Origin of the sequence: Afifella sp. IM 167 (genome assembly GCF_020144925.1) — a bacterium.
Taxonomy (GTDB): domain Bacteria; phylum Pseudomonadota; class Alphaproteobacteria; order Rhizobiales; family Afifellaceae; genus Afifella.
Map to the genome: position 1 here is coordinate 336,301 of NZ_NSLC01000003.1, position 54,800 is coordinate 391,100.

The window sequence follows — 54,800 nt, forward strand, 5'->3', positions numbered from 1 at the left end:
GCGTAATTCCCGGTATCCACACCGTGCGAAAGGTCGCGACACGCCCAGCCGGACGTTGCGTCCCGCGCCACCTTCCCCTGAGTCCGGTTGCCCCAAGCTGTCAGAAATTTGGCCATATTAACAATTCGTTAGGAACAAGACGCGGCATCGGACCCGGATTCGCGCCGGCATCGGCGAGTCAAGCCCGCCGCGCCGCGAAGGTTTTTGAAGCCACCTAATTTGCTGAGCAAAAGACGCACATTTTGCCCAACTTCCTGCGACTCCAAGGGCTTGTGCGCCGGCCTTGGCAAGAGGTGCCGAAACGGCATTCCGGCGGCGTTGGCGCTCCGTTCTCGCCCGGCGAAATTGGGATGTTGCCCACCCCGGCCAGCTATGGTTTCTAGACCTCACGACGGGGCGACCCGAAGCCTCCGAAAAAGGTGACATCGGCCACGCCGGGACTCCGTTCCCGGCGGGTGGAAGCTTTTGCCTTCGCCCAGCCGAAACGGGTCGCAACGTCGTGGCGTGGGCTTTTCAGGCCGCGTCTCATTCAAGGCTGGGATCTCGTATTCTGGACATTCATCGACCGGGCCTTTGCCCGGCGAGCGGGGGAGTTTGTGTGCACGCAGGGGCCTATCAAGGGGATGTTCTACCAGAGGATGCATGGCGCGCCCTCCAGGAGAATGCCGTCATGATAGACGTGCGCACGCGGGCGGAATGGACCTTCGTCGGTCTACCCGACCTTTCCAGCCTCGGCGGGCGTCTTGTGCTCGCCGAATGGCTGAGCTTCCCGGACAACCAGACCGACCCGGCCTTTGTCGACAAGCTCTCCGGGGCACTCGACGAGGCGAAGGTGGACAAGGGCACGCCGCTCTACTTCCTCTGCCGCTCGGGCGTGCGTAGCGCGTTCGCGGCGGCAGCGATGAGCGCGGCGGGCTTTGCCCCCTGCTTCAACGTTGCGGGAGGGTTCGAGGGGGAACGGGACGCACTCGGCCATCGCGGCCACCTGAACGGGTGGAAAGCGGCCGGGCTGCCCTGGTCTCAATCTTAGATTGTGAAAATGGCGTGCGCCGGATCCGGAGCGCGCCCTGGCGGACAAGGAGATGCGGCGGATGTCTGCAGAAGCGGCAAAAGTTGTGAAGGAGCAGATAGTGGCGGACGGAGAGAGCGCGGAACGTGACTTTCAGGAGGGCTGGTCGCGCGTGAAGAAGCGCCTCAACGTGGAACTCGGCGACGATGTGTTCTCGTCCTGGTTCAGCCGGATCGAATGCGACGGCGTTGCGGCCGGCGTCGTCACTCTCTCGGCGCCCACGCAGTTCCTCAAGAGCTGGATCAAGAGCCATTATACCGACCGTCTGGTCGAACTGTGGAACGCCGAATACGGCGAGGTCCGCCGCGTCGAGGTCGTGCGGCGGAGCGCGCTGAAGATTCCGGCGCAGATGAAGCTGGTTCAGTCCCAGCCCGTGGAGACCGTGCCGTCCGCGCAGGTGGAAGCCGCCGACGAGCGCTTCGCCGGCTCGCCTCTCGATGCCCGCCTCACCTTCGGGAGCTTCTGCGAAGGCGCCTCCAACGATGTCGCCTTTCGCGCGGCCCGTGCCGTCGCCTCGGCGCCGGAGGGCTCCACGCCCCTCTACAATCCGCTCTACATCCATGCCGGCGTCGGTATCGGCAAGACGCATCTCCTGCAGGCGATCGCGCATGAATCGCGCAACCTCAATCCACGCCGCCGCGTCGTCTACCTGACCACGGAGCGCTTCACCTCGCAGTTCGTGACGGCGCTGCGCGACCGCACGGCGCTCGACTTCAAGGAAGTGCTGCGCTCCACCGACCTCCTGCTTATCGACGACATGCAGTTCCTGACCGGGCGCTCCACGCAGCAGGAATTCTGCCACATGCTGAATTCGCTGCTGGATTCCTCGCGGCAGGTGGTGGTGGCTGCCGACCGCGCCCCGGGCGAGCTGGAAGGCCTCGACGAGCGGGTCCGCTCGCGCCTCAAGGGCGGCGTCGTCGTCGGCATGGGCCGTCCGGACGCGGGGATGCGGCGCAAGATCCTGGAGATGCGCTATGCGGCCGCGCGCGAGCGCGATCCGCGGCTGTCCATTCCCGAGCAGGTGCTCGATTATGTGGCGCGGATGGTGGTCAGCAATGGCCGCGATCTCGACGGTGCGCTCAACCGGCTGGTCTGCCGGGCGCAGTTTTCCGATGCCCCGATCACGGTCGAGGCGTGCGAACTGGCCGTCGCTGACCTCGTCGGCGATCGGGAGCCGAAGCGCATCCGCATCGAGGACATCCAGAAGATCGTGGCCCGCCACTACAATGTCAGCCGCCAGGACCTCGTCTCGGCACGGCGCACGCGGACGGTCGTCAAGCCGAGGCAGATCGCCATGTATCTGGCCAAGACCATGACGCCACGCTCCTTCCCGGAGATCGGCAAGCGCTTCGGCGGAAGGGACCACACCACGGTCCTGCACGCCGTGCGCAAGATCGAGGGCCTTGTCGGCGCGGACCAGAAACTGTCCGACGAGATCGAGCTCCTGAGGCGGCTTTTGCAGGACTGAGAGGATCAGGTGGGGACCGGCCGGCGGAAAGCGCCGGCCGGTCTTGTGTTTTGTCGTGAGGCGCGCCAATTTGGCCGCCCGCTGCGCCGGCGCCTTACTTCGCCGGCCGGACGGATCCCCGCCTGAAGCGTCTGGAATGCCGCTATGAGAGTTGCGATCGAAAGGGCTGCCTTCCTGAAAGCCCTTGCCCCCGTGCATCGCGTCGTGGAACGGCGCAACACCATCCCGATCCTGTCGAACGTGCTGTTGCGCGCGGGCGAGGACGGCATGGTGCTGAAGGCGACCGATCTCGACCTGGAAGTCTCCAACAAGGTGCCGGCCATGGCCGAGCAGGCCGGCTCGGCGACCGTGCCGGCGCACATGCTCTACGACATCGTGCGCAAGGCGCCGGAGGGCTCGGAAATCGAGCTGGCGACCGGCGATGGCGGCACGATGAAGCTGAAGGCCGGGCGCGCCCGCTTCGACCTGCAGATGCTGCCGGACGCGGATTTCCCGGATCTCGATCCGGGCACGCTGCCGGTCTCCTTCACGCTGGCGGCCGGCGAGCTGCGCCGGCTCATCGAGCGCACGCAGTTTGCGATCTCCACCGAGGAGACGCGCTACTATCTCAACGGCATCTTCTTCCACGTGGCCGGCGAAGGGCCCGGGCAGATGCTGCGCGCCGTCGCCACGGACGGCCACCGTCTCGCCAAGGCCGAGATCGCCGCGCCTTCGGGCAGCGCCGAGATGCCGGGCATCATCGTGCCGCGCAAGACGATCGGCGAGATGCAGCGGCTTCTGGAGGATAGCGACACCGATGTCGCGGTGGAGCTTTCCGACACGAAGATCCGCCTGACGGCCGGGCCGATCGTGCTCACTTCCAAGCTGATCGACGGCACCTTCCCCGATTACGAGCGCGTCATCCCCTCCGGCAACGACAAGGAGATGACCGTCACCAAGGACATCTTCAAGAACGCCGTCGACCGGGTCTCGACCATCTCTTCCGATCGGGGCCGAGCGGTGAAGCTGTCGCTTTCGGACGGCAAGCTCGTGCTCACCGTCAACAACCCGGATTCCGGCAGTGCCACGGACGAGATCGACGTCGAGTATGCGGGCGAGCCGCTCGAGATCGGCTTCAATTCCCGCTATCTGCTCGATATCGCCGACCAGTTGACGACCGAGGAGGCGCGCTTCGAGCTCGCCGATCCCGGCTCGCCGACGCTGATTCGCGAGAAGAACGGCGGCGAGGCGCTCTACGTCCTGATGCCCATGCGCGTGTGAGCGCATGACGCCGCCGCCTGCGACACCGCAGGAGGTCGCGCTCGCCTCGCTGAGGCTCACCGATTTCCGCAACTACGCATCGGCGGGCCTTGCCATCAATGCCGGTCTCGTCGTGCTGACCGGGCCGAACGGGTCGGGCAAAACCAATCTCCTGGAAGCGGTCTCCTTCCTGTCGCCTGGGCGGGGGCTGAGGCGCGCGCGGCTCGCCGCGGTCTGCCGCACGGACGGGGCCGGCGGCTGGGCCGTGGCCGCCGAAATCGACCGGGGCGGGGAGCGCACGCGCCTCGGCACCGGCCTTCGCGCCGGCGGTCCGGAAACGAGCCGGGAGGTGCGGATCGACGGCGCCGGCGCGCCAAGTTCCGAGGCGCTTCTGGAATATTGCCGTATCCTGTGGCTGACGCCGGCGATGGACGGGCTCTTCACCGGCACGCCCGGAGACCGGCGCCGCTTCCTCGACCGGCTGACGCTCGCCGTCGATCCGGGGCACGGGACGAGGGTGCGGGCCTTCGACAAGCTTCTTTCCAGCCGCAACCGGCTCTTGGAAGAGGATGCCTCGGCGCGTTGGCTCTCGGCGGTGGAGGCGGAGCTCTCGGCCGCCGCGCTCGCCGTCTCCTTTGCCCGGCGCGAAACGGTCTCGCTCCTGGCCGGTCTCATCGCCGGCTACGAGGAAGGCCCGTTCCCGGTGCCGGGGCTGGCGCTCGAGGGCGAATTCGAGGAGGAGCTGGTGGCGGGCAGCTCGGCCGCCGGGGCGGAGGATGCCTACCGCGAGAAGCTGGAAAGCGGACGTTTCCGCGACCGGGCGGCCAGGCGCACGCTTTTCGGGCCGCACCGTTCCGACCTGTCCGTCAGCTTTGCTCTGAAGGGTACGCCGGCGGCGCTCTCATCCACCGGCGAGCAGAAGGCGCTGCTTCTTTCCATCATCCTCGCCGAGGCCGAGCTGGTGGCGCGCGTGGCGGGCATGAACCCGATCCTCCTCCTCGACGAGGTCGCCGCCCATCTGGATGCCGGCCGCAGGGCCGCGCTTCTGGCGCGATTGCGCGATCTTGGCTGCCAGAGTTTTTTGACCGGGACCGATCGCGCGCTATTTGAATCGGCAGGACAAGAGGGCCAGTTCGTGGAGGTCGCGGACGGCCGTCTCGGCTCGGCCTGATGGTGTGGCCAAAATCGGCGGAAAGCCTTCATTTGCGCTGCCGCAATCCCCATCTATAAGTGTCCAGAACCTCCAACAGCGATTCGAAATCCTTCATGACGGACACATCCGGGACCCCGCGCATCCGCATCCCCTCCGATTACGGCGCCGGCTCGATCAAGGTGCTCAAGGGGCTCGACGCAGTGCGCAAGCGGCCGGGCATGTATATCGGCGATACCGACGACGGCTCGGGCCTGCATCACATGGTCTACGAGGTGGTCGACAACGCCATCGACGAGGCGCTTGCCGGCTACGCCTCGGAGGTCTCGGTCACGCTGAACGCCGACGGCTCCGTCACCGTCATGGACAACGGCCGCGGCATCCCGACCGACCTTCACCCGGAGGAGGGCGTCTCCGCCGCCGAGGTGATCATGACGCAGCTGCATGCGGGCGGAAAATTCGACCAGAATTCCTACAAGGTCTCCGGCGGCCTGCACGGCGTCGGCGTCTCGGTCGTCAACGCGCTCTCCGCCTGGCTGAAGCTGCGGATCTGGCGCGACGGGCAGGTGCACGAGATGCGCTTCTCGGATGGCGTCGCCGACAGCCCGCTCGTGGTGGTCGGCGAGGCGGGCGATGAGAGCGGCACGGAAGTCACCTTCATGCCCTCGACCGCCACCTTCACCATGACGGAGTTCGACTACGACACGCTGGAGCACCGGCTGCGCGAGCTCGCCTTCCTGAATTCGGGCGTGAAGATCCGCCTGACCGACAAGCGGCATGCGGATGTGCGCGAAGAGCTGATGGAATACGAGGGCGGGCTGGAAGAGTTCGTGCGCTATGTCGACCGCTCCAAGAAGCCGCTCATGCCGACGCCGATCGCCGTCTACCACGAGCGCGACGGCATCACCGTCGAGGCGGCGCTGTGGTGGAACGACAGTTACCACGAGACGGTGCTGTGCTTCACCAACAACATCCCCCAGCGCGACGGCGGTACGCATCTGGCCGGCTTCCGCGGGGCGCTGACCCGGCAGGTTTCCGCCTATGCGGAGAATTCCGGCATCGCCAAGCGCGAGAAGGTCTCGCTGACCGGCGACGATTGCCGCGAAGGGCTTTCCTGCGTCCTCTCGGTGAAGGTGCCGGACCCGAAATTCTCCTCCCAGACGAAAGACAAGCTCGTCTCCTCGGAAGTGCGGCCGGTCGTCGAAAGCGTCCTCAACGAGGCGCTTTCCACCTGGTTCGAGGAGCATCCGGGCGAAGCCAAGATCGTCGTCAGCAAGGTGGTGGAGGCAGCCGCCGCGCGCGAGGCGGCGCGCAAGGCCCGCGATCTGACGCGCCGCAAGGGGGCGCTCGACATCTCCTCGCTGCCCGGCAAGCTCAAGGATTGCTCCGAACGCGATCCGGCCAAGTCCGAGCTCTTTATCGTGGAGGGCGATTCGGCCGGTGGCTCGGCGCAGATGGGCCGCGACCGCGGCTATCAGGCGATCCTTCCGCTGAGGGGAAAGATCCTCAACGTGGAGCGCGCGCGCTTCGACAAGATGCTCTCCTCCGACCAGATCGGCACGCTGATCACGGCGCTCGGCACCGGCATCGGCAAGGAAGAGTTCAACCCCGACAAGCTGCGCTATCACACCGTCATCATCATGACGGATGCCGATGTCGACGGCGCCCATATCCGCACGCTGCTCTTGACGTTCTTCTACCGGCAGATGCGCGAGATCATCGAGCGCGGACACCTCTTCATCGCCCAGCCGCCGCTCTACAAGGTGACGCGCAACCGCTCCGAGCAGTATCTCAAGGACGAGCGGGCGCTGGAGGACTACCTCATCCGCGGCGGCCTCGACGAGACGGTGCTGACGCTCGCGAGCGGCGAGGAGCGGGCCGGCGAGGATCTGCGGGCCGTCATCGACGAGGCGCGCCTCCTGCGTTCGGCGCTGGAAAGGCTGCATTCGCGCTATAACCGCGGCGTGGTCGAGCAGGCGGCCCTTGCCGGCGCGCTCAATGCCGAGCGTATGGCCACACCGGCCGAGGCCCTGAAGATCGCCGCGCTGGCGGCCGAAAGGCTCGACCGGATGGCCGACGACACCGAGAAGGGCTGGACGGGCGAGGTCCGCGACGGCGGCATTCTCTTCCAGCGCACGCTTCGCGGCGTCACGGAAGTGGTGCGGCTCGATTCCGGCCTCATCGGCTCGGCCGACGCCAAGGCGATCGACCTGCATGCGGCCAAGCTCGCCGCCGTCTTCGAGGAGCCGGCGCGGCTGCGGCGCAAGGAGGTCGACAGTGTCATCTATGGGCCGATCGAACTCCTGGAAGGCGTCTTCAGCGTCGGGCGCAAGGGGATCGCGCTGCAGCGCTACAAGGGTCTCGGCGAGATGAACCCGGGTCAGCTCTGGGAGACGACGCTCGATCCGGACAGCCGCTCGCTCCTGCAGGTCTCCGTCAAGGACGCCGATGCGGCGGAGATCATCTTCTCCGGCCTGATGGGCGACGATGTGGAGCCGCGCCGCGAGTTCATCCAGACGAACGCGCTCAACGTCGCCAATCTGGACGTCTGACCGGGAAATCGTCGCAGGCCTTTTTCGGGCCGAGCCGGGCGCCTATCTCCGCCTCGAGGTGACGATCATCGACGAGGCGTAGACGTGTCATTCGGTCCCATCCAACGTCCCGGACGCGATCCGGAGCGCGAGGCAGAGCGGCTTCGCGCCCGCTTTGCCGCCGTCTCGCGCAGCGTGGCGCGCGAAAGGCGGCGACCGATGCGGCTCAGCTGGATGGCTTTGTGGGGCATCGCCGCGGCGCTCGGCTTTCTGACCGTGTTCCTGTTCGACCGGATCGGTTCCTAGAAGCCGGCGGCGGCAGGCTCACGAAGAGGGACCCGTGCCCGCCGCCGCCTCGCCGGCGCGATGCACGGGCGCGCCGGTTTTCCGCGAATGTGGATCAAGGCCGCTTGCTAAAGGCCGAAGAAGCTCCTCACGCCCGACAAGAAGCCCTTCTCCTCCCGCACCAGACGCATGCCGAGATTCGTCGGCGGCCTTCCGACCGAGCAGGCGCCGCTTTTCGGATCGCGGATGAAGCTCGTCAGATAGGCCCGGTGGGCGCCCTCGGCGATGCGCACGCCGCAATTGTCGTGGCGCGCGATCTGGCCGGTCGCCGGGTCGATGCGGCTGCGCGCATAGCAGGTCGAGGTCCATTCCCAGACATTGCCGGAAAGGTCGAGAAGGCCGTGCTCGTTCTCGCCGAACGTGCCGACCGGCTGCGCCCTTGCCTCCTCGGGCTCCCTGCGCCTTGCCTCCTCGTCGTAGCGGGAGAGCCAGCGCTCGGCCGGATTGTCGGGGCTGCCCTCCTGGAAGGCGTCGTCGACGGCGCGCGTGCCGGCGAACAGACGCCATTCGCGGTCGCTCGGCAGGCGCCAGACCTCGCCGGTACGCCTTGAAAGCCAGGCCGCGTAGGTGTTCGCATCCTCGAAGCTGATGCCGGTCGCCGGCAGGTCCGGCTCGCCCGCCGTGTCGAGGGCGCGGCAGGCGCCCGCCGAGACGCAGGCGCCGTATTCGCCGCGGGTCACCTGCCGCCGCATGACGAAGAAGGGCACTTCCGGGCTGAAGGTCACGACGGGCGCGTTGACCGGCATGTTGCCTGAGAGAAACTCTCCGGCCTCGCGGTAATCGGTGCTGAGGCCATCGATCCGCTGCTGGGGCACGTCGGATATCTGTGCGGCGGCGACAGGTGGGAGCGCGACGATCGCGAAGCCGGCAAGGGCTAAGATGGCGGCAGGGGCGTATAAGAAGCGCATCATCGTGCTCTGAAAGAGAAAGCGGCCCGCCGGGGGGCGTTGGCGGACCGCTCGCGTCGGCCTCAGCCGACGATGGGACCGGGGGCGCTCACCTGGGTCATCAGGTCGTCGTTCCAGTCGCCTTCGACTTTCACATGACCCGTGGCTCCGAGTTCGGCCGCTTCGATCAGGTTGTGGTTCACATAGGCGTAGATGCCGGGCTGGCGGAAAGTGTAGATGGCCGCCGCCGCGCTGCCACCGCGCACGAACCAGGTCTCCTGGTCCTTCTGCGGGGCGTTGGCGAACTTGCCGGTCTCCCAGACCCAGTCGCCATGGCCGCCGATGAGGTGCGGACGGCTGTCGCGGTTGGCGCAGGAATGGATGAAGAGCACCGTCTCGCCGACCTTCGCCGGCATGGCGCTTTCGCCGGTGAGGGCGCCGACCTTGCCGTTGAAGACGACATGCGTCGGGATGAGGCCGCGCATGACATCCAGCGTGTCGGAATAGGACTCGCCCGGGCTGTCGTAGGTCATGTAGTTCCCGTCGGCGTCCTTCGGGATGTAAAGGTCGAACTCGCCGATCGTGTAGACGCGATCGTAGTGCAACGGCTTTCCCTCGCCGTCCTTCAGACCGTCGCGCGGCAGGACCATGACCGTTCCGCTCATGCCGGAGACGACGTGCCAGGGCACCATGCCGGTCGGGGCGCAATGGTAGATGAAGACGCCCGGACGGAAGGCCTTGAAGCGCAGCACCGTCTGTTCGCCGGGGTTGATCAGCGTCAGCGCACCGCCGCCGAGGGCGCCAGTGGAGGCGTGGAAGTCGATGTTGTGGGGCATGGTGTTGGTCTCGGGATTGACCAGCGTCAGCTCCAGATAGTCGCCCTCGTGCACGACCATGGTCGGGCCGGGCATGGAGCCGTTGTAGGTCATGGCCTGGAACTCGGTGCCCTGGTCGTCGACCACCACCTTCTTTTCCTCCACAACCATCTTGAACTCGACGATCCTCGGCCCGCCCTTGGCGACCTGGTCGTGGGCCATGACATGCGGCGGGGTGACGAGTTCGCCCTTGATGCGCGGCAGATCGCCGGCCGGCGATGCGGCGGCGAGGCCGGAGGTCGCGCTGCCGGCGGCGCGCGCCGGACCGCTCACCATCAGCGCCGCGGTGGCGGCGGAAGCTGCGCCGAGCAGGGCGTTGCGACGGGTGATCATGGTCTTGTTCCTCTTCGTGCGGGTCATCATCGATGGGCGCACTCAACACCCGATGGCCTTCATGCTCGTTGCGAAAAGGCAAATAACGCGGAGAACCTCGGGCAATTCCGATCGGGCTCCGGCGAATAGGAGAGGCGCCGGCGCTTCTTCTTTGCGCCCCGACAACGAAGCGCCCGCGCCCGCCGCGTAAGGCTTGTCCATGTCACCAGAGGGGTGGCGGGGAGCGAGCCCGTGAAAGTAGCCAATGCCACCGGCGGCAACGCCGTTCTCGACCTGCGCCAGACGCCTTGCCGGCAGCGGCCTCTTTCCGTCTTCCAGGTCTTCGACCGGCTCGCGCCGGGCGAGGCCTTCGAGGTCGTCAATGACCACGATCCGATGGGGCTCTTCCACTATCTGCAGACGGCGATCCCGGGCGATTTCACCTGGGATTACCTCGTTCGTGGGCCGCAGGAATGGCGCGTGCGGATCGGGCGGGCATGAAGCCCGTGCCCGGTGCGGGGGAGGCGGGCGGATTTTTCGGCGCTCCCTTCCGTCCCTTCTTTCTCGCCGCGTTGATCCTCGCCGCGTGCGCCATTCCCGTCTGGACCAGAATGTATCTTTCCGGTTTCGGCGAGGTCGCCGGCATGCCCGCGCTCGCCTGGCACGCGCACGAAATGGTCTTCGGCTACCTGCCGGCGGCGATGGCGGGTTATCTTCTCTCGCCGGCGCCGGGAAGTGGGGCGAAGCCGGCCATTTCCGGCTTGCCGCTGGCGCTTCTCCTTGTGCTCTGGTTCGCCGGACGGCTCCTGCCGCTCGTCCTGCCCGCAGCAGGAGCGGTTCTCGACGCGGCCTTCCCGCTCGCGGTCACGGCTTTCCTCCTGCGCGCCATGCGGGCTGGCGAAAGCCGGCTGACCCGCCACGGCCTGGCGCTCTTTCCCTTGATCGCAATCGCCTCGCTCACGCACCGGCTTGTTTGCTTCGATCCGCAGATGGCCGCGACGCTCGCTCGGCTCGGCGTTGCCATCGGGGCTCTCCTGATTGCGGCCGTCGGCGGGCGGATCATCCCGGAGGCTACGCGGGCGGCGTTGCCGGCGAGGGAGCGGGCGAAGGTGGCGGAGCCTTACCGGCGCTTCGACATCCTCGTGCTCCTCGCTGCCGCGCCGGCGCTCGGCGCATGGGTCCTGGCGCCCCAATCGCTGGCGGAGGCGATTCTCTTGCTCGCGGCGGGTGCTCTCCATCTCGCCCGCCTTGTGCGCTGGCGCGGCTGGCGGGTGCGCGAGGCGAAGGTGCTTGCCCTTCATGCCGGCTATGTTTGGCTCGCCGCCGCGACGCTGCTTGCCGGGCTTTCGGCCGAACCCTTCGCGCTCGTGCCGGCCGATTTGGCGCTGCACGCCTTCGCGGCGGGGGCGATCGGCACGATGACGATGGCGGTGATGGCGCGGCTGGCGGTGCCGGCGGCCCTGGGTGCGCCTGCCCGGCTGGCGCTGATTTTCGTCCATCTTGGCGCGGTGCTGCGCGTCTCGGCAGTGCTGCTGAGCGGCGCCTACCTGCCGCTGCTCGTCGCCGGGGCCTTTTTCTGGTCGCTGGGCTTTGCGATCTTCGTCCTCGTGCTGTTGCCGCCACGCCGCAGGCGAAGATCCGCCCCGGATGCGGCCGGCGCTCACGCGATTGTGGGCGCTCGTGAGCACTGGCGGCGGCCAATCAAGGTCCCACACGGTAGTCGCGGGCGCGTCGCGGACTATCCTTCCGGGCAAAGCTTCAGACTTTGACCTTTAGGGAGGAGATGATGCATCTCAATCGGCGCACACTCATGCTCGCCTCCGCCGCCGGAGCGGCGCTGGCGGGATCGACATTCGCACGGAGCGGCGGCGCCCTGGCGCAGGACGGCGTGGCAAAGAAGGAGGACATGGCGCGCATGGCTGCGGCCGGACCCGACGAACAGCTTCCCGGCGCCTATCGCTACAGGATCGGCGATTTCACCGTCACGGAGATCACCGACGGCATGGCGGCGCGCCCGCTCGACGACAGTTTCGTCGTCAATGCCGGCCTATCCGACGTGCAGGCGGCGTTGCGGCAGGCTTTCCTGCCCGAGGACAAGCTCTTCATCCCCTTCACGCCACTGACACTGCGCACGGGCGAAGACCTCATTCTCTTCGACACCGGCTTCGGCGAGAAGGGTCCGCCGACCGCTGGGCAGCTGAAACGCGGCATGGCGGCGGCCGGCATGGATCCGGCCGATGTGACCAAGGTGGTGATCAGCCATTTCCACGGCGACCACATCATGGGCCTCACCACCAAGGACGGGCAGCCCGTTTATCCGAACGCCGAGGTGTTCGTGCCCGAGCCGGAATACGCCTTCTGGATGAGCGACGAGAACAAGGCGAACCCCCCGGACGGGCGAAAGGGCAATTTCGACCTCGCGCAGTCGATCTTCGGCGGGCTCGACGACCGTCTCACGCAGTTCAAATGGGACGAGGAGTTCCTGCCGGGCATCACGGCTGTCGATGCGCGCGGCCATACGCCGGGACACACGGTCTTTGCTATTGAATCCGGCAACGAGCGGATGATGTTCCTCGCCGACACGACAAACCATCCGGCGCTCTTCGTGCGCCATCCGGACTGGTCGGCCGTCTTCGACCAGGATGCCGACCAGGCCCGCAAGACCCGCCACCGCCTTCTCGACATGGTGTCGGAGGAGCGGATGCGGATCGCCAGCTACCACTTCCCGTTCCCCGCGACCGGCCACATCGCCAAGGAGGGCGAGGGTTATCGCTTCGTGCCGGCGCAGTGGATGCCGGTGCTCCAGGGCCAGAGTTAAGCGGGACGCAACAAGGCCTTTCCCACACCGGGAAAGGCCCATTCCTGCGGGCTCTACAGCAGAAAATACTCCGCCATCTCGTTGATAAGACCGCGCTGGAAGGCACGCTGGCGCTGATTCGGCTGCTGGCCGCCTATGCGCTCCTCGAGCGGGTCGGGGGCATGAATCGCCGAATGGGTCATCTCCTCGAGCACCTGGTGGCCGCAGAAGGGGACGTGCACTTCGGAATAGCCTCCTTCGTGCATCAGGACGAGCCGGCCGCCGCAGAGCTCGCGGGCGGACTGCATCAGCATGCGCGTCATGCGCCGGAACGTGGCGGCCGAGGCCATCATCCGCCCGAGCGGATCGACGCCGGAGGCATCGAAGCCGCAGGCGACCACGATCGCGTCCGGGCGATAGCGCGCCAGCGCCGGCCGCACGATGCGCTCGAAGGCGTAGAGATAGGCGTCGTGTCCGCCGCCCGGCAGCAGCGGCACGTTGATGTTGTAGCCCTCGCCTTCGCCCTCGCCGCGCATCTCCACGCCGCCGGAAGGCCGGGGATAGTTGTTCTCCTGGTGGAGCGAGACGGTGAGCACGTCCTTGCGGCGCCAGAAGATCGCCTCGGTGCCGTTGCCGTGATGTACATCCCAGTCGACGACCGCGATGCGTTCCGCGCGCCGTTCGGCAAAGGCCGTCTCGACCGCGACGGCGATGTTGGCGAGCAGGCAGAAGCCCATCGGACGCGCCGGCAGGCAGTGATGGCCCGGCGGGCGGCAGAGCGCGTAGGCATTGCCGGTCTCGCCGCCCAGGACGGAGCGTAGCGCCTCCACGGCGAGGCCGGCGGAGAGCGCCGCGATCTCGAAGCCGCCGGGGCCGAAGGGCGTGCGCTCGCCGAGCTCGCCGCCGCCCGCGTCGCTCAGGCGCTTGAATTCGCCGAGGTAGGCGAGGTCGTGCACCCGGCGCAGCATCTCGTCGGTCGCCGGCAGCGCGGAGCGCACGGCCAGTTCGTCCTTAAGCCCGGTGCGTTCCAGGAGGTTGACGAGCCGGCGCTTCGATTCCGGGCTTTCCGGCAGGCCGCCGATCATCGGCTGTACGAGGCCGCCGACCGGAACCAGAAAGGCGTAGTCGCCGCCGCCGTGCCAGAAGCACTGCTCGTCTGTGAAAAAGGCGGTCCGGGCAGCGGTCATCGACATGACTTACGGCTAGCGCGCCGAAAAATGTCAGACAAGCAAAGAGAAGATGAAGTCCGAGGGCCGATGTGAGGCGCAGGTGCTTAGCCCGCTCAGAGGCTGCCGTCTCCGCCGCGCTCCCGCTTCAATGCGCCGCGGGCCTTCTTTGCCTTCAGTCGCCTTTCCTTGGAGGCACGCGTCGGGCGGGTCGGCCTTCGCGGCTTCGGCTTCGGGGCGGCCTGGCGGATGAGGGCGACGAGACGCGCCAGCGCATCGGCGCGGTTGCGCTCCTGCGAGCGCTGGGTCTCGGCCCGCAGGACCAGCACGCCCTCCTTGGTGAGGCGCCGACCGGCGAGGCGAACGAGCCGCTGCTTCACGTCCGGCGGCAGGCTCTGCGAGGCGGATACGTCGAAGCGCAGCTCCACGGCGCTCGCCACCTTGTTGACGTTCTGCCCGCCCGGGCCGGAGGCCTGCACGAAGCGCTCCTCGATCTCGCTCTCGGCGAGATAAATCTGCTGCGTCACACGGATCATGGAGAAGCGTTGTCTTCCGCCGGCTCGAAGTTGGAGGATCCCGCCATAGATGCAATCGGTGTCATCCAATTGCCAGAGTGCCTTGCGGGAGAGAATGCCAGCCTTCGACCCGATCCGTAAGATGTTGCTGTCTGCCCTCCTTCTGGCTCTCCTGGTGCCGGCTGCGGCGCCGCCGGGCCATGCGCAGATCGGCCCGGATGCCCCCGCGGCCGAGACGAGCGGCGCGGCGCAGGGCGAGGTGCTGGTCGAGCCGCGCGCCGGCGACAGCGCCATCGAGGCGCGGCTGCGCCGCATCCTCCAGGCGAGCGAATGGTTCCGCGATCCGGCCGTGCGGGTGAGCGAAGGCATCGTCTTCCTCGACGGCGTCACCCAGACGGAAGAGCGGCGCGAATGGGCCGGCAGGGTCGCCAGGACGACGCAGGACGTCGTCGCGGTCGTCAACCGCATCGAGGTGCGGCCGGCCGCCGAATGGGACTTCACCCCGGCCTGGGAAGAGGTTCGCCTGCTCGCGCTGAAGGGCCAGAGGGCGCTGCCTCTGCTGGTCCTCGCCCTCCTCGTTCTGGCCGTGACCTGGCTGGCGGGACGCCTCGTGGCCGGGGCGGCCCGCTGGGCGTTCGGCCAGCGCATCACCACGCCTCTCCTCCTGACGATCGTGGCCAGGGCTTTCGCCATCCCCGTCGTGCTGATCGGCCTCTATCTGGTCCTGCAATTTGCCGGACTGACCCGGCTCGCGGTGACGCTCCTCGGCGGTACCGGCCTTGTCGGGCTGGTGATCGGCTTTGCCTTTCGCGACATCGCCGAGAATTTTCTGGCGAGCCTGCTTCTGAGCGTGCGCAATCCCTTCAAGATGGGCGATCTCGTCAAGATCGGCGGCGAGACTGGCATCGTGCGCAATCTCAACATGCGCATGACGCTTCTCTTCACGCTGGACGGCAACCATGTGCAGATCCCCAACGCCACCGTCTACAAGAGCGTCATCACCAACTTCACCAGCAGCGCGAGCCGGCGCACGGATTTCGTCATCGGCATCGGCTACGACGCGCAGACGAGCGAGGCGCAGTCGATCATCAGCGGCGTGCTTGCCGCGCATCCGGCGGTGAAGGCGGAGCCGATGCCGCTCGTCCTCGTCGACGAGCTCGGCTCGGCCACGGTCAATCTGAGGGTCTATTTCTGGTTCGACGGAAAGACCTATTCGCCGATCAAGCTGCGCTCCGCCGTGATGCGGCAGATCAAGGAGGCCCTGTTAATGCGCGGCATTTCGATGCCGGACGAGTCGCGCGAGGTCATCTTCCCGCAGGGCCTGCCGGTCTACCGCATGGACCGGCCGGAAACGGCAGGGGCGACCCGCCCGCATGCCCCCGCCCGCGAGGCGAGGCCGACGCCGGCGGTGGCGGTCGAAGGCGAGCATTCCGCCGCGGAGGGCGGGCTTGCGAACGAGGATATCCTCCGCGAGGAGGAGGCCAGCACCGAGCCGGAAGCCGAGGAAAATCTCCTGGCGCGCGAGTGAGGCTGCGCCCCCGCCTATCGGCCTGCGTCTAAGCCTGAGCCTTCACAAAGGCGTCGAAGGCCTTCAGCGCAGCTCCGCCGTAGACGACGGAAGGTCCGCCGCCCATATGGATGGCGACGCCGATCGCCTCGGCGACTTCGTCGCGGGTGGCTCCGCATTCCAGCACAGACTTGGCGTGATAGGCGACGCAGCCATCGCAGCGCACGGCAACCGCGATGGCGAGCGAGATGAGCTCCTTCGTCTTCGGCGACAGTGCCCTGTCCTCCGATGCCGCCTCGCCGAGGGCGCCAAAGGCCGCCATCACGCCCGGCACGGCTTCCTGCAGAAGCTCGATGCCGTCCATCACCTCGCGGGTGATCTCGGGAAAGTTCTTGCCCATCCTGCCGCTCCTTTCCGCAACCGGTGCGCACGAATGTGCGCTCCGACCATGATCGGCCGGCCGGCGGCAGGCGCGTTGACAGAGGTCAATGGCAGGGGGTTGGGGCGGCGTTTGGTGGCAGGGCCAGCGGCAAAAGGGCGGGGTTCAATTGCCGCCGCGACAGGCAAAGCCGGCGCGGCCGGCAGAAGATCGCGCCGGCCGCAAAGGCCTATGCGGCGGCCAGCAGGCAGAGCCGGCAGCTATAGCCTTCCTTGCGATGGTAGGGCGCCTCGACTAGGCCGTTAATGCGCAGCGTTCCGGCTGCCTCCATCGCCTGCAGATGCGCGGCATAGCCGTCTTTGTCCCACACATCCTCGTGCACCGTGAGGACGATGGGTGCCTGCGGCTTCACCACCCGTGCAAGATCGGCGATGGCCTCGGGGCCGACATGGCCGCTGGTGAAGACCCCGACGCTGATCGCCGCGTCGTAACTGTCCGGCGCGATGTCGAGCGGCTGCGTCATATCGGCGACGGAAAGGCTACTGTAGACCTCCTTGCCGGCGGCGACGTCCAGCATGCCCTCTGAAAGGTCGATCCCATCGATCCTGGAGACGCCCCGGCGCTTCAGTTCCTCGCCGACGAGGCCGGTGCCGCAGCCGGCGTCGAGGATGTGCGCCTGTGGCCCGACGCGGTCGGCGAGCGCGGCCGCGGCGATCGCCGGGGCGACGTAGCCCATGCCCTGCGTCGTGTCCTCGTCGTAGCTCTTCGCCCAGTCGGCATAGACGCTGCGGGTCTCTTCCAGATCGCCGCCCAGCGCATAGACGCGGCGCAGCAGTGGATTGTCGGCCATCGGGCCCTCCTCTTCGTGCCTCGTTCGCCATGAGGAATAGGGGGCAGGGCCCGCGATGGCAAATCCGGCAGGGTTCGGCGGAGCGCCTCAAGCAGAAGGCGCGCCGCGCGCCTTTCTGCGGGCGCATGAGGATCACATCACCCTCCACAAGCTGCGGCACGGCAAACCGCTGACGGCTAGCGACTTTGCCGAGCTGGAGGCGATGCTCCTCGACGCCGGTATAGGGAATGCGGGCGCGGTCGCAATGGCGAAAGAGACGAGCGACGGTTTCGGCACGCTTCGTGCGCTCGCTCGTCGGCCTCGATCGCGGCGCGGTGAACGCCGCCTTCTCTGACTTTGTTGCCACGGGCACGGCAGACGTGAACCAGATAGAGTTCATCGACATGGTGATCGAGCATCTCACCCGGCAGAGTGTGATGTCGCCGGAGCTTCTCTACGAAAGCCCCTTCACCGACGTCGCGCCGAGCGGCCCGGAGGAGGTGTTCGACATAAAGCGCACAGATCGGCTTCTTGAGGTGATCAAGGAGCTTAATGCGACCGCGGTGGCGTAACAACGAACAGTGTCAACTGCGCCTTTAGATGAAGCAGGGACAAGGCGCCATCAGCAGCGGGATTGAACGAACGCCCTCAATTCGTGCGAGGCCGTGAGACCGAGTGGATCTGCCACCAGTCTCCGTCAGCATTGCTCTCGCCGTTCTTGTCGCACCGCAGGGGCTGCAGGAATGTTTTGGGAGCATGCGCGAAGTCCAGTTGCATGAAAAAGGGAGCATCGTTTTGATCGAGATGAAGGAAACGAGGCCAGGAGCCTGCTTCAAGGCCTTTGGATTCTTTTGGCGACGTGAGCACCAGGAAGATGCTTGCCTGTGCGTTCGGTCCAGTCTCTTTTCCCGACAGCTTGGGCCAAGCCTGTCCGAATTCCCGCAGACGTTGCCGCTTGCTGTCGATCTGCGAGTTCGACCACGCTCCTTCGAACTTGGCCTCGATCAAGATTGCGACGTTGTCGAAGGCGACGATCATGTCGAAGTCTTCCTGTGAACCGCGGATCAGCCGACTGCGCTTACCCTCATTGGTCACATGCATAGTCGGGTTTTCGTGTGGCGCTTCCGTGGTTCTATCTGCGCCGAGGTAGAAGTAAACGAGGGCGGCGAAGAACCAGTCGATGTGGTAGTCCATTGCCCACCACGCATCACACGGCACGTCTCGACCGATTTTCGCCGACAGCTTTGCCTGGAAATCCTGAGACAGCGGAACTTCCGCGCCAGCACTCCCGAGCGCATCGCGAAGGAGCCAGTAGCGCTCTTTTCGATTGAATGCTTTCAGGACTTCGGCCAAGGTCGTACTCAATCGCCCCTCCCGAGCAATTTTGGTTGCTTTCTTGCTAGCATTGCTCCGCCTCAAGCTGAAGTGGCTGCTTCCGCACGCGGAATGCGGACAGCGCTCTGCCGTGACGGAAGCAATAGCCAGCGTTGCTTCAGCGTGGGAGCATATAACGCACGGTGAATGAGGCAGATTGGCCGCTATCGGTCTCAAACACGATCTCTGCGTTCCCCTTGCGAAACTCCTCGCGCATGACGTTGCAACAGCTAGGCATGCTGTGCTGCTTTCCCGATTCTGGGGGATAGCCCCCGATCTTCCGGTGAAGCTCCCCTGCATTCACCTCCATATGAGGCCGCCCCTGCTCGGTCGCGCGTTTGACTTGCGCGGAGAGCTCGTCACGAAACTCGCCGGGTGAAGGCATGCTGGTCTCTCCCTTTCTTCCCCGAGAGAGTATGTATCGGCGCGCGCACGTTGTCGCCCGGCGACACATTTGCGGTGCACCTGGCGGATTCGAACCTGTGGCACACGCCGATGGAGCTTTCGTGCAGCATCGCTTCTTCCCATGCAGGCACGGTCCTGCTGCGACGTTGCAGCAGCCTCTCTCATCCGCTACATGGGCGGAGCGCGGCACCCGTAGCTCAGCTGGATAGAGCGCTGCCCTCCGAAGGCAGAGGTCACAGGTTCGAATCCTGTCGGGTGCGCCATTTCATAGGACGAGATTCGAACTGAGCTTGCCTTGCCTCTCCAACGCCGGCACGTTGGGCAATGTGCCGTTGCTCGCGTTGGTTCGGTCAGGTCGGTTTGATCTGAGCTTGATCCTGGCGAAAGCCTTTCCTCTGGACGATCCTAGAACCGTAACTAACGCTGGCGGGTTCGGGATGGTGGTCGTCTCGTCCTTACGGCGAGCGATCAGGCGCGGGGGCCTCAACTGCCGGCCAGCAACCCCGACCGGATCAGGCTTTCAGCGGTGGCGACGATGGCCTCTTCGCGTGGGCGCGGCGTCCAGCCAAGCAAGCGCATGGCCTTTTCGCTGGTTCCGTTCAGATTGAGGCCCAACAGGGGCACCGCTCCTCGCAACGCCGGGTCCTTGAGCGCGCCCCGGCGCACCTCCGCATCGGGCAGGACGCGGGTGGATACCTTGTCGGCAGCCGGTCCCATACTTTGCTTCAGCACCTTTGCCACGTCGGCCAGCCACATGCTTTCACCGGCGATCGCGAGAAAGCGTTCACCCTTGGCGGCCTCCTGGGTCATGGCGCGCATATGCAGGTCAGCCACATCCCGCACGTCGACAAAGCCGGAATTGATCTTCGGGTTTCCCGGCTGTCCATCCATGATGTTCCTGATCAGGCGGATGGAGTGCGAATAGTCGGCGCCGAGTACCGGCCCCAGCACCGCGACCGGATTGACGACGGACAGCTCCAGGCCCTGTCCTTCACGGGCAATGAAGTCCCATGCGGCCCGCTCCGACAATGTCTTGGATTTCTGATAGGGCCAGACATTCGTGGCTGTCAGGTCGCTCCAGTCTGTCTCGTTGAAGGGTCGATTCATCGGCCCGTGCCCGGCGCAGATCGCGCCGAAGGCCGAGGTCAGCACCACGCGTTTGACGCCGGTATCCCGTGCCGCGCGAAGCACCCGCAGATTTCCGTCCACCGCCGGCCTGATCCACTCGTCTTCGGTCGTCTGATCGCCCGTCGGCGTCGGCGAAGCCCCGTGCATCACATAGGCGCATCCGGCGGTCGCTTCCGCCCAGCCCGCGTCGGCGGTGAGATCGGCGACGACGAACGTCAGCCGATCGCCCGGCTCCGCGCCGCCCAACCTGAGATGGTCACGCACTTCCGCTTCCCGCCCCAGCGAACGCACGGTGGTCCGTACGCGATAGCCGGCCTCCAGCAGCGCCAGGATGCAGTACTGGGCTATGAAGCCGGTCCCGCCTGTTACCAATACCGACCGGGTCATTTCGCGCTCCGTTGCGATAAAAGTCTACAGGCGTATACTCAAGCTAAGCAGGAAAGTCTACAGCCGTAGAGTTATAGGATGACAGGCGAGACCCGACCACGAAAACGCGATGCCACCGCCACGCGAGCGGCAATCCTGGCCTCGGCGCGCGAGGTCTTCGCCCGTTCGGGATATGATGGGGCCGGCCTGCGCGAGATTGCCGCCGGAGCCGGCGTAACCGCCATGCTGGTGCGCCGCTATTTTGGCGACAAGGAACGGCTCTTTGCCGAGGCCATAGCGGCCGCCAATTCCGCACCCATCATTGCCACGCAAAGCGTATTGAAGGGCGAGCATCCAGGCGCAGCCATAGCGGAGGCGCTCGTTCAGCTTACCGCGCCCGGAGCCAAACCGCTCGACGGCTTTCTGATTTTGTTGAACTCGGCATCGAGCGTCCGCGCCGCACAGATCGGCCGCAAGGTCATTGAGAGCGCCCCTCAGAAGACCGTTGCGGCCCTGCTGGAAGGCGAGAACGTCGAGCAGCGGGCCGCGCTGATCCTTTCCCTTGTCGCCGGATTTCAGATGATGCGGCAGGCGATCGGTCTCGGCGCCTTGGCCGATTCCGATCCAAGGGTTCTGGAGGACCTGCTCACCCCGTTGTTCGAGCGCCTGGTGAAGGAAAGTTGATCGGACGTGGACTGCGCGCGGCGCCCGCGGGTGGCGCGGGTGCTTTAAATGCCGCCCAGTTCCGGCTGGCATACGCTTGGGCCGGATGGGCTCCGAGATTACCCGCGCCTCTCGCGGGTCCTCGTTGCCTAAAGCGCCCCTTCCCGCGCCGCCTGATAAACGGTCGCCACGACCGGCCGGAAGCCAAGTCTGCGCGCGAGCGAAGCGTCGACATGAAGGTGCCAGGGGTTCTCCATGGCTTCGGCCGATGGATCCATCTCCGCGCCAACGAGCCCGACGAGTTCGTAGATCGTCGTGGGTGCTTCGTCGGATATATTGACGATCCGGGCGTCGAACGCCCCGGCCAGCGCCAGCTTCATTGCCGTGGCAATGTCGCGATGGTGTATTGTGCTCACCCTGTTGGCCGGGTGAAAGCCGAAGGTGCCGAGGTGGCTTGGCAGCATCTCCAGATGGCCGTCCCCGTCCCCGTAAACGAACGGAAAGCGAAGGATCGCCCAGTTCAACCCGCTGTCGCGCAACAGCTTCTCGGCTGCGACCTTGCTGGCGGGATAGGCCTCTTCCGGCCCGACGCTGTCGCTCTCCCGCGCCGGGCGCGCAGAGCGCCTGTCGTAAACGTTGGAGGTGCTTGCCATGATGAACCGGGCATCCGGCGCGTGAGCCTTCGCCGCCGCGATGAGGCTGCGCGTGCCCTCCAGATTGGTTTTCCAGATCAGGTCGGCATCGGACGTGCGAAACACCGCCGCGAGATGAATGATCGCCGCCACGCCGGCGACGGCGTCCGCCAGTGATGCGGGATCGAACAGGTCTCCTTGCACGGCCGTTGCGTGCGCAGGGCCCTGCTTGCCCGTACGCATGAGAGCGCGGCAGTCTTCTCCGGCTTCCGTAAGACGGGGAATCAGGCGCTCACCGACCAATCCGGTTGCTCCGGTGACTAGGATCGTCATGGCATGTCCCCCTTCAGGCGCCGTTGCAGGCGTTCGGTGGCGGTTCTCAGCACCCGCGCCGCGGTTTGAATGTCGGTTTCGGAAAGGCCGCCGAACGCCGCATCTCGGATGAAACCGAGGTCAGGGAGTTCCTTCCACAGAATGGCGCCTGCAGCGGTCAGGCGAAGCAGCTTCTGGCGCTGATCGACCGCATCGGGAATCTGCTCGACCAGACCCTTCTTGACGAGCGCGGCGATGACGATGCTCATCGTCGCGCGCTCGACCTGAAGCAGCCGGGCAAAGTCGCGCTGCATCGTCGGGCCGGCCGTCGCCAGGCGATGCAGCACATAATATTGGGTCGTGCCAAGGCCATGCGGCCGCAGCGCATCTTCCATCAGAGCGCGCCCGGCGAGGTAGCAGCGCTTCGCCCAAACGCTGAGCGAGCCGACGCCATCCTCATCGAAGTTGTTAGCCATCTGACAACCTTGTTAGATAGCAAACAATATGTCAAGGACGCCGTCGCGAACCGGCTGCCACGTTCCGTCGGAGAGAGACCGCCTCACCATATGTCGCTGGCGCCGATCGCCATCAGACCGCTGCGGGGAAAACAGGGCGTGACGGTCATGATCGCTCTCCGTCGTCACCTCGCGGAAGAGGATGCCGCGGAGTTCACTGCCCGGCCCCCGGCTGGGGAGCATGCGCGGCGTGTTGTCTCATGACGCGTTCGCCGCGTGGACGAGAACGCGCAAAAGCTGGCAGCCCCTGTCCTGAATGCCAGTCGTTCTGGAAGGTCTGACTCGTTTTTTGAGACGAGTTCGTATCGAGAATGGCTTAAATATTATGTCGAAACGCCACATATTGGCGAATTGTCTGACGATTTTGGGTCTCATATCCTTACGGCAACTGTATAGTCTCAATCTTCACGGCGTTGCGCTGGTGTGAGGACTTGCAATATGCTGGCGGCGGTATTCGTCATGTGCCGATGCCCGGCCGGCCGCTTCGCTCCAGTCAGTGCATTTCGGATCGCCTCCCGTCCGCGCGTTTCCGATGGCGCCCTCGATCCGGTGGCCAGATGTGTCGGCCTCATCTTGGAAGAACCGCTCAATGCAGCAAAGAAAGCTCGGTCCGTTCACGGTCTCGGCCATCGGCCTCGGTTGCATGGGGCTCTCCCACGCTTACGGCGCCGGCGTCGACCGGCGGGACGCGGCCGCGCTCCTCAACCGGGCACTGGAGATCGGCTATGCGCTGCTCGACACAGCGGGGATCTACGGATTCGGCGACAACGAGAGCCTGATCGGCGAAGTGCTCGGCCCGCGGCGCGACGAGTTCGTGCTGGCGACCAAATGCGGGGTCCGGCGTGACCGGGCAGGCCGGCGCATGATTGACGGAAGACCGAAGAGCCTCAAGGCGGATTGCGAGGCGAGCCTCAAGCGCCTGCGGACCGACGTCATCGACCTCTGCTACCTGCACCGCTGGGACAAGAACGTGCCGATCGAGGATTCGATGGGCGCCCTTGCCGAGCTCGTCACCGCAGGAAAGATCAAGACGATCGGTCTTTGCGAGGTGTCTGCCGCGACGCTCCTGCGGGCGCATGCCGTGCATCCCGTCAGCGCCGTGCAGAGCGAATACTCGCTGTGGACGCGCAATCCCGAGATCGCCATGCTCGCCGCGTGCCGGCAGCTCGATATTACGTTCGTCGCCTTCGCCCCCCTCGGCAGGGGCTTCCTGACCGGGGCGCTCAGCAATCCGGACGCGCTTGCGGACGGAGATTTGCGCCGCTCCATGCCCCGGTTCCAGGCCATTCACTTCTATTCCAACCTGGCCCTCATCGATGGATTGCGTGAGATCGCCGAGGCTGCCGGGTGCACGATGGGGCAGCTCGCGCTCGCCTGGCTTCTCGGCAAGGGCGACGACATCGTACCCATACCGGGAACGAGCAGCCTCGCCCACCTGGAAGAGAACCGGGCAGCGGTCGATCTCGATGTGCCGCCCGGCACTTTTTTGCGCCTCGACCGGCTGATCAACGAGGATACCGTCGCCGGCGAGCGCTACGCTCTGGAGATGCTCCGCGAGGTCGATAGCGAAGCGTTTGCCAATCAGCCCGGGAGCTCATGAATCGGCCGTCATTTCGCCTCAGTTCTGAATTGTCTGACAAAAGAACGACATGATCCGGAACGTTGGCGAAGACGGAGAGGTGATATGGCCGATGGGCCTGAGGCCGAGGACGATCCCGATGGTTTTTCCGACCGGCGCTCGAAAACGGCGCTCGATCTGCACCATTACGCCCCGGTGCATCTGATCAATCTCGGCAACAAGATCGCTAGCATTGCGTCCGCCTATTACCGGCCGCGTTTCGGCATCGGGGTCACGGATCTGCGCATCATGGCGCTGCTCGGCAATCGGCCATGGATCTCGCCGCGCGAGATCGCAGAAGCGACCGGTCTCGACAAGGGGGCCGTCAGTCGCTCCGTGCATGGCATGCGCCGGCGGGGCCTGATCGAGGTACGCTCCAATTCCGGGGAGGTGCATCGCCAGAGCGTCGCGCTCACCGGAGAGGGCCTCAGCCTGCACGACGAGATCGTGCCGGTGGCGCGCGAACGGGAGGAAAGCCTGTTCGAGGCTCTGGACGACGGGCAAAGGCGCGAGCTCATGTCGCTCGTCGGCCGGCTGGAAGCGAGCCTTTCCGGGCAAGCGGCAACCGCGGGGCGCCGGCGCCGGCCGACACGCGAGTGAGGCGCCCTCCACACGGCGCATTTGGAAGACCTTCGTGACGCGAACGGCGTAGGGGGCGAAAGCCGCTTCTGCTGAAATCGCACGATGCGGCCCGGCCAAGACGGACGGGCTGTGCGGCCGCGACCAGCCGGCGGCGCGAAACCCGTGGAGTGTTTTCGATGTACCGCCTTCGTCTCTGGTCGGTGCGCCATGCGCGCGGCCTCGAACGGGTCTACAAATGGGTCGAGGGCGCCATGGTGGGCCTCGATCCGGTCTTCTCGCGCCTCGGCTATGCGCGTGTGGAAAGACCGGTGGCGCTGGTGGAGCGAAGCGTGAAGACGCTGCTCTTCGACTGCGAGATGTGCGGCCAGTGCGTGCTTTCCTCCACCGGGATGTCCTGCCCGATGAACTGCCCGAAGCAGCTTCGCAACGGCCCCTGCGGCGGGGTTCGGCCGGGCGGCTATTGCGAGGTGAAGCCGTGGATGCGCTGCGTCTGGTGCGACGCCTGGGAAGGGGCGCAGCGGATGAGGAACGGCGCCTGGATCCACGAAGTGCTGCCGCCGGTCGACCGCTCTCTCAAAGGCTCTTCTTCATGGCTGCGCGTGGCGCGCGAGAAGGCGGCCGAGCGGGGGCATTCCGAAACGAAGAGCCGGGCACGGCGGATCGTGGCCAAGGCCTTCGCCGGGGCGCGGCGGAACGAGCCGGCCAGCGCGCCGCTCGCCGAGGAACCGCAGAGCGCGGTCAACCGGGAGGCGCAGCGTTGAGCGTCGATCCGAAGGACTTTTCGCCCGGCCTCAACGAATGGGCGCCGCCGCCGGAGGGCTATTCGTCCGGCAGCCGGCTGGAGAGGGTCTTGCGACAGGGGCGCTTTGCCGTCACCGCCGAGCTCAATCCGCCAGATTCGGCCGATCCGGAGGATGTCTTCGAGGCGGCAAGGCCGCTCGCCGAGGTGGTCGACGCCATCAACGCCACGGACGCGTCCGGCGCCAATTGCCACATGTCCTCGATCGGCATCTGCTCGCTGCTGACGCGCGCCGGCTACGGCACGATCTACCAGATCTCCTGCCGCGACCGGAACCGGATCGCCATCCAGGGAGATGTGCTCGGGGCGGCGGCAATGGGCGTGCGGAACGTGCTCTGCCTGACCGGCGACGGCGTCGGCGTCGGCGATCAGCCGGGCGCCAAGCCGGTCTTTGACCTCGATTCCATCTCGCTCCTGCGGGCGCTGAAGACGATGCGCGACGAGGGCGCCTTCCTTTCGGGACGGAAGATCAGCCGCCCACCGCCCCTCTTTCTCGGCGCGGCCGAAAATCCGTGCGTGACGCCCGTCGAATGGCGGCCGGAGCGGCTCGCGAAGAAGATCGAGGCCGGCGCGGAATACATCCAGACCAACTACATCTTCGACATGCCGGTCTTCGAGGCGTTCATGGCCCGGGTGCGCGATCTCGGCCTCGACAAGAAGGTCTTCATTCTCGCCGGCGTGGGTCCGCTCGCCTCGCCGCGCGCGGCCAGGTGGATGCGCTCCAATGTGCCGGGAATCCATATCCCCGAGCATGTGATCGAGCGGATGGAAAAGGCGGAGAAGCCCGGCGAGGAAGGCAAGCGGATCTGCATCGAGCTTATCCAGCAAATCCGCGAGATCCAGGGCGTCGCGGGGGTGCATGTCATGGCCTATCGCCGCGAGCACCAGGTATCGGAAATCATTCTGGAATCGGGCGTGCTGGCGGGAAGGCGCCCGGTGGCGCGGCGAAGCCGGGTCCAGGGGCAGGGGAGGCCGGCGGGCGAGCCGCGCATGGAAGGCTAGTTGCGGGCGCCAGAACGATCCCAAAGCGAAGAGGCCGCTGAGGGAGCAGCGGCCTTTCGCCGGTCTGGAAGCGCCCGGTGCCGGGGACCCGGTTGTGGGCGTGGGGTTTCAGGCAGGGTCCGCGGCAGTTGTGCGGCTGCCGTGACACCGGGCGTTCCAAGACCTTGCGAGCTAGTCGCAGCGGAGATCGTCTCCGCCTCTCCCTAATAGGTGTTTTTGCTTTGGCCCTGTGTGTGTTTGCTCACACAACGCCACGCAATGTTGAACACCGTTAATGAAGCAAGGCTGTCGGGCGCGGAATTGTCGTTATCGCCGGGCCCGCCCGTCGGCGGGTCCTGCGCGAAAAGGGGCTGGTCGGGGAAAGACGAAGAGGGCTAGCCGAGGGTCAGCCGGTTGTCCTCGGTCAGAACGATGCGGAGCTTTTCGAGCGCGCGGCTTTCGATCTGGCGAACGCGCTCCTTGGAGATGCCGAGTTCCTGGCCGAGGGCCTCCAGGGTCGCCCCATCATCGGCCAGCCGCCGGCGCTTGACGATCTTCAGCTCCCGCTCGTTGAGGACGGACAGAGCCGAGTAGAGCCAGCCCGACCAGCGTTCGCCATCGATGTGGTTGCCGACTGTCTCGTCCTGGAGCGGTACGTCCGAGGCGATGAAGTCCTGCCGGTCCGCGCTCGATCCGTCCGATTCGATTATCGGGGCGTTGAGCGAGGTGTCAGGACCCGAAAGCCGGGAATCCATCAGCGCGACGTCGTTCTTGGACACGCCGATCGCCTTGGCGATCTGGTCGTAGAGTTCGGGCGCGTCGAGCGTCTCGGCGCCGCGCGAAAGCCGGGCCCTCAGGCGTCGCAGGTTGAAGAAGAGAGATTTCTGCGCCGAGGAAGTGCCGCCGCGCACGATCGACCAGTTGCGCAGGATGTGATCCTGGATCGAGGCCCGGATCCACCACGTGGCGTAGGTGGAAAAGCGCACCTCCCGTTCCGGCTCGAAGCGTGCCGCCGCCTCCAGCAGGCCGACATGGCCCTCCTGGATGAGGTCGTTCATGGAAAGGCCGAAATGGCGGAAACGCGAGGCGATCGAGATGACGAGGCGCATATGCGCCGAAGTGAGGCGGTGCAGGGCCTGCTGGTCCTGCTTTTCTTTCCACGCGACTGCGAGGTTGCGTTCCTCGTCGCGTTCGAGATAGGGCGCCTTCATGGCCGCCCGGACTATCTGGCGTCGTGAGTTGCTGGAATCGTTCATGCCGACCTTCCCGCCTTTGCCGCTCCCCCGGGGGTGAATCTCCGCCTAGCTTATAACTCCTCTAAACAGAAGCTAGCATCCCATAAACAAAAACCCGACCTTGCGGTCGGGTTCCCGTGTTCACGAAAGCGTTCACAAAAAAGCGGGGCCGCCGCTGCCGGCGGCCGCATGCCTGAGAGGAATCAGGCCGCCTCCTCGCGGGATTCTTCTTCCTCCTGCGCGCGCTTGCGCTTCGGGCTCGCCTCGATCAGCTTTTCGACCTTGCGCTGGGCCTCGGTCTCGGAGGTCTTCTCCACCGCGGCCACTTCGCGGGCCATGCGGTCGATTGCGGCCTCGTAGAGCTGACGCTCGGAATAGGAAGGCTCAGGCTGCGCCTCGGAGCGATACAGGTCGCGGACCACCTCGGAAATGGCGATCAGATCGCCGGAATTGATCTTCGCTTCGTATTCCTGGGCGCGGCGGCTCCACATCGTGCGCTTCACGCGGGCGCGGCCCCGCACGGTCTCAAGGGCCTTGGCGACGGTCGTCTCGTCCGCCAGCTTGCGCATTCCGACGGAGCCGGCCTTGGCGACGGGGACGCGCAGGGTCATCTTGTCCTTGTCGAAGTCGATGACGAAGAGTTCCAGCTTCATGCCGGCGACTTCCTGCGTCTCCACATCCACAATGCGGCCGACGCCATGGGCCGGGTAAACGATGCTCTCGTTGGTACGAAAGCCCTGGCGCTTCACCGTCTTCTTCGTTGTCATACGCGTGCGACTCCTGGGTTCGAAAAGCGCAGTATCGCCACGGGCGCTGCAGTGCCGAGGGCGTGATGCTGCACGGAAGGACCTTTCTGATAAAACGGCCACCCCGCTGCCGGGCGCAGCGAGAAAATACGTCACCGTCGTTCCAAGCCGGAATTAGATCGGAACACGAGCAAAGTCCGATCCGCGACAGATAGCGCAAAATGCGCCCAAAATCAAGGATTTGTTACAAGCGCCAAAGCCCCGTCGCGGCGACCGTCGGTGCCGCGGCAGGGTGGAAAGTCCAGAAAGATCAGGCTTTTGCCCGGTGAATCAGTCGCCTTCGCCGGGCTCCGGAGAGAAGTACTTCTCGTACTTGTCGGCCTCGCCCTCATGCTCCTTGGCGTCGGACGGCGGCTCGCGCTTGATCGTGATGTTCGGCCATTTCTCGGCGTATTCGGCGTTCACCGTCAGCCACTTCTCAAGACCGGGCTCGGTGTCGGGACGAATTGCGTCGACGGGGCATTCAGGTTCGCATACGCCGCAATCGATGCACTCGTCCGGATGGATGACGAGCATGTTCTCGCCTTCATAAAAACAGTCGACCGGGCACACCTCGACGCAATCGGTGAATTTGCATCGGATGCAGTTGTCGGTCACGACGTAGGTCATACTCAGCTCCCGTCAGGCCTTGCGTTGGCGGCCTAATGGCTTTTTTCGGGCTGCGCAAGGGCGGCAAAGCCGCGCCTTCGATTTCCGCCAAGGTGCTCAGTTTGGAGCGGATTCCGCTTCACCTGTCATCCTCGCGCGGCGCCTGCCGCTTCATGGCGATGATCTTGCGACGATCGCGCGGGTCGGGGCGTTTGGCAGGGGCGCCAGAGCCCGCGGCGAACCCTTCTGCGCCCTTTTCCTTTCCGCTCGCGACGGGTTCGGAGAGGTCGTCATAGAGGGTCTGCGCGATCGCATAGCTGCCCCGCTTTGACGCGATGGCTTTGACTTCCGCCACCTTCACCTGCCGGGAGAGGGCGAGCGTCAGAACGTCTCCGACCCGCACCAGGCGGCTCGGCTGGGTGACCTTGTCGCGATTGAGGCGCACGTGACCGTCCGTGACCAGCTTCTGCGCGGCAGAGCGGGTACGGGCGAAGCGCGCATGCCAGAGCCAGCGGTCGAGCCGCTGCGAGGCGGCTGGCCCGTCCGGCTCCGTCGCCATTCGGCCGCGAGGGCTCAGCTCTCGGAAGAGCCGAGCTTTTCCTTCAGCGCGGCAAGTGCCGCGAACGGGCTGTCGGGGTCGGCACGTCGCTCGCGCTCCTGCCGCTTGGGCTGCTCGGGGCGCGGCGGGCGCTGGCCGTGCTGTGGCTTGCCGTGCCGCTTCTTGCCGCGCGGCCCGCCACGGCCCTCCTGTTCGCCTTCGCCCTGGGCCGGCCGGTGCGGACGGGCCCGCTTGGCAAAGCCGCCCTCCGGACGCTCGGTCCGCTGCTGCTGCCTGCCGGCGTTGCGGCCGGCACCGGCACCCTGTCCGGCGCGGCGGGGGCCGCGATGCCCGAGGCCCTGATAGCGCCAGATCTCGAGGAAGGCAGGCTCTTCGCTTTCGGCCGTTTCGCTCGGGACAGCCTCGTTTTCGCCAGCCGCGTCTGCAGCCGACTCGCCTTCGCCAGCCGCGTCTGCAGCCGACTCGCCTTCGCCCGTCTCACCTTCGCCCGCATCTGCCGCGGCAGATGCTTCATCCGCCGGCTGTGGCTCTCCCTGAGACGCCTTTTCCGGTGAAGGCTCTGCCACCGTTGTCTGCCCGGCGTCGGCGCTGGCCTCTGCGGTCGTTTCGGCCGCGGATTCGGCCGCTGTCGCGGTCGTCTCAGAAGCCTCCAGGCTCTCGCTCACTTCGGCGACTGCGTCGGGCGTCGATGACGGCGCCGGGGCCTCTGAGGATGGGGCTTCGGCCAGTGAGGCTTCGGCAGACGGAGCTTCGGGGCTCGCGTCGTCCGACGGGCCGGCCTGCGGGGCTGCCTGTGCCGCTTCGATTTGCGTCACGGGGGGCAGGGGGCGGCGTTCGACGCGGTAGCCGAGACCCTTCAGGATGACCGCCATGTCCTCGCCGGAGGCGCCGAGCAGGGAGGTCATCGCCGGGGTGACGGTAAAGCCGCCACCCTCCTCGATGGCGCCGACGGGCCGGTCGCCCTCGCGGCCGGGCTTCCAGGTGAGCGCCGGACGGATGAGGTCGGCGAGGCGCTCCAGGATGTCGATGCGCACGGCGCGGCGGCCGAAGGTGCGATAGCCGAAACGGCGGTAGATAGCGGCATCGATCGTCGGGTCGATATTGACGGAGGTGCGGCCGGAAGCGGAGACGGAGGCCACTTCGGCAATTCCTTCGCGGTCCTCGCGGCCAGCATGGACGGCCTCGAGCTCGGCCAGCAGCCCGCTCGGGGCAGGCTTCAGGAGCGCCGGGACATAGATATGGTAGGCGCCGAAGCGCACGCCGTGGCGCCGCAGCCCGGCGCGTTCATCCTGGCCGAGCGAGCGCACCTCTTCCAGGACGTCGCGGCGGTCGAGGATGCCGAGGCTTTCCTTCAGCCGATAGGCAAGGCCGCGCGTCAGGCCGGCGAGGCTCTCATCGGCCTCGATATCGATCAGCGGCTTCACATGGGTGGCGATCTGGCTGTTCAGCCAGGCGGAAAGCCGCGCCTCGACGCGCTCGCGGGCCGGGCCGGAAAGCTGCTCGTCGGCCAGCAGCAGAAGGCGCGGTTTCAGCGGGTCGGCCTGGCCGGTGAGCCGTGCGACCGGCTCGCCGTGCCAGCGGATGGTGCCGCCGGAAGCGAGGACGAACGAGCCGTCCTCCGAACGCGCCAGGCGCTCGGCGCGCTCGCCGACCGCCGTCGACAGGGCCTTGGCCGCAGCCGCGCGCACCGTCTTGGCGTCCGATCCTTCCGCTTTCGCATCCGGGGTGAAGCGAAAGCCGATCAGGGTGCCGACATGCTCGCCCTCGACCAGCACGTCGCCGGCGGGGGTGATGTCCGCCTCTAGCATGGTATTCTCCTTCAGCCGGCGCATCAGAACGCTGGTTCTGCGATCGACAAAGCGTTTTGTGAGCTTTTCGTGAAGTGCGTCAGAAAGCCTATCCTCAACACTGCGCGTTTCGCCACGCCAATGTTGAGGGTCGGCGAGCCAGTCGGACTGGTTGGCCACAAACGTCCAGGTGCGGATTTCCGCAATCCGCGCGGAAAGCGTGTCGATCTGGCCGTCCATGCGGTCGGCGCGCTTGACCTGCGGAGCGATCCAGTCCTGCGGCACTGCGCCATCGTCACGCACATGGCGGAAGATGGAGCCGATCAGCTCGGCATGCTGGGCCGGCGCGATTCGCCGGTAGTCGGGTAGACGGCAGATATCCCACAGGCGTCGGACCGCATCCGGGCTCGTCAGCCGGTCGGCGATCTCCTCGTCGCGCAGCAGCAGCTCGAAGGCGATCTGATCCGCCGCCGGCGGCGCCTTGGTCAAAAGCGGATGCTTCGGCGCTTCGTCGAGCGATTCCCGCAAGGCGGCGGGCGAGGAGAAATCGAGCCGGTCGTTGCGCCATTGCAGCACGCGAACCGGCTCGAAACGGTGCGATTCCAGCGCTTCCACCAGCGCGTTGTCGAACGGGGCGACCTGGCCGGTGACGCCGAATGTGCCGTCGCGCATGTAGCGGCCGGCGCGGCCGGCGATCTGGCCGAGCTCGGCGGCCGTGAGCGGGCGGTGCTGATAGCCGTCGAACTTGCGGTCGGCGGCGAAGGCGACATGATCGACGTCGAGGTTGAGGCCCATGCCGATCGCATCCGTGGCGACGAGGAAGTCGACGTCGCCCGACTGGTAGAGCTCCACCTGGCGGTTGCGGGTGCGAGGGGAAAGCGCGCCGAGAACGGCAGCGACGCCGCCGCGCTGGCGGCGGATCAGCTCGCCGATGGCGTAGACCTCGTCGGCCGAGAAGGCGACGATCGCCGAACGCTCCGGCAGGCGGGTCAGCTTCTTCTGGCCGGAATAGGCGAGGACGGACATGCGCGGGCGGGTGACGACGTGCACGCCCGGCAGCAGCCCCTCGATGACGCCGCGCATCGTCGAGGCGCCCAGAAGCAGGGTCTCCTGAGAGCCGCGCATGGTCAGGATGCGGTCGGTGAAGACATGGCCGCGTTCCAGATCCGCCGCCAGCTGCACCTCGTCGATGGCGACGAACGCCGCGTCCGTGTCCTGCGGCATCGCTTCCACCGTCGAGACCCAGTAACGCGGGTTCGGCGGCAGGATCTTCTCCTCGCCGGTGATGAGCGCCACCTGATCGGCGCCGGCGCGATCGGCCACGCGGCCATAGACCTCGCGCGCCAGCAGCCTCAGCGGCAGGCCTATGATGCCGCTCTCGTGGCCGAGCAGGCGCTCGATGGCCAGATGTGTCTTGCCGGTGTTGGTGGGCCCGAGAACGGCTGTGACGTTGCGGGCGCTCCAAAGGCGCGGATTTCCGGTACTGGCGTTCATGAAAGGCAGTGGCTCGTTGCGAGTGATCGGCGGCTTCGGGCGGTCGGTTGCGTCTGGCTCAGGCGCTCGGCTGCGACTCGAACGACTCTTGAACAAAGACGGATCGAATCGGTGACTCGGACGGATTCAGGATTCGTTCCACAGCTTCCCTCGAAGAGCTTGTAAAGGGGCTTGTCTCGGCAAGTGGCATGGGCGAGCCAACCTTGCAAGGCGTTACCGGAACGCGAACACGCCGCACAGCGCGGCCGGGCCCGCCGTCAACACCTGGCCATTTTGACGAACGAATCGCCGACGAATCGGCAGAGACGCCGAGTTCCCCGTCTGTTCGAACAGCATATTGGGAGCTGGCGAAGCGTGCCACAAGATGTCGGCGTGCCGCGCTGAAGGCATGCCGAGGATTGTTGCGGCTCCGAGGCCGTTCCTTAACCATTTGTGCCATTTCGGGACATTCAGTTGATATAGACCCGTTCCGCCTCGGCCTCGATCACGCCGATCGTCGTCGGCACCTTCGCCTTGACCGGCACGAGCAGGCCGAGCTCCTCGATCGGGGCGAGCCAGACCTCCATGCCAGTATTTGCCGCCATCTCGGCGACCGTCTTCTTGCCGGAGCGGTGTCCGGCGATCGGGGTGTAGCGCACCTGGCAGACGACGGCGGGTCCCGAGTAGTTCTTGCGGCCGCCGGAAAAGCGCTCGGTGCGCAGGAAGCGCATCGTCAGATCGAAGCGCTGCTGGTCCTCGAAGATCGGCGCGCGGTTGTCACAGAGGGCCTGGCCGGAGCGGCCGGCGATAGGCATGACGAGCGCGGTGATGGGGTCGAGAACGCCCTTTTTGTCCGCCTCGCGCACCGGGACGCGGTCGGCATACTCTTTTTCCGGCTTCGAACCCTCGCGGTGGTGGTCGGTGAGGCGGCCGGCGGAAAAGTCGAGGCTCACCGTCTCGTCGTCGTCCTCCTCGCGCCAGCGCCGCCAGTAGTGGCGTGCCTCCGGCGCCCCGTTCTTCATCACGCCGTCGGCGTTGAAGGCGATGCGCGCGTCGGAAAAGACGCGGGTGATGCCGGTCGCCTTCGCCCGGCCATCGGCCCGGTAGGTATTGTCTTCCATGTGGAGGTTGGCGACGACCTCACCGAAGGGAATGCCCATGAGGCTCGCCCCGTAGCGCACGGTGAGGGAGCCGGCCTCCGCGGGGGCGGCGAGAAGCGCGGCGACAAGGGCAAGGCAGAGGGCCGGGAGCGGCCGAAACGTCTTGTGCATGCGAGGTCCTGGCTCGGTCCGGTTCGATCCTGGCGGTTCGGCTCGGCGCCTCGCTTGGAGCGCTAGGCGGAAAAGCCGGCGTTTTGTTGTCTCGCCGCAGCCGGCTTCACAAAGCTGGTTGCGGCCCTTTCCGCCTTGATGTGTGGTCGCTGGCGGCTGAATGCGAGCTGAACCCATTTCCCAGCCGTCATGTGCGGCTGCGGCAGGGGTGGGGGCGCGCGCTGCGCGCGACAAGCGCGCCAGAAATGCCCGCTCCCGCTTGACCCCTCGCACCGCAATCCCTATAGGAGCGCTTTCGGAAAAACAGGGCATTTCGTGCCGCTGACGCCGCTTGAAAGAGCGCGACCGGCCAGCCCCCCAGACCAGAACGAAGAGGTTTCCCATGGCGCGCCGTTGCGAGCTAACCGGCAAGGCCGTCCTGTCCGGCAACAATGTGAGCCACGCCAACAACAAGTCCCGGCGTCGGTTCCTGCCCAATCTGTGCTCCGTCTCTCTTCTGAGCGACGCGCTCGGACGGCCGGTGCGCCTGCGCATCTCCGCCGCTGCGCTGCGCAGCGTGGAGCATCGCGGCGGTCTCGACGCCTTCCTGACGAAGGCGAGCGCGGACGAGCTTTCGCCGAAGGCGAAGCTGTTGAAGCGCGAGATCGCCAAGAAGACGGCCGAAGGCGAAGCCGCGGCCGCGTGAGCCGCGAAGTCATGCTTCTCGTTGCGAGGAAGAGGGGCTTTCTCGTCGGCATCGCCGCCATGGCGGCGGTGGTCGTCGCCTCCAACATCCTCGTCCAGTACCCGGTGCATTTCACTGTCGGCGGCTTCAACCTCGCCGACCTTTTGACCTGGGGCGCCTTCACCTATCCGCTGGCTTTCCTGGTCAACGACATGACCAACCGGGCGCTCGGCCCGCGTGCGGCGCGGCTCGTCGTCCTGGTCGGCTTTGCGCTCGCCGTCCTCCTTTCGGCGATGCTGGCGACGCCACGGCTTGCCGTAGCCTCCGGCTCGGCCTTCCTTGCCGCCCAGCTTCTCGACGTCGGCATCTTCCACCGGCTGAGGACGGGTCGCTGGTGGCGCGCCCCGGTCGTCTCCAGCCTCGTCGGCTCGGCGCTCGACACGGTCATCTTCTTTTCTCTCGCCTTTGCCGCGGGCCTTGCCTTCCTCGGCGCCAACGACGCCTTCGCCATCGAGGCGGCGCCGCTTCTCGGCCTCTTCGCCCTCGACGTGCCGCGCTGGGTCTCCTGGGCGATCGGCGATTTCTCGGTAAAGCTCCTGATCGCCGCCGTGGCGCTCGTGCCCTACGGGCTCGTCGTGCGCATGATCACGCCATGGCAGGCTGGGGGGCAGCCGGCCGCGCACGCCGCCGGCGAAGCGGCGCGCAGCTAGACTTTCATTTCTCTTGAAATCCGCCTCAGGCGGCGCGGCGCGGGCCCCGCTCGCGCGGCTTTGCCCTGGCATCGTCCTCGAAGAGCTCGGCGAGCTTTTCCGTCATCGCCCCGGCCAGTTCCTCCGCATCGACGATGGTCACGGCGCGCTTGTAGTAGCGCGTCACGTCGTGGCCGATGCCGATGGCGAGAAGCTCCACCGGGGAGCGGTTCTCGATGTCGGCGATGACATGGCGCAGGTGCTTTTCCAGGTAGTTGCCTGAATTGACCGAAAGGGTGGAATCGTCGACCGGCGCGCCGTCGGAGATCACCATCAGGATGCGCCGCTGCTCGGGACGGCCGAGAAGGCGCTTATGCGCCCATTCCAGCGCTTCGCCGTCGATGTTTTCCTTCAGGAGCCCCTCGCGCATCATCAGCCCGAGATTGCGCCGCGAACGGCGCCAGGGCGCGTCGGCGCTCTTGTAGATGATGTGGCGCAGATCGTTGAGGCGGCCCGGATAGCCGGGCTTGCCGGCGCGCAGCCATTCCTCGCGTGCCTGGCCGCCCTTCCAGGCGCGGGTCGTGAAGCCGAGGATCTCCACGCGCACGCCGCAGCGCTCGAGCGTGCGCGCAAGCACGTCGGCACAGACGGCGGCGACGGTGATCGGGCGACCGCGCATCGATCCGGAATTGTCGAGGAGCAGCGTCACCACGGTATCGCGGAAATCGGTGTCGCGCTCCTGCTTGAAGGAAAGCGGCGCAAAGGGATCGGTCACCACCCGCGACAGGCGCGCGGGATCGAGCATGCCCTCTTCCAGGTCGAAGTCCCAGGCGCGGTTCTGCTGGGCGAGCAGACGCCGCTGCAGGCGGTTGGCCAGCCGCGCCACGGCGCCGGCGAGATTGACGAGCTGCTTGTCGAGATAGGAGCGCAGACGGTCGAGCTCCTCCGGCGGACAGAGGTCCTGCGCGGCGACCTCCTCGTCATGCTTGGTCGTATAGACCCGGTAGTCGCTGACGGGGGCGTTGCGGCCGTCGAACTCCGGGCGGCGCGCATCGGCCAGCGGATCGGCGTCGGCGCTCTCCTCGCTGTCGACGAACTCCTCGGAGGTCTGGTCGGCCTGGTCGCTCTCGCCGGTCTCGTCCTCCTCGCCGGAGAGCTCGGTCTCCTGCGGCTGCGCGGAGGCCTCGTCGTCTTCCTCGGCCTCGCCGCGGGCGCCTTCGTTGGTGTCCGAGGCGTTATCGGAATCGTCGCCGGTCTCGTCCTCCTCGCTTTCGGAATCCTGTCCCGCGTCGCTGCCCATGTCGAGAGAGGCGAGGAGCTCGTGCAGACCCTTGGCGAAGGCGGACTGGTCGGAAACCTTCTGCGAAAGGGCATCGAGCTCGGAGGCGGCGCGCTCCTCGATGAAATCTCGCCAGAGATCGACTACCTTTTCGGCGCTCTTCGGCGGGGCCTGGCCGGTCAGCCGCTCGCGCATCATCAGGGCGAGCGCGTCTTCCAGCGGTGCGTCGGCACGCTCGCTGATCTCTTCGTACTGACCGCGGTGGTACTTGTCCTCCAGCATCGCGGCGAGGTTGGCCTTGACGCCCGACATGCGCATGGCCCCGATCGCCTCGCAGCGTGCCTGCTCGACGGCATCGAAGACGGCGCGCGCCTGCTCGCCCTGCGGGGCGAGGCGGCGATGCGCCTTGGCGTCGTGGCAGGCGAGGCGAAGCGCCATCGCGTCGGCGAGGCCACGGGTGATGGCGACGTCGCCGGCGGCCATGCGCCGGGACGGCTCGGGCAGGCGCACGCGCTGGCCCATGAGCTGCGGGCGGTCGGACGCGAAGACGACCTCCAGCTCGCGCTCGTTCGCCACCGCCTTCAGGCAGGCGGTGAGAGCGCGCTTGAAGGGCTCAGTCGGCGATTCCTTGCTCCGCCCGGAACTCATGCGAACCTCAGCTCAGCACCACGTTGGCGGCCGATTCCGGCAGCTCGCGGCCGAAGCAGCGCTGATAGAACTCGGCGACCAGCGGCTGCTCCATCTCGTCACACTTGTTGAGGAAGGTGACGCGGAAGGAGAAGGCGAGATCGTCGAAGATCTCCGCGTTCTCCGCCCAGGTGATGACCGTGCGCGGGCTCATGACGGTCGACAGGTCGCCGTTCATGAAGGCGTTGCGCGTCATGTCCGCGATGCGGACCATGCGGCTCACCTGCTCGCGGCCTTCCTTGGTGCGCAGGCGCTGCACCTTGGCGAGGACGATGTCGACCTCGTTGTCGTGCGGCAGATAGTTGAGCGTCGTCACGATCGACCAGCGGTCCATCTGGCCCTGGTTGATCTGCTGGGTGCCGTGATAGAGGCCCGACGTATCGCCGAGGCCGACGGTGTTCGCGGTGGCGAAGAGCCGGAAGGCCGGGTGCGGGCGGATGACCCGGTTCTGATCGAGCAGCGTCAGGCGGCCGGAAACCTCCAGAACGCGCTGGATGACGAACATCACGTCCGGGCGGCCCGCGTCGTACTCGTCGAAAACGAGGGCGGTGTTGGTCTGGATCGCCCAGGGCAGGATGCCGTCGCGAAATTCCGTCACCTGCATGCCGTCGCGCACCACGATCGCATCCTTGCCGACGAGGTCGATGCGCGAGATGTGGCTGTCGAGATTGACGCGCACGCAGGGCCAGTTGAGGCGCGCGGCGACCTGCTCGATATGGGTCGACTTGCCGGTGCCGTGGTAGCCCGTGACCATGACACGGCGGTTCCTGGCGAAGCCGGCAAGAATGGCGAGCGTCGTCTCACGGTCGAAGAGATAATCCTCGTCGACATCGGGCACATGCTCTTCGGCCTGCGAGAAGGCGGGCACTTCCAAGTCTGAATCGATGCCGAAGACCTGCCTCACGGAGACGGTCATATCCGGCACGGAGGTTGCCTGCTCGGCGGCTTCCTGCATCATGAATTCCCTTCCAGCGGCGCGGGGGAGCGCCGACGTTTTCCTGCGGGAGCTAAACCCCGCACCTAACAGAAACCGACGCTCTTGAGATAGGAGTAAGCTTGGATGACCTCTCGCAGCTTGTCCTCCAGCGATCGGTCACCCCCGTTAGCGTCGGGATGATGGCGTTTTACCAGGGCCTTGTAGCGTGCCTTTACTTCCTCGGGGCGTGCCGTGTCGTCAAGGCCCAGCGTGGCGAGCGACTTGCGCTCCATGTTGCGCACGGAGCGGCGCGGCTCTTCCGTCGGGCGGGCTCTGAAGCCGTCGCCGAAGAGGTTGAAGGGGTCGTCCGTCTTGCCCGTCCAGCCGCGCTTGGTGCGGCCGGTGGCACGCTGCGCCTCGTCGTCCCGCGCATTGGAGCCCATCCGCCAGGTCGGGCGATGGCCGACGGTGGCGGCCTTCTGAAAATTCTGAATGGCGCTGTCGTCGAGCCCCGCGAAATAGTTGTAGGACTTGTTGTAGGCGCGCACGTGCTCGAGGCAGAACCAGAAGTACTCGCCTTCCGCCTCCCGGCCCTTGGGCGCGCGGTGGCTCGCGGCCTCCTGGCAGCCATCCGCATCGCAGATGCGCTTGGCAGGCTCCGGCGCCGGCCGGGTCCCCTTGCGGGTTCTGATCTTGTCGAACAGGTCCGATTCGAGCTTCATGAAACAAATATGCCTGTCAGAGGGTGGCCTCTCAAGGCGAGCGCCTTCGATACCAGCTAGGTCAGATTGTGAGTGAGACGATGATGGTCCGAGAGAGAATGGAAGCCAAGCTCAATGAAGCCTTTGCACCGGAGGTGCTCGCCGTCACGGATGAATCCCACCTGCATGCCGGACATGCCGGCGCGCGTGAAGGCGGTGAGAGTCATTTCCGCATCCATATCGTGTCGAAGGCCTTCGAAGGGAAGGGGCGGCTTCAGCGCCACAGGATGGTCAACGAAGTGCTGGCCGACGAACTGAAGGAACGGGTGCATGCGCTCGCGCTGCGAGCCGCCGCGCCGGGTGAGGAAGCGGCCGCCCCTCGGCAAAACTGAAAGCACGCCCGCCGCATTCAGGCGGGCGCGCCCACCAGCGCATTGGCCGCGGCAACCGGGGTCACCCGGATCTGGCTGATCCGGTTGCGGCTCTTTCTCAGCACCTTGAAGCGGAAGCCGTGGAAGGTGAATTCCTGCCCGGCCTCGGGAATCGTCTGAGCCTCGTGGATGACGAGGCCGGCCATCGTCGTCGCTTCCTCGTCCGGCAGGTTCCAGTCGAAGGCGCGGTTCAGGTCGCGGATCGGCACCGTGCCCTCCACGATGATGGAGCCGTCGGGCTGCTGGCGCACGCCCTGGATATCGATGTCGTGCTCGTCGGCGATCTCGCCGACGATCTCCTCCAGGATGTCCTCCAGCGTGATGATGCCCATCACCTCGCCGTACTCGTCGACGACGAGGGCGAAATGCACCTTGCGGCGCAGGAACTCGTTCAGCTGCGCCTGCAGCGAGGTCGTGTCCGGGACGAACCAGGGCTTGGCGGCCACCGACATGATGTCGAGGGCGGAAGCCTCTCCCTTCGCGTCGGCGAGGGCGCGCAGAACGTCCTTGGCGTGCAGCACGCCGACAATGTTCTCCGTCTCGCCGCGCCACAGCGGCAGGCGGGTGAAGGAGCTGTCGATCACCTGCGCCACGAGTTTTTCCGGCGGCTCGTCGGCGTTGAGCGCCTGCATGGCGGTGCGGTGGACCATGACGTCGGAGACGTCGAGCTCGTTGAGGTCGAGCAGGCCGCCGAGCATGTCGCGCGCGCCCTTCTGCACGCTGCCTTCCTTGTGCAGCAGGTCGACGGCGCCGCGCAGCTCCTCGTGGCCGGAGATAAGCATGTTGCCGCTGGCGTTGACGCCGAAGAGGCGCAGGAGCGCCGAGACGAGATGTTCCACCGCGGAAACGACGGGGGCGAAGACCTTCACCGCGAAGGTCACGTAAGGGCCGACCGTGAGCGAGAAGCGATCCGGCATGGTGATCGCCCAGGTCTTCGGCAGCACCTCGGCGAAGACGAGGACGAGGACGGTCATGACGAGCGTCGCCACGGCAACGCCCGGGTCGCCGAACACCCGGATGAAGGCCGCCGTCGCCAGCGCCGAGGCGAGGATGTTGACGAGGTTATTGCCGAGAAGCAGCGAGGAGATCATGCGCTCCTTGCGATCGATCAGCCTTCCGACGACGCTCGCCCGCGGCTCTCCGCCCTTCTCCAGCTGATGCATGCGCGCGCGCGATGCCGCCGTCAGGGCGGTTTCGGACCCGGAGAAGAAGGCGGAAAGGAACAGCAGGATAAGGATGGCGAAACCGATCGCCCAGAGCCACATGAGGCTATTCTCCAAGTGAGGATGCGTGGGTACGCGCGGATGTTTCCAGTTCCGCCGCCAGGAAGGCGCGGACCGCATCCGGGTCGACGTCCTCCGCTATATAGGCACGACCGACGCCGCGCGTCAGGATGAAGGTGAGGCGGCCGCCCTTCACCTTCTTGTCCTGCGCCATCGCTTCCATCATTTCCGCCGGCGTGAATGCGCCGGGAATGTCGCAAATGCGGGTCGGAAGCCCCGCCGCCTCCAGGTGTCTTTCGACACGATCGGCGTCCTCTTGCTGGCACAGGCCCTCGGCGGCGGAAAAGCGGTGGGCGAGCGCCATGCCGACGGCGACGCCCTCGCCATGGATGATGCGGGCGGCGTCGTAGCCGCATATCGCCTCCAGCGCATGGCCGAAAGTGTGGCCGAGATTGAGGAGGGCGCGGCGCCCGCCTTCGCGCTCGTCGGCGGCGACGACGCGGGCCTTCGCCTCCACGCTCCTGCAGATGGCGCTCTCGCGCGCCTCGCCGCCGAGGAAGATGGCCTCGCGGTTGTCCTCCAGCCAGGCGAAGAATTCCTCGTCGTCGATGAGGCCGTATTTCGCCACTTCGGCGTAGCCGGCGCGGAATTCGCGCCCGGGCAGGGTGTCGAGCGTGTCGGTGTCGGCCAGGACGAGGCGCGGCTGGTAAAATGCGCCGACCAGATTCTTGCCCTCAGGCGTGTTGATGCCCGTCTTGCCGCCGACGGAGGAATCGACCTGGGCAAGGAGGCTTGTCGGGACCTGGACGAGATGCATGCCGCGCCGGGAAATGGCGGCGGCAAAGCCGGCCAGGTCCCCGACGACGCCGCCGCCGAGAGCCACCACCACGTCGCCGCGCTCCAGCTTCGAGCGCAGAAGCTCGCCGACAACGCCCTGAAGCACGGCAAAGCTCTTGGAACTCTCGCCGGGGGCCACGACGATCTCGATCGTCTCGATGCCCTCCCCCTCAAGCGATGCCCGCACTGGCTCCAGATAGTGCGCGGCCACGTTGCGGTCCGTGACGATGGCGGCGCGGCCGGCGTCGAGCCTGGTGGTCACATGCCGGCCGATGCTGGCGATGAGGTCCGGGCCGACGATGACGTCGTAACTGCGCGGCCCGAGATCGACGCGCACGCCGCTCATGGCTCTTCTCCTTGTTCGAGCCGCAGCTTCAGGGCGGCGACGATGTCTCTCACCACCGTTGCATGCGGCGTGTCGCGGGAATGGACGGTCAGGTCGGCGAGCGCATAGGTCGGCTCGCGCCGGGCCAGAAGCTCGGCGAGCGCGGCCTTGGGGTTCGGCCGGTTCAAAAGAGGCCGGCTCGACTTGCGGCGCACGCGCTCGAACAGGACGGCGAGATCGGCCTTCAGCCAGACGGAGATGCCGCGTTCGGCGATCGCCTCGCGCGTCTGGGGATCCTCGAAGGCGCCCCCGCCGGTCGCCAGCACGGCCGGGCCGGAGCCCAGGAGGCGGCGGATCACCTTCCTCTCGCCTTCGCGAAACTGCGCCTCGCCGTAAATCTCGAAGATTTCGGGAATCGTCAGGTTGGCCGCCGTCTCGATCTCCTGGTCGGCATCGAGGAAGGGCAGGTCGAGAGCCGTCGCCAGACGCCTGCCGACGCTCGTCTTGCCCGCGCCCATCATGCCGACGAGCACGATATTGCGGTCTTTCAGCAACGAGGAGACGCACCGCGCGGCGGCGTCCCGGCCGTCTCCAGCGTCTTCCTCTGTTTTGCCCTCGGTCTGCAACATTCCTCGATCCAGCTGGCAGCGGGCCCGCTATAATGCCTTCGCCCGACCGGCGCATCCCTTGAAATGACCGTCGGTGGAGCGGTAAGGGGATGCGGCAATACAGGCGGTCCGGATGCCGAGTCTCTTTCGATTTCTTTTTGTCATCGCTGTTCTCGCCGGCATCGTCTATGGCGGCATGCTGGCGCTCACCATCCTCGTGGAGCCCAATCCGCGCGAGATGAGCGTGCGCATTCCGGCGGATCGGGTCAATCAGTGAGCGCTCCGGCCGCATCGGCCGGAGGCAGCCGCAAGGGTGGCGCGGGGCGAGACCGCCTCGATCTGGAAAGCTTTCTGGAAATGCTCGCCGCCGAGCGTGGGGCGGCGCAGAACACGCTCGCCGCCTATCGCCGGGACCTTTCCGACTTCATGGAAGAATGCGCGGGGCTGAGGCAGGCCGAGGCGGGTGATGTGCGGGCCTATGTCTCCGGGCTCGCCCGCCGGGGCATGAGCCCTGCGACCCAGAGCCGGCGCGTCTCGGCGCTGCGCCAATTCTTCCGCTTCCTCGTCTCCGAAGGGCTGCGGAGCGACGACCCGACGCTGTCGCTCGAGCGGCCGAAACCGCGGCGCGGGCTGCCGAAGAGCCTCTCGGTCGGCGAGGTGGAGGCGCTGCTATCGGCCGCGCGGGCGGAGGCGGAGAAGGACGGGCCGCCGGCGCGGCGGCTTGCCGCCCTGCGCACGCTGGCTCTCCTGGAGCTCGTCTATGCGACCGGCCTTCGCGTCTCCGAACTCGTTGGCCTGCCGGCGAGCTCGGCCCGGGGGGAGCGCCCCTTCCTCATCGTCACCGGCAAGGGCGGCAAGGAACGGCTGGTGCCCCTCAACGAAGCCTCGCGCGCGGCCATGCAGGCCTATCGTGCGGCGCTGAAGGAAAGGAGAGGCGAGGAGGGGCGGTATCTGTTTCCCGCCGATTCCGCCTCCGGGCATTTCACCCGCCAGGCCTTCGGGCGCTGCCTCAAGGATATCGGTATTGCCGCCGGGATTTCGCCGGCGCGGCTCTCCCCGCATGTGCTGCGCCACGCCTTCGCCAGCCATCTTCTCGCCGGCGGCGCGGACCTGCGCGCCGTGCAGACGCTGCTCGGCCATGCCGACATCTCCACCACTCAGATCTATACGCACATCCTGGAAGAGCGCATGAAGGAACTCGTCGGCACGCATCATCCGCTCGCCAGGGCTGTGTGAAGCGGCAAGAGGGAACGGACGCGGCTTTCGTGCGTCGACACTTCGCCTGCTTGACTTAGCGAAGGGCCATCGCCAGTTTGCGCCCACTTTCAGGGATATATCCTCCGTTCCATGCGTCACTTCCTCGATTTCGAAAAGCCGGTCGCCGATCTGGAAGGCCAGATCCAGGAGCTGAGACGGCTGCAGGAGAGCGACGACAGCGTCTCCACCGGCGAGGAGATCTCCAATCTGGAGACCAAGGCGAAGGAAGCGCTCAAGGGCCTCTACGCCAAGCTGACGCCCTGGCAGAAGACGCTGGTGGCGCGCCATACCGACCGGCCGCATGCGAGCCATTACATCGACGCGCTCATCACCGATTTCACGCTGATGGCGGGAGACCGCAAATTCGCCGAGGACCGGGCGGTGCTTGCCGGGCTCGGGCGTTTCCGGGGCGAGCCGGTGGCGATCCTCGGCCAGGAGAAGGGCGCCGACACCAAGGCGCGCCTGACGCACAATTTCGGCATGGCGAGACCTGAGGGCTACCGCAAGGCCGTGCGGCTGATGGAACTCGCCGACCGCTTCTCGCTGCCCGTCATCTCCTTCGTCGATACGGCTGGCGCCTATCCGGGCATCGGGGCGGAGGAGCGCGGCCAGGCCGAGGCGATCGCCCGCTCCACGGAGGCCTGCCTGGCGCTCGGGGTGCCGAATGTCGCCGTCATCATCGGCGAGGGCGGCTCGGGCGGCGCGATCGCGCTCGCCACGGCCAGCCGGGTCTACATGCTGGAACATTCCATCTATTCGGTGATCTCGCCGGAGGGCGCGGCCTCGATCCTGTGGCGCGATTCGGCACGGGCCGAGGAAGCGGCGACGGCGATGAAGGTGACGGCGGAGGACCTTCTCAATCTCAAGGTCATCGACGCCATCGTGCCGGAGCCGCTCGGCGGAGCGCACCGCGACCCGGGCGTTGCGATCGCCGCGGTCGGCGACGTGATCGCCGCGGCGTTCGCGGAATTTGCCGGCATGTCGAAGCACGACGTGAAGCTGAAGCGGCGCGAGAAGTTTCTCGATATCGGCCGTAATCTCGGCTGAGGGCGGTCAAAAAGGTCGAGAATGCCGCCAATTCGCGGCAAGTGCGCAACACTGGCGCAAAAAGTGACGCATTCGACAGCAAATCGCCGCATTTGCTTGGCCTAAACCGCCGGCAAGTTTACCTCTTGCACAGACCTCGCATGAGACAAGGGCAAAGGCTCGGCGGGTGAAAATGGTGTCTATGACGATCTCACGCTTCATGCGCGCCGCGACCTTCATGGTCGTGGGCCTTGCAGTTCTGGCGCTTGCCGGCTGCAACGATTTCGAGGGCATGGCCAAGCATCTGCGGCCGCTCTCCCATTCCATGAAATCGCTCATCGCCAAGAAGGGCATGAGCGAGAACAGTCCGATCCTCATCCGCATCTTCAAGGAAGATTCGGAGCTGGAGGTCTGGAAGCAGGAAAAGGAATCGGGCCGCTACGCGCTGTTGAAGACCTACGACATCTGCAAGTGGTCCGGCCGTCTCGGCCCGAAGCAGGCCGAGGGCGACCGCCAGGCGCCCGAGGGCTTTTATACGATCACGCCGGCGCAGCTGAACCCGAAGTCCTCCTACTACCTGTCGTTCAATCTCGGCTATCCGAACGCCTATGACCGGGCGCATGGGCGCACCGGCTCGCACCTGATGGTGCACGGCGCCTGCTCCTCGCGCGGCTGCTATTCCATGGACGACGAGCAGATCCAGGAGATCTACACGCTGGCGCGCCTTGCCTTCCAGGGCGGCCAGAGGTCCTTCCAGGTGCATGCCTTCCCGTTCCACATGACGCCGCAGAACCTGGCCAAGTACCGCCGCAACGAAAACTACGCCTTCTGGAAGCGGCTGAAGGAGGGCAACGACATCTTCGAGCTGACCCGCCAGGAGCCGAAGATCGCCGTCTGCTCCGCCGACTATGCTTTCGGCACGGAGACGCAGGCCGGCATGAGCTACTCGCCGACCGCCTCCTGCGCCCCGAAGGTGGACGAGTCGCTTCGCCTTGCCGTCGCGGAAAAGCGTGAGCGCGATGCCCAGAAGGAAGAGGAAATCGCCGCGCGCATGGATGACCGCGATTATGCGCGCGTCGCCGTCGCGGACCTGATGCGCGACCCGCGCCAGAAGAACGAAGTGCCGCAGACGCTGATCGCCCTTGCCAAGCCGGGCGGGCCGACGTCTCTGCCGCCGGCGGCGCGCGTCGGCCCCGCCGATGCCGCCCAGCCCGCGCCGGTGGTTCAGCCGCAGGAGACCGCGATCGCCTCCAAGGAGACGAACCCGGAGGCGGATGCCACCGTTCCCGAAGCGCGCCCGGAGGTCTCCGCGACCGCCTATGCGCCGGAGAATTCAGGCGACGAGGGCCTTCTGACCCGCCTGATCAAGAAGGTCTGGTAGCGAGCGGCCCCCTGCGGGGCCGCATCCCACTTTCCCAGTTTCATTCGCCGGGCCGCCTTGGGCGACGTGGTTGCCACGCGGTCCGAACGCAGCCGGGCCGGCTCCCCGTCAGGTGGATCTCTTCCGAACGGCCGGCCCGTCCGAGCGGTCGGCGAGGAAATCCGCATCGGCCTCCACCTTTAGCTTCCTTGGCTTCTTGGCAGGCGCCAGATCTTCGCACATGGCCGCCGCCTCGGCCGCCACTTGGCGCGCCCGCTGCGGTGCGGCGCCGGCCCAGGCGAAGAGCTCCACCGGCTCTGAAAAGCCGCGCAAGGTATGCTCGCCGAGCCGCGTCCAGTATTGGGGCGCGTGGTCGGCCACCTTGCGCACCGCGAGAGCCGGCACGCCAAAAACCTTGGTCATCGACTGGACGCGGGCGACCTGGTTCACGATCGGGCCGATGACGGAAAAGGACAGCCGCGAGGCGGTGCCGATATTGCCGAACATGACGTTGCCGCGTGTGAGGCCGAGGCCGTAATCGAGCTCCGGGCCGCCCTCGGCGAGGCGCATTTCGTTGAGCTCTGCCAGCTTGGCGAAGCCGGCTTCCACGGCGCGGCTCGCCGCTTCCGCGGCCTCGTTCTCCGTCTGGAAGACGTCGAGGGGAAAAATGGCGATCACGGCGTCGCCGATGAAGTTGAGGATGTCGCCGCCCTCTGCCTCGATCGTCGCGGCCACGCAGTCGAAATAGGCATTGAGGAGGTCGATGTAGTCGCTCCTCGCCATCCTCTCGGCCATCGCAGTGGAATTCCTCAGATCGCTGTAGAGGATGATGGAAGGGATCGTCTCGCCGTCGCCGCGGTGGATCTGGCCGCCGAGCACGCGCGGGCCGGCGCGGTGGCCGAGATAGGTCTCCGCGATGGTGCGCGAGATGCGCGACTGGATCATCACCTTCCCCGAAAGGGCAAAGCGGTCGGAAATGCGCTGCAGGGCCGCGATCTCGGCATCGGAGAAGCCGCCGGGGCGGGTGCAGCAGAAGGAAATGATGATGCCGCCGCGAAAATGCTCGGTCTTGGTGCCGGGGATGGCGAGGTCGATGGAGAAAACGAGATAGTCGGTGAAGCCGCGCTCGACGAACTCCTCCAGGATCGGAAAGTCGACGAGCTTGTTCGGTCCGTCGAGCGCGCGCCGCATGATGTCGGCGCCCGAATCGAGCATCGCCTTCAACGGACTGCTCTCCCAAGCGGGGCTGATACCTTCTTCCGGTGTGCGGAAGGCGAACTGCTCGAAGGATATCTCGCGGCCCTTCTCCCAGATCACCGACTCGACCTGGAACAGCGGGTGGAGCGTCGTCCAGTTGACCATGGCGCGGCCGATCGGAATGCCGATCGTGAAGATGCGCTTGCACATGCCCTCGAAGAGCTCGGTCGCGTCGGGCTCGCCGAACGCCTGCTCGACCAGCCAGGAGGTGACGCTGTCGACGAGGGTGGATGAGGACATGGGGTGCCTTTGACGTTGCGGACCGGCCGGAGCCGCCCGCATTCGGGTTACGCATTCACGACCTAGGGTCGCCGGCGTGAAGAAACAGTCATGCGGGGCAGAATGAGGGCGCGGCCAACGCCCGTTGAAGGGCCTGGAGCCCGGATCCCGGCGGCTCCGATCTCGGCGGTCGGAGCCGGCGGCGGGATCGGAGCGCTCCGTTGGCGGCGGAAGGCGCCGTTCAACTAGCTCAATCGTGAGCTGCCCGGCTGCCTTCCAGTGAGGCGGTCGCTTCGCCGCGATCCGTCGTTCGGCGCCTCAGACGAGCGCTCCGTGGCAGTGCTTGAACTTCTTGCCAGAGCCGCAGGGGCAGGGCGAATTGCGTCCGACCTTGCCCCAGGTGGAGGGATCGTTCGGGTCGATGAGCCCGGCACCTGCCTCTTGTCCGGCCGGGCTTGCCGCCGTCGCGGCCGCCGCTCCCGCCCCGACGGGCAACGCACCGGCGCCGCCGCGCGGGGAGCTGCCTTCCATGGCGGCGAACTCGTCCTCGCCCGTGGTGGCGTCGACATGATGGGCGACGACGCCTTCCGGCGGGGCGAGGGTGGATTCCAGCGGCTGCTCCTCGCGCAGCTCCACATGCATGAGCTGGGCGGTGACGACGCGCCGCAGCTCCGAGAGCATCGCCTGGAAGAGTTCGAAGCCCTCGGTCTTGTACTCGTTCAAGGGATCGCGCTGGCCGTAACCGCGGAAGCCGACCACCGAGCGCAGGGCGTCCAGCTGGGCGAGATGCTCGCGCCAGAGCTGGTCGAGCGTCCTCAGGAGGATCTGCTTTTCCACCATGCGCATGAGTTCGGGGCCGAAGCGGCTCGCCTTGCGGGCCAGCGCCTCGTCGGCGGCCTTGCCGATGCGCTCGCGCATCGCCTCGTCGGCGATGCCTTCCTCCGCGGCCCATTCCTCCACCGGCAGGTCGAGGTTGAGCATCTCGCGGACTTCCTTCCTGAGGCCCTCCACGTCCCACTGCTCGGCATAGGCGCGCTCGGGGATGTGGTGCGAGACGAGCTCGTCGATCGTCTCGTGGCGCATGTCCTTGACGGTCTCGGCCGTATCTTCCTGCGTCATCAGCTCGATACGCTGCTCGAAGACCACCTTGCGCTGGTCGTTCATGACGTTGTCGAACTTCAGGAGGTTCTTGCGGATGTCGAAGTTGTGCGCCTCGACCTTGCCCTGGGCGCGCTCGAGCGCCTTGTTGATCCAGGGATGGACGATCGCCTCGCCCTCCTTCAGGCCGAGCTTGGTGAGCATGCCGTCCATGCGGTCGGAGCCGAAGATGCGCATCAGGTCGTCCTGAAGCGACAGGTAGAACTGCGAGCGGCCCGGATCGCCCTGGCGGCCGGAACGGCCGCGAAGCTGGTTGTCGATGCGGCGGCTCTCGTGGCGCTCGGTGGCAAGAACCATCAGGCCGCCGGCCTTCAAAGCCTCCTGCTTCAGGCGCTCCACATCGGCGCGGATGGCCTTTTCCTTGGCGTCCCGCTCGGGTCCTTCCTCGACATCGGCGAGTTCGGCGGCGATGCGCATGTCGACATTGCCGCCGAGCTGGATGTCCGTGCCGCGGCCGGCCATGTTGGTGGCGATGGTGATCGCGCCGGGCTTGCCGGCCTGGGCGATGATGTGGGCTTCCTGCTCGTGGTGGCGGGCGTTGAGAATGTTGAAGTCGGTGATGCCGCTCTTCTTCAGTCGCTCCGCCAGGAGCTCGGATTTCTCGATGGAGGTGGTGCCCACGAGAACCGGCTGGCTGCGCTCGCGGCAGTCGCGGATGGTCTCGATGATCGCCTCGTACTTTTCTTCCACGGTGCGGAAGACCTGGTCGTCCTCGTCGACGCGCGCGACCGGCACGTTGGTCGGGATCTCCACGACGTCGAGGCCATAGATGTCGAGGAACTCGTCGGCTTCCGTCAGGGCCGTGCCGGTCATGCCGGCAAGCTTTTCGTAGAGGCGGAAGTAGTTCTGGAAGGTGATGGAGGCGAGCGTCTGGTTCTCCGGCTGGATCTTGACGCGCTCCTTGGCCTCCAGAGCCTGATGCAGGCCCTCCGAATAGCGGCGGCCTTCCATCATGCGGCCGGTGAACTCGTCGATGATGACGACCTGGCCGTTCTTGACGATGTAGTCCTTGTCGCGCTGGAAGAGCTTGTGGGCCTTCAGCGCATTGTTGAGGTGATGGACGACCGCGACGTTCTCCACGTCGTAAAGGTTGTCGCCCTTCAGAAGACCTGCCGTCTCCAGCAGACGTTCGGCATGTTCGGTGCCGTCCTCCGTCAGCGTCGCGGAGCGGACCTTCTCGTCGATCTCGTAATGCTCGGGCTGGAGCTCCGGGATGATGGCGTCGATCGCCTGATAAAGGCCCGACTTGTCCTCCACGGGCCCGGAGATGATCAGCGGCGTGCGTGCCTCGTCGACCAGGATGGAGTCCACCTCGTCGACGATGGCGTAGTGGTGGCCGCGCTGCACCATGGCCGCGAGGTCGTATTCCATGTTGTCGCGCAGGTAGTCGAAGCCGAATTCGTTGTTGGTGCCGTAGGTGACGTCCGCCGCATAGGCGGCGCGCCGCTCGTCCTGCGAAAGGCCGTGCACGATGACGCCCACCGAGAGGCCGAGGAAGCGGTAGACGCGCCCCATCCATTCGGAGTCGCGGCTGGCAAGGTAGTCGTTGACGGTGACGACATGGACGCCGCGTCCCGTCAGCGCGTTGAGGTAGACCGGAAGCGTGGCGACGAGCGTCTTGCCCTCGCCGGTCTTCATCTCGGATATGGCGCCCTCGTTCAGCACCATGCCGCCGACCAGCTGCACATCGAAATGGCGCTGGCCGAGCGTGCGCTTGGCCGCCTCGCGCACGGTGGCGAAGGCCGGCACGAGAATGTCGTCCACCTTCTTGCCGGCTGCGAGCTCCTCGCGGAACTGGACGGTGCGGGCGGCGAGTTCGGCGTCACTCAGCTTTTCCAGCTCGGGCTCGACGGCGTTGATCGCCTCGACCGTGGAGCGGTACTTTTTGACGCGCCGGTCTGAAGTGGTGCCAAAGACCTTGCGGCCCAAACTGCCCAAGCCCAGCATTTAGGTAATCCTTTTTCGTCGGCGGCGAATACCTGATAACGGGCGACCGACCGGCCGCCTCAAGCCATCGTAACGGTGCGGAGGAACAGGCCATCAGCCTTCTGCCCGGCGCCCCCCGCTTCTGGACGGCAGGCGGGAGGAGAGATAAGAACGGACGGGAATCATGTCAATCAGCGGCGCCCGGCGCCGTGCACCGCGGTGCGCCTACGAGGAACTCTCATGCATATCTTTATCACGGCGCGCGGGAACGGCTGCATCGCGAGCCCCGTCGCCGCCTTCGGGCTCGCTGCCGCACTCGTTTCGCTCCCGCTTCTGGTCTCCGCGCCGGCCATGGCGCAGGAGCCGGTCGCCAAGGTGGGCGAAAGGCTGATCACCGAGGATGAGCTCTCCCAGGCGGCGAACGATTTCTCCGACGAGCTCGACCGCGTGCCGGGACCGCGCCGCCGCTCGGTGCTCGTCGACGTCCTCGTCGACATGGAGCTTCTGGCCAAGGCGGCGCGCGAGAAGGGCCTCGATAAGACCGCCGATTTCGAGAAGCGCCTCGACTTCCTGAAGACGCGCGCCCTGCGCAACGAATATGTCGAGAAGGAAATCGTCGGCGCCGTCACCGACGAGCAGGTGAAGGCGGAATACGAGAAGCAGATCGCCGGCTTCAAGCCGGAGGAAGAGGTGCATGCCCGCCATATCCTCGTGACCACGAAGGAAGAGGCGGACGCGATCATCAAGCAGCTCGATGAGGGGGCTGATTTCGCCGAGCTCGCCAAGGAGAAGTCGACCGGACCCAGCGGGCCGCAGGGCGGCGATCTCGGCTGGTTCGTCAAGGGCCGCATGGTGCCGGAGTTCGATCAGGCGGTCTTCGCCATGCAGCCCGGCGATGTCTCCAAGGAGCCGGTGAAGACGGAGTTCGGCTGGCACGTCATCAAGGTCGAGGAGCGGCGCATGTCGAGCCCGCCGCCGCTGGAGGATATCTCCGAGCAGCTGCGCGGCGTCCTGGTGCGCCAGAAGTTCAACGAGGTGATGACCACGCTGCGCGACGCGACGCCGATCGAGGTCTACGACCAGCCGAAGGAAGAGACCCCGGCCGAGACCGGCACGGACAGTTCCGGCGAGGCCGCGCCCGAGAGCGCGCCGGCGCAGTAACCCAGGCAGGTCGCACCTTCTCCATGGCGAAAATCTCGCCGCTCGCGCCGAAGAGCCATGCCGAGCTGCCGCCGCTTGCCGGCGTCAGGCTCGCCACCGCCGAGGCCGGCATCCGATACAAGGGACGCACGGACCTTCTGTTGATGCGCTTCGATCCGCCGGCGGCGGTCGCCGGCGTCTTCACGGTCTCCAAGTGTCCCTCCGCGCCTGTCGAATGGTGCAAGGCGAACCTTGCACGCGGCCGCGCGGCGGGCCTCGTGGTCAATTCCGGCAATGCCAACGCCTTTACCGGCATGAAGGGCGCCGCCGCCACGAAGGCGAGCGCAGAGGCGGCCGCTTCCGCCCTCGGCTGCGCGCCGGAGGACATCTTCCTCGCCTCGACCGGCGTCATCGGCGAGCCGCTCGATGCGGAGCCGTTCCGCAAGCATCTGTCGCATCTGGCCGAAGAGGCGACAGAGGGCTGCTTCCGCCATGCGGCCGAAGCCATCATGACGACGGACACCTTCCCGAAGCTCGCCCACCGGACTTTCGAGACGGGGTCGGGCGAGACGGGGTCGGGCGAGACGGGGACGGGCACGGCGAACGTGCAGGGTATCGCCAAGGGCGCCGGCATGATCGCGCCCGACATGGCGACGATGCTCGCCTTCGTCTTCACCGATGCGGCCGTCGCGCCGGCCGCCCTCCAGACGGCGCTCGAAGCGGCCGTTGCCGGCAGCTTCAACGCCATCACCGTCGATGGCGACACCTCCACTTCCGACACCGTCCTCGTCTTCTCCACCGGCGAGCCGGGCACGAAGGGGGCGATCGCCGGGCCCCAGGATGCGGGCTACGAGGCCTTCGCGGCCGCGCTCGCGGATGTCTGCCGGGAGCTCGCCCATCTCGTGGTGAAGGACGGGGAGGGGGCGACCAAGTTCGCCGAGATTTCCGTCACCGGGGCGGAGAGCGACGCTTCGGCGAAGAAAATCGCGCTTTCCATCGCCAATTCGCCCCTGGTGAAGACGGCCCTTGCCGGCGAGGACGCCAATTGGGGACGTGTCGTCATGGCTGTCGGCAAGGCCGGCGAGCCCGCCGACCGCGACCGGCTCGCCATCTGGTTCGGGCCCTACCGGGTCGCTGCTGAGGGCGAGCGCGATCCTTCCTATTCGGAGGCGGCGGTGTCGGCCTACATGAAGGCGCCGGAACTTGCCCTCAAGGTCGATATCGGCCTCGGGACGGGCAGCGCTACGGTGTGGACCTGCGACCTCACGAAAGAATACGTCGCCATCAACGGCGATTACCGCAGCTGAGGACGTGGTGAAGCTGCTCCTCGTCGTGGCGGTCGCGCTCGTCGACAGGGACGGGCGGGTGCTGCTTTCCCGCCGGCCGGACCACAAGGAACTCGGCGGGCTGTGGGAATTTCCCGGCGGCAAGGTGGAGGCCGGCGAAACCCCGGAGGCGGCCCTTATCCGGGAGCTGGAGGAGGAACTCGGCGTCGACGTGAAAGCCGACTGCCTGGCGCCGCTCACCTTCGCCAGTCACGCTTATCCCAATCTTCACCTTCTGATGCCACTTTACATCTGCCGGCGTTGGTCCGGCCTGCCGAAGGCTCAGGAAGGCCAGCAGCTGCGCTGGGTTCGCCCCGCCAGCATGCGCGATTTCCCGATGCCGCCGGCCGACGAACCGCTGGTCTCGCATCTGATCGACTGGCTGTGAGGGGGAGATGCTCGAGGTGCGATTCTTCGAGGAATTCGCGGAGCGCTATCTGCGCGGCGAAAGCGGCGCCACAGCCGTCGAATACGCCCTCATCTGCGGAATCCTGATGGTGGCGCTCATCGGCATTCTCGGCGTCAGCGGCGCCACCTCCGGCCTCTACGACGTCTTCCAGCTCATCATCGACGCGATCAGCGGCGAGGGCTAACCCTCGTCCGCCTCGGTGTCGTTGCCGAGCAGCCGCGCCAGGCTGACATCGGCCGAGCCGCGTTTTGCCGGCTTTTGCTGGCTCTCGTGCGGGGCCCAGCCGGAAAGGGCGAAAAGCTCGAAGGTCGCCGGCACCTTCCCCTCATCATCGGCGTAGAGATCGCGGTAGGCCTCCGCCGCCCTCAGGATCAGGCCACGCGTCGCCGGGCGGCGCGAGCGCTCCAGAAGCGCGTTCGAAGCCCCCATCGCCTTCAGGTCGGCCATCAACGACAGCGGATCGCCGTAACGGACGCTCACCCGCTCGCGGTCGACGACCGGCAGCGCGAAGCCCGCCCGCTGCAGCAGCGCGCCGACGTCGCGGATGTCGGCAAACGGCGCGACGCGCGGGCTGACGCCCCCCGAAACCTCGCTCTCGGCCTGCATGAAAGCCTGGCGCAGTTCCATCAGCGTATCGCCGCCGGGAAAGACGGCGAGGAAGAGCCCGTCCGGCTTCAGCGCCCGGCGGGCCTGGATGAGGGCGCCGGGAAGGTCGTTGGCGTTGTGCAGGCCAAGAACGGAGGCATAGAGAGTTAGGCTCTCCTCGGCGAGCGGCAGGCGCTCCTCGTCGGCGACGAAGACCGGGCCGCGATGCCGCGATGCCGCTTCAAGGCTCTGCTCCAGCGCCACGATCTCCTCCACCTTGCCGCTCGCGGCAAGCGCTTCGGCGAGCGCCGGCCCCCTTCCATGGGCGGCGAGCGCCAGGGGAAAACTACGCTCCACCATGGTGAGGCGATCGACCAGCTCCTCCACCGCGCGATGCAGGAGATAGTCGGCGCCCTCGCGCGGGGATGCGGCAGCGCGCGCCTCGCGGCGGGCGATCAGCGTCTTGTCGAGAATGAGCGGGCCGGCCATGATCGATGTCTTAGGGCAGCAAGGCGGCGGGGTGAACCGGCGATGCGGGCCTTCAGCGGTATGGGCTCCCAAGGATCTGGCGACGGCGCAGTCCGTTCCGGCCATTGGCTCGGCGCGGCGCTGCTT

The 54,800-nt window shown here is 66.4% G+C and carries 53 protein-coding genes and 1 tRNA gene (1 of these 54 running past the window's edge); 29 read left to right on the top strand and 25 right to left on the bottom strand.

Annotation, left to right across the window (positions count from 1 at the left end; all coding sequences use genetic code 11):
- Positions 1-598: 598 nt before the first annotated feature.
- The 6 genes from CLD20_RS06795 (at position 599) to CLD20_RS06820 (ending at position 7,763) form a co-directional block, all read left to right on the top strand.
- On the top strand, positions 599-1,030 hold the full coding sequence (locus tag CLD20_RS06795; RefSeq protein ID WP_224405835.1) for a rhodanese-like domain-containing protein: 432 nt from the start codon (positions 599-601) through the stop codon (positions 1,028-1,030).
- A 100-nt stretch (positions 1,031-1,130) separates the two neighbouring features.
- On the top strand, positions 1,131-2,537 hold the full coding sequence (gene dnaA, locus CLD20_RS06800) for a chromosomal replication initiator protein DnaA (protein WP_224405836.1): 1,407 nt from the start codon (positions 1,131-1,133) through the stop codon (positions 2,535-2,537).
- 144 nt (positions 2,538-2,681) lie between these two features.
- Complete coding sequence (dnaN, locus tag CLD20_RS06805; protein WP_224405837.1) at positions 2,682-3,797, top strand: DNA polymerase III subunit beta; 1,116 nt, start codon at positions 2,682-2,684, stop codon at positions 3,795-3,797.
- Between the two features lie 4 nt (positions 3,798-3,801).
- Positions 3,802-4,947 (top strand): DNA replication/repair protein RecF, encoded by a 1,146-nt coding sequence (recF, locus tag CLD20_RS06810; protein WP_224405838.1) that lies wholly within the window; start codon positions 3,802-3,804, stop codon positions 4,945-4,947.
- A gap of 95 nt (positions 4,948-5,042) precedes the next feature.
- Positions 5,043-7,478, top strand: coding sequence for a DNA topoisomerase (ATP-hydrolyzing) subunit B (gene gyrB, locus CLD20_RS06815; protein ID WP_224405839.1), 2,436 nt, complete (start codon positions 5,043-5,045; stop codon positions 7,476-7,478).
- A gap of 84 nt (positions 7,479-7,562) precedes the next feature.
- Positions 7,563-7,763 carry a hypothetical protein gene (locus tag CLD20_RS06820; RefSeq protein WP_224405840.1) on the top strand — a complete coding sequence of 67 codons (201 nt, stop codon included), beginning with the start codon at positions 7,563-7,565 and terminating at the stop codon, positions 7,761-7,763.
- A gap of 107 nt (positions 7,764-7,870) precedes the next feature.
- Here the strand turns inward: CLD20_RS06820 and CLD20_RS06825 are convergent, their stop codons facing one another.
- Positions 7,871-8,713, bottom strand: coding sequence for an SUMF1/EgtB/PvdO family nonheme iron enzyme (locus CLD20_RS06825; RefSeq protein ID WP_224405841.1), 843 nt, complete (start codon positions 8,711-8,713; stop codon positions 7,871-7,873).
- Positions 8,714-8,772: 59 nt separating this feature from the next.
- Positions 8,773-9,897 (bottom strand): copper-containing nitrite reductase, encoded by a 1,125-nt coding sequence (nirK, locus tag CLD20_RS06830; protein WP_224405842.1) that lies wholly within the window; start codon positions 9,895-9,897, stop codon positions 8,773-8,775.
- Between the two features lie 231 nt (positions 9,898-10,128).
- Between nirK and CLD20_RS06835 the strand changes: the two genes are divergently transcribed.
- The 3 genes from CLD20_RS06835 to CLD20_RS06845 are packed head-to-tail and all read left to right on the top strand — an operon-like array spanning position 10,129 to position 12,694.
- The gene (locus CLD20_RS06835; protein WP_224405843.1) at positions 10,129-10,377 is read left to right on the top strand and encodes a DUF2249 domain-containing protein; all 249 of its coding nucleotides are present in this window, start codon (positions 10,129-10,131) and stop codon (positions 10,375-10,377) included.
- Positions 10,374-11,645 carry an NnrS family protein gene (locus CLD20_RS06840; protein ID WP_224405844.1) on the top strand — a complete coding sequence of 424 codons (1,272 nt, stop codon included), beginning with the start codon at positions 10,374-10,376 and terminating at the stop codon, positions 11,643-11,645. The genes CLD20_RS06835 and CLD20_RS06840 overlap by 4 nt, the downstream gene beginning before the upstream one ends.
- Positions 11,646-11,662: 17 nt before the next feature.
- The gene (locus CLD20_RS06845; RefSeq protein ID WP_224405845.1) at positions 11,663-12,694 is read left to right on the top strand and encodes an MBL fold metallo-hydrolase; all 1,032 of its coding nucleotides are present in this window, start codon (positions 11,663-11,665) and stop codon (positions 12,692-12,694) included.
- A 53-nt stretch (positions 12,695-12,747) separates the two neighbouring features.
- Here the strand turns inward: CLD20_RS06845 and CLD20_RS06850 are convergent, their stop codons facing one another.
- Positions 12,748-13,860, bottom strand: coding sequence for a class II histone deacetylase (locus tag CLD20_RS06850; RefSeq protein ID WP_224405846.1), 1,113 nt, complete (start codon positions 13,858-13,860; stop codon positions 12,748-12,750).
- Between the two features lie 95 nt (positions 13,861-13,955).
- The gene (arfB, locus tag CLD20_RS06855) at positions 13,956-14,375 is read right to left on the bottom strand and encodes an alternative ribosome rescue aminoacyl-tRNA hydrolase ArfB (protein ID WP_224405847.1); all 420 of its coding nucleotides are present in this window, start codon (positions 14,373-14,375) and stop codon (positions 13,956-13,958) included.
- A 94-nt stretch (positions 14,376-14,469) separates the two neighbouring features.
- Here arfB and CLD20_RS06860 point away from each other — a divergent pair, with 94 nt between their 5' ends.
- Entirely contained in the window at positions 14,470-15,882 is a 1,413-nt protein-coding gene (locus tag CLD20_RS06860) for a mechanosensitive ion channel domain-containing protein (protein WP_224405848.1), read from the top strand.
- A 28-nt stretch (positions 15,883-15,910) separates the two neighbouring features.
- Here CLD20_RS06860 and CLD20_RS06865 read toward each other — a convergent pair whose 3' ends face one another.
- Positions 15,911-16,261, bottom strand: a complete 351-nt coding sequence (locus CLD20_RS06865; RefSeq protein ID WP_224405849.1) for a carboxymuconolactone decarboxylase family protein — start codon at positions 16,259-16,261, stop codon at positions 15,911-15,913.
- 208 nt (positions 16,262-16,469) lie between these two features.
- On the bottom strand, positions 16,470-17,090 hold the full coding sequence (locus tag CLD20_RS06870) for a class I SAM-dependent methyltransferase (protein WP_224405850.1): 621 nt from the start codon (positions 17,088-17,090) through the stop codon (positions 16,470-16,472).
- 281 nt (positions 17,091-17,371) lie between these two features.
- On the opposite strand from CLD20_RS06870, the gene CLD20_RS06875 reads away from it, so the two are divergent.
- Positions 17,372-17,641: a type I restriction-modification enzyme R subunit C-terminal domain-containing protein gene (locus tag CLD20_RS06875; protein ID WP_370636826.1), complete on the top strand. Its 270-nt coding sequence runs from the start codon at positions 17,372-17,374 to the stop codon at positions 17,639-17,641.
- Positions 17,642-17,717: 76 nt separating this feature from the next.
- Here CLD20_RS06875 and CLD20_RS06880 read toward each other — a convergent pair whose 3' ends face one another.
- Positions 17,718-18,434 (bottom strand): hypothetical protein, encoded by a 717-nt coding sequence (locus CLD20_RS06880; protein ID WP_224405852.1) that lies wholly within the window; start codon positions 18,432-18,434, stop codon positions 17,718-17,720.
- A 600-nt stretch (positions 18,435-19,034) separates the two neighbouring features.
- On the opposite strand from CLD20_RS06880, the gene CLD20_RS06885 reads away from it, so the two are divergent.
- Positions 19,035-19,111 (top strand) — tRNA-Arg (locus CLD20_RS06885).
- A 220-nt stretch (positions 19,112-19,331) separates the two neighbouring features.
- On the opposite strand, the gene CLD20_RS06890 is transcribed toward CLD20_RS06885, so the two are convergent.
- A complete protein-coding gene (locus CLD20_RS06890) occupies positions 19,332-20,363 on the bottom strand; it encodes an aldehyde reductase (protein WP_224405853.1) in 1,032 nt (343 codons plus the stop codon).
- A gap of 78 nt (positions 20,364-20,441) precedes the next feature.
- On the opposite strand from CLD20_RS06890, the gene CLD20_RS06895 reads away from it, so the two are divergent.
- Positions 20,442-21,026: a TetR/AcrR family transcriptional regulator gene (locus tag CLD20_RS06895; RefSeq protein ID WP_224405854.1), complete on the top strand. Its 585-nt coding sequence runs from the start codon at positions 20,442-20,444 to the stop codon at positions 21,024-21,026.
- Positions 21,027-21,154: 128 nt separating this feature from the next.
- Here CLD20_RS06895 and CLD20_RS06900 read toward each other — a convergent pair whose 3' ends face one another.
- Together CLD20_RS06900 and CLD20_RS06905 are read right to left on the bottom strand one after the other, a co-directional pair.
- Positions 21,155-21,970, bottom strand: coding sequence for an NAD(P)-dependent oxidoreductase (locus CLD20_RS06900; protein WP_224405855.1), 816 nt, complete (start codon positions 21,968-21,970; stop codon positions 21,155-21,157).
- Positions 21,967-22,425, bottom strand: a complete 459-nt coding sequence (locus CLD20_RS06905) for a MarR family winged helix-turn-helix transcriptional regulator (protein ID WP_224405856.1) — start codon at positions 22,423-22,425, stop codon at positions 21,967-21,969. The genes CLD20_RS06900 and CLD20_RS06905 overlap by 4 nt, the downstream gene beginning before the upstream one ends.
- A gap of 628 nt (positions 22,426-23,053) precedes the next feature.
- Here CLD20_RS06905 and CLD20_RS06910 point away from each other — a divergent pair.
- The 4 genes from CLD20_RS06910 (at position 23,054) to CLD20_RS06925 (ending at position 26,465) form a co-directional block, all read left to right on the top strand.
- Positions 23,054-24,064, top strand: a complete 1,011-nt coding sequence (locus tag CLD20_RS06910; protein WP_224405857.1) for an aldo/keto reductase — start codon at positions 23,054-23,056, stop codon at positions 24,062-24,064.
- 84 nt (positions 24,065-24,148) lie between these two features.
- Positions 24,149-24,682, top strand: a complete 534-nt coding sequence (locus tag CLD20_RS06915; RefSeq protein WP_224405858.1) for a MarR family winged helix-turn-helix transcriptional regulator — start codon at positions 24,149-24,151, stop codon at positions 24,680-24,682.
- Between the two features lie 158 nt (positions 24,683-24,840).
- On the top strand, positions 24,841-25,425 hold the full coding sequence (locus CLD20_RS06920) for a methylenetetrahydrofolate reductase C-terminal domain-containing protein (protein ID WP_370636829.1): 585 nt from the start codon (positions 24,841-24,843) through the stop codon (positions 25,423-25,425).
- The gene (locus CLD20_RS06925) at positions 25,422-26,465 is read left to right on the top strand and encodes a methylenetetrahydrofolate reductase (protein WP_224405859.1); all 1,044 of its coding nucleotides are present in this window, start codon (positions 25,422-25,424) and stop codon (positions 26,463-26,465) included. The genes CLD20_RS06920 and CLD20_RS06925 overlap by 4 nt, the downstream gene beginning before the upstream one ends.
- A gap of 374 nt (positions 26,466-26,839) precedes the next feature.
- Here the strand turns inward: CLD20_RS06925 and CLD20_RS06930 are convergent, their stop codons facing one another.
- From CLD20_RS06930 to CLD20_RS06955, 6 genes are all read right to left on the bottom strand, one after another.
- On the bottom strand, positions 26,840-27,700 hold the full coding sequence (locus CLD20_RS06930; RefSeq protein ID WP_224405860.1) for an RNA polymerase factor sigma-32: 861 nt from the start codon (positions 27,698-27,700) through the stop codon (positions 26,840-26,842).
- A gap of 182 nt (positions 27,701-27,882) precedes the next feature.
- Entirely contained in the window at positions 27,883-28,446 is a 564-nt protein-coding gene (locus CLD20_RS06935; RefSeq protein ID WP_224405861.1) for a CarD family transcriptional regulator, read from the bottom strand.
- Positions 28,447-28,755: 309 nt separating this feature from the next.
- Complete coding sequence (gene fdxA / locus CLD20_RS06940; protein ID WP_224405862.1) at positions 28,756-29,094, bottom strand: ferredoxin FdxA; 339 nt, start codon at positions 29,092-29,094, stop codon at positions 28,756-28,758.
- Between the two features lie 118 nt (positions 29,095-29,212).
- Positions 29,213-29,632 carry an RNA-binding S4 domain-containing protein gene (locus CLD20_RS06945; RefSeq protein WP_224405863.1) on the bottom strand — a complete coding sequence of 140 codons (420 nt, stop codon included), beginning with the start codon at positions 29,630-29,632 and terminating at the stop codon, positions 29,213-29,215.
- A gap of 14 nt (positions 29,633-29,646) precedes the next feature.
- Positions 29,647-32,913, bottom strand: coding sequence for a helicase-related protein (locus CLD20_RS06950; protein WP_224405864.1), 3,267 nt, complete (start codon positions 32,911-32,913; stop codon positions 29,647-29,649).
- 449 nt (positions 32,914-33,362) lie between these two features.
- Positions 33,363-34,163 carry a DUF3108 domain-containing protein gene (locus CLD20_RS06955; protein ID WP_224405865.1) on the bottom strand — a complete coding sequence of 267 codons (801 nt, stop codon included), beginning with the start codon at positions 34,161-34,163 and terminating at the stop codon, positions 33,363-33,365.
- A gap of 382 nt (positions 34,164-34,545) precedes the next feature.
- On the opposite strand from CLD20_RS06955, the gene rpmB reads away from it, so the two are divergent.
- Together rpmB and CLD20_RS06965 are read left to right on the top strand one after the other, a co-directional pair.
- Positions 34,546-34,848 (top strand): 50S ribosomal protein L28, encoded by a 303-nt coding sequence (gene rpmB, locus CLD20_RS06960; RefSeq protein ID WP_224405866.1) that lies wholly within the window; start codon positions 34,546-34,548, stop codon positions 34,846-34,848.
- Positions 34,849-34,859: 11 nt separating this feature from the next.
- Positions 34,860-35,537, top strand: a complete 678-nt coding sequence (locus CLD20_RS06965) for a VUT family protein (protein WP_224405978.1) — start codon at positions 34,860-34,862, stop codon at positions 35,535-35,537.
- A gap of 25 nt (positions 35,538-35,562) precedes the next feature.
- On the opposite strand, the gene cobT is transcribed toward CLD20_RS06965, so the two are convergent.
- The 3 genes from cobT to CLD20_RS06980 form a co-directional block, all read right to left on the bottom strand.
- Positions 35,563-37,443 carry a cobaltochelatase subunit CobT gene (cobT, locus tag CLD20_RS06970; protein WP_224405867.1) on the bottom strand — a complete coding sequence of 627 codons (1,881 nt, stop codon included), beginning with the start codon at positions 37,441-37,443 and terminating at the stop codon, positions 35,563-35,565.
- A 7-nt stretch (positions 37,444-37,450) separates the two neighbouring features.
- The gene (cobS, locus tag CLD20_RS06975; protein ID WP_224405868.1) at positions 37,451-38,440 is read right to left on the bottom strand and encodes a cobaltochelatase subunit CobS; all 990 of its coding nucleotides are present in this window, start codon (positions 38,438-38,440) and stop codon (positions 37,451-37,453) included.
- A 62-nt stretch (positions 38,441-38,502) separates the two neighbouring features.
- Positions 38,503-39,129: a DnaJ domain-containing protein gene (locus CLD20_RS06980; protein ID WP_224405979.1), complete on the bottom strand. Its 627-nt coding sequence runs from the start codon at positions 39,127-39,129 to the stop codon at positions 38,503-38,505.
- A 71-nt stretch (positions 39,130-39,200) separates the two neighbouring features.
- Here CLD20_RS06980 and CLD20_RS06985 point away from each other — a divergent pair, with 71 nt between their 5' ends.
- Positions 39,201-39,491, top strand: a complete 291-nt coding sequence (locus CLD20_RS06985) for a BolA family transcriptional regulator (RefSeq protein ID WP_224405980.1) — start codon at positions 39,201-39,203, stop codon at positions 39,489-39,491.
- Positions 39,492-39,508: 17 nt separating this feature from the next.
- On the opposite strand, the gene CLD20_RS06990 is transcribed toward CLD20_RS06985, so the two are convergent.
- The 3 genes from CLD20_RS06990 to CLD20_RS07000 are packed head-to-tail and all read right to left on the bottom strand — an operon-like array spanning position 39,509 to position 42,544.
- Positions 39,509-40,795, bottom strand: a complete 1,287-nt coding sequence (locus tag CLD20_RS06990; RefSeq protein WP_224405869.1) for an HlyC/CorC family transporter — start codon at positions 40,793-40,795, stop codon at positions 39,509-39,511.
- 4 nt (positions 40,796-40,799) lie between these two features.
- The gene (aroB, locus tag CLD20_RS06995) at positions 40,800-41,936 is read right to left on the bottom strand and encodes a 3-dehydroquinate synthase (protein ID WP_224405870.1); all 1,137 of its coding nucleotides are present in this window, start codon (positions 41,934-41,936) and stop codon (positions 40,800-40,802) included.
- Positions 41,933-42,544 (bottom strand): shikimate kinase, encoded by a 612-nt coding sequence (locus CLD20_RS07000; protein ID WP_224405871.1) that lies wholly within the window; start codon positions 42,542-42,544, stop codon positions 41,933-41,935. Before CLD20_RS07000 ends, aroB begins: the two co-directional genes overlap by 4 nt.
- Positions 42,545-42,656: 112 nt before the next feature.
- Here CLD20_RS07000 and CLD20_RS07005 point away from each other — a divergent pair, with 112 nt between their 5' ends.
- From CLD20_RS07005 to CLD20_RS07020, 4 genes are all read left to right on the top strand, one after another.
- Positions 42,657-42,800 carry a histidine kinase gene (locus tag CLD20_RS07005; protein ID WP_224405872.1) on the top strand — a complete coding sequence of 48 codons (144 nt, stop codon included), beginning with the start codon at positions 42,657-42,659 and terminating at the stop codon, positions 42,798-42,800.
- Positions 42,797-43,759 carry a site-specific tyrosine recombinase XerD gene (locus tag CLD20_RS07010; protein ID WP_224405873.1) on the top strand — a complete coding sequence of 321 codons (963 nt, stop codon included), beginning with the start codon at positions 42,797-42,799 and terminating at the stop codon, positions 43,757-43,759. The genes CLD20_RS07005 and CLD20_RS07010 overlap by 4 nt, the downstream gene beginning before the upstream one ends.
- A gap of 111 nt (positions 43,760-43,870) precedes the next feature.
- The gene (locus CLD20_RS07015) at positions 43,871-44,827 is read left to right on the top strand and encodes an acetyl-CoA carboxylase carboxyltransferase subunit alpha (RefSeq protein WP_224405874.1); all 957 of its coding nucleotides are present in this window, start codon (positions 43,871-43,873) and stop codon (positions 44,825-44,827) included.
- 181 nt (positions 44,828-45,008) lie between these two features.
- The gene (locus CLD20_RS07020; protein ID WP_224405875.1) at positions 45,009-46,187 is read left to right on the top strand and encodes a murein L,D-transpeptidase family protein; all 1,179 of its coding nucleotides are present in this window, start codon (positions 45,009-45,011) and stop codon (positions 46,185-46,187) included.
- Positions 46,188-46,295: 108 nt separating this feature from the next.
- On the opposite strand, the gene CLD20_RS07025 is transcribed toward CLD20_RS07020, so the two are convergent.
- Positions 46,296-47,663: an adenylate/guanylate cyclase domain-containing protein gene (locus tag CLD20_RS07025; protein WP_224405876.1), complete on the bottom strand. Its 1,368-nt coding sequence runs from the start codon at positions 47,661-47,663 to the stop codon at positions 46,296-46,298.
- 297 nt (positions 47,664-47,960) lie between these two features.
- Positions 47,961-50,747, bottom strand: a complete 2,787-nt coding sequence (gene secA, locus CLD20_RS07030; protein ID WP_224405877.1) for a preprotein translocase subunit SecA — start codon at positions 50,745-50,747, stop codon at positions 47,961-47,963.
- Between the two features lie 219 nt (positions 50,748-50,966).
- Here secA and CLD20_RS07035 point away from each other — a divergent pair, with 219 nt between their 5' ends.
- The 4 genes from CLD20_RS07035 to CLD20_RS07050 are packed head-to-tail and all read left to right on the top strand — an operon-like array spanning position 50,967 to position 53,784.
- Positions 50,967-51,887 carry a peptidylprolyl isomerase gene (locus tag CLD20_RS07035; RefSeq protein WP_224405878.1) on the top strand — a complete coding sequence of 307 codons (921 nt, stop codon included), beginning with the start codon at positions 50,967-50,969 and terminating at the stop codon, positions 51,885-51,887.
- A gap of 23 nt (positions 51,888-51,910) precedes the next feature.
- Complete coding sequence (gene argJ, locus CLD20_RS07040) at positions 51,911-53,173, top strand: bifunctional glutamate N-acetyltransferase/amino-acid acetyltransferase ArgJ (RefSeq protein WP_224405879.1); 1,263 nt, start codon at positions 51,911-51,913, stop codon at positions 53,171-53,173.
- A gap of 7 nt (positions 53,174-53,180) precedes the next feature.
- On the top strand, positions 53,181-53,579 hold the full coding sequence (locus CLD20_RS07045; RefSeq protein WP_224405880.1) for a (deoxy)nucleoside triphosphate pyrophosphohydrolase: 399 nt from the start codon (positions 53,181-53,183) through the stop codon (positions 53,577-53,579).
- Positions 53,580-53,586: 7 nt separating this feature from the next.
- Positions 53,587-53,784, top strand: coding sequence for a Flp family type IVb pilin (locus tag CLD20_RS07050; protein ID WP_224405881.1), 198 nt, complete (start codon positions 53,587-53,589; stop codon positions 53,782-53,784).
- Here the strand turns inward: CLD20_RS07050 and CLD20_RS07055 are convergent.
- Positions 53,781-54,674, bottom strand: a complete 894-nt coding sequence (locus tag CLD20_RS07055; protein WP_224405882.1) for a methyltransferase domain-containing protein — start codon at positions 54,672-54,674, stop codon at positions 53,781-53,783. The two genes, CLD20_RS07050 and CLD20_RS07055, sit on opposite strands and share 4 nt — an antisense overlap.
- A gap of 60 nt (positions 54,675-54,734) precedes the next feature.
- On the opposite strand from CLD20_RS07055, the gene CLD20_RS07060 reads away from it, so the two are divergent.
- Positions 54,735-54,800 carry the 5' end (the start) of a ComF family protein gene (locus tag CLD20_RS07060; protein WP_370636840.1) on the top strand. It continues 714 nt past the right edge of the window, so only the first 66 of its 780 coding nucleotides appear in the window; it begins with the start codon at positions 54,735-54,737; the stop codon falls past the right edge of the window.

What these genes read in the sequence shown, in the direction of transcription:
- CLD20_RS06955 (WP_224405865.1), bottom strand. Translation starts at nt 34,163, where the DNA reads ATGCACAAGACGTTTCGGCCGCTCCCGGCCCTCTGCCTTGCCCTTGTC.
- CLD20_RS06910 (WP_224405857.1), top strand. Translation starts at nt 23,054, where the DNA reads ATGCAGCAAAGAAAGCTCGGTCCGTTCACGGTCTCGGCCATCGGCCTC.
- cobS (WP_224405868.1), bottom strand. Translation starts at nt 38,440, where the DNA reads ATGATGCAGGAAGCCGCCGAGCAGGCAACCTCCGTGCCGGATATGACC.
- CLD20_RS06935 (WP_224405861.1), bottom strand. Translation starts at nt 28,446, where the DNA reads ATGACAACGAAGAAGACGGTGAAGCGCCAGGGCTTTCGTACCAACGAG.
- CLD20_RS06890 (WP_224405853.1), bottom strand. Translation starts at nt 20,363, where the DNA reads ATGACCCGGTCGGTATTGGTAACAGGCGGGACCGGCTTCATAGCCCAG.
- CLD20_RS06985 (WP_224405980.1), top strand. Translation starts at nt 39,201, where the DNA reads ATGATGGTCCGAGAGAGAATGGAAGCCAAGCTCAATGAAGCCTTTGCA.
- CLD20_RS06930 (WP_224405860.1), bottom strand. Translation starts at nt 27,700, where the DNA reads ATGAACGATTCCAGCAACTCACGACGCCAGATAGTCCGGGCGGCCATG.
- fdxA (WP_224405862.1), bottom strand. Translation starts at nt 29,094, where the DNA reads ATGACCTACGTCGTGACCGACAACTGCATCCGATGCAAATTCACCGAT.
- CLD20_RS06915 (WP_224405858.1), top strand. Translation starts at nt 24,149, where the DNA reads ATGGCCGATGGGCCTGAGGCCGAGGACGATCCCGATGGTTTTTCCGAC.
- CLD20_RS07025 (WP_224405876.1), bottom strand. Translation starts at nt 47,663, where the DNA reads ATGTCCTCATCCACCCTCGTCGACAGCGTCACCTCCTGGCTGGTCGAG.
- argJ (WP_224405879.1), top strand. Translation starts at nt 51,911, where the DNA reads ATGGCGAAAATCTCGCCGCTCGCGCCGAAGAGCCATGCCGAGCTGCCG.
- CLD20_RS06865 (WP_224405849.1), bottom strand. Translation starts at nt 16,261, where the DNA reads ATGGGCAAGAACTTTCCCGAGATCACCCGCGAGGTGATGGACGGCATC.
- CLD20_RS07050 (WP_224405881.1), top strand. Translation starts at nt 53,587, where the DNA reads ATGCTCGAGGTGCGATTCTTCGAGGAATTCGCGGAGCGCTATCTGCGC.
- CLD20_RS07035 (WP_224405878.1), top strand. Translation starts at nt 50,967, where the DNA reads ATGCATATCTTTATCACGGCGCGCGGGAACGGCTGCATCGCGAGCCCC.
- CLD20_RS07015 (WP_224405874.1), top strand. Translation starts at nt 43,871, where the DNA reads ATGCGTCACTTCCTCGATTTCGAAAAGCCGGTCGCCGATCTGGAAGGC.
- secA (WP_224405877.1), bottom strand. Translation starts at nt 50,747, where the DNA reads ATGCTGGGCTTGGGCAGTTTGGGCCGCAAGGTCTTTGGCACCACTTCA.
- CLD20_RS06845 (WP_224405845.1), top strand. Translation starts at nt 11,663, where the DNA reads ATGCATCTCAATCGGCGCACACTCATGCTCGCCTCCGCCGCCGGAGCG.
- CLD20_RS06850 (WP_224405846.1), bottom strand. Translation starts at nt 13,860, where the DNA reads ATGACCGCTGCCCGGACCGCCTTTTTCACAGACGAGCAGTGCTTCTGG.
- aroB (WP_224405870.1), bottom strand. Translation starts at nt 41,936, where the DNA reads ATGAGCGGCGTGCGCGTCGATCTCGGGCCGCGCAGTTACGACGTCATC.
- CLD20_RS07055 (WP_224405882.1), bottom strand. Translation starts at nt 54,674, where the DNA reads ATGGCCGGCCCGCTCATTCTCGACAAGACGCTGATCGCCCGCCGCGAG.
- CLD20_RS06825 (WP_224405841.1), bottom strand. Translation starts at nt 8,713, where the DNA reads ATGATGCGCTTCTTATACGCCCCTGCCGCCATCTTAGCCCTTGCCGGC.
- CLD20_RS06895 (WP_224405854.1), top strand. Translation starts at nt 20,442, where the DNA reads ATGACAGGCGAGACCCGACCACGAAAACGCGATGCCACCGCCACGCGA.
- CLD20_RS06905 (WP_224405856.1), bottom strand. Translation starts at nt 22,425, where the DNA reads ATGGCTAACAACTTCGATGAGGATGGCGTCGGCTCGCTCAGCGTTTGG.
- CLD20_RS06870 (WP_224405850.1), bottom strand. Translation starts at nt 17,090, where the DNA reads ATGGCCGACAATCCACTGCTGCGCCGCGTCTATGCGCTGGGCGGCGAT.
- CLD20_RS06920 (WP_370636829.1), top strand. Translation starts at nt 24,841, where the DNA reads ATGTACCGCCTTCGTCTCTGGTCGGTGCGCCATGCGCGCGGCCTCGAA.
- gyrB (WP_224405839.1), top strand. Translation starts at nt 5,043, where the DNA reads ATGACGGACACATCCGGGACCCCGCGCATCCGCATCCCCTCCGATTAC.
- CLD20_RS06990 (WP_224405869.1), bottom strand. Translation starts at nt 40,795, where the DNA reads ATGTGGCTCTGGGCGATCGGTTTCGCCATCCTTATCCTGCTGTTCCTT.
- nirK (WP_224405842.1), bottom strand. Translation starts at nt 9,897, where the DNA reads ATGATCACCCGTCGCAACGCCCTGCTCGGCGCAGCTTCCGCCGCCACC.
- CLD20_RS07000 (WP_224405871.1), bottom strand. Translation starts at nt 42,544, where the DNA reads ATGTTGCAGACCGAGGGCAAAACAGAGGAAGACGCTGGAGACGGCCGG.
- CLD20_RS07020 (WP_224405875.1), top strand. Translation starts at nt 45,009, where the DNA reads ATGACGATCTCACGCTTCATGCGCGCCGCGACCTTCATGGTCGTGGGC.
- rpmB (WP_224405866.1), top strand. Translation starts at nt 34,546, where the DNA reads ATGGCGCGCCGTTGCGAGCTAACCGGCAAGGCCGTCCTGTCCGGCAAC.
- CLD20_RS07005 (WP_224405872.1), top strand. Translation starts at nt 42,657, where the DNA reads ATGCCGAGTCTCTTTCGATTTCTTTTTGTCATCGCTGTTCTCGCCGGC.
- dnaN (WP_224405837.1), top strand. Translation starts at nt 2,682, where the DNA reads ATGAGAGTTGCGATCGAAAGGGCTGCCTTCCTGAAAGCCCTTGCCCCC.
- CLD20_RS06945 (WP_224405863.1), bottom strand. Translation starts at nt 29,632, where the DNA reads ATGGCGACGGAGCCGGACGGGCCAGCCGCCTCGCAGCGGCTCGACCGC.
- CLD20_RS06965 (WP_224405978.1), top strand. Translation starts at nt 34,860, where the DNA reads ATGCTTCTCGTTGCGAGGAAGAGGGGCTTTCTCGTCGGCATCGCCGCC.
- CLD20_RS06950 (WP_224405864.1), bottom strand. Translation starts at nt 32,913, where the DNA reads ATGAACGCCAGTACCGGAAATCCGCGCCTTTGGAGCGCCCGCAACGTC.
- CLD20_RS06840 (WP_224405844.1), top strand. Translation starts at nt 10,374, where the DNA reads ATGAAGCCCGTGCCCGGTGCGGGGGAGGCGGGCGGATTTTTCGGCGCT.
- arfB (WP_224405847.1), bottom strand. Translation starts at nt 14,375, where the DNA reads ATGATCCGTGTGACGCAGCAGATTTATCTCGCCGAGAGCGAGATCGAG.
- cobT (WP_224405867.1), bottom strand. Translation starts at nt 37,443, where the DNA reads ATGAGTTCCGGGCGGAGCAAGGAATCGCCGACTGAGCCCTTCAAGCGC.
- recF (WP_224405838.1), top strand. Translation starts at nt 3,802, where the DNA reads ATGACGCCGCCGCCTGCGACACCGCAGGAGGTCGCGCTCGCCTCGCTG.
- CLD20_RS06860 (WP_224405848.1), top strand. Translation starts at nt 14,470, where the DNA reads ATGCCAGCCTTCGACCCGATCCGTAAGATGTTGCTGTCTGCCCTCCTT.
- CLD20_RS06900 (WP_224405855.1), bottom strand. Translation starts at nt 21,970, where the DNA reads ATGACGATCCTAGTCACCGGAGCAACCGGATTGGTCGGTGAGCGCCTG.